54 protein-coding genes and 1 tRNA gene (2 of these 55 cut by a window edge) are annotated in these 57,671 nt (G+C 38.3%); 28 read left to right on the top strand and 27 right to left on the bottom strand.

From position 1 onward, the window contains the following. The 7 genes from CDG56_RS04845 to CDG56_RS04815 form a co-directional block, all read left to right on the top strand. Positions 1–358, top strand: partial view of a helix-turn-helix domain-containing protein gene (locus CDG56_RS04845; RefSeq protein WP_087547107.1) — the 3' end only. Its footprint begins 443 nt before the window's first position; 358 of the gene's 801 nt are visible here — the last part of the coding sequence; its start codon lies beyond the left edge, outside the window; the stop codon is at positions 356–358. 22 nt (positions 359–380) lie between these two features. Further along, positions 381–1,496 carry a flavodoxin-dependent (E)-4-hydroxy-3-methylbut-2-enyl-diphosphate synthase gene (ispG, locus tag CDG56_RS04840; RefSeq protein WP_004664888.1) on the top strand — a complete coding sequence of 372 codons (1,116 nt, stop codon included), beginning with the start codon at positions 381–383 and terminating at the stop codon, positions 1,494–1,496. Continuing rightward, positions 1,493–2,785, top strand: a complete 1,293-nt coding sequence (gene hisS / locus CDG56_RS04835; RefSeq protein WP_004664886.1) for a histidine--tRNA ligase — start codon at positions 1,493–1,495, stop codon at positions 2,783–2,785. The genes ispG and hisS overlap by 4 nt, the downstream gene beginning before the upstream one ends. Before the next feature lie 31 nt (positions 2,786–2,816). Continuing rightward, entirely contained in the window at positions 2,817–3,515 is a 699-nt protein-coding gene (locus tag CDG56_RS04830) for a YfgM family protein (RefSeq protein WP_087547106.1), read from the top strand. Beyond that, entirely contained in the window at positions 3,515–4,657 is a 1,143-nt protein-coding gene (gene bamB / locus CDG56_RS04825; protein WP_087547105.1) for an outer membrane protein assembly factor BamB, read from the top strand. Before CDG56_RS04830 ends, bamB begins: the two co-directional genes overlap by 1 nt. Before the next feature lie 176 nt (positions 4,658–4,833). Further along, positions 4,834–6,243 carry a ribosome biogenesis GTPase Der gene (gene der, locus CDG56_RS04820; protein WP_005162290.1) on the top strand — a complete coding sequence of 470 codons (1,410 nt, stop codon included), beginning with the start codon at positions 4,834–4,836 and terminating at the stop codon, positions 6,241–6,243. A 195-nt stretch (positions 6,244–6,438) separates the two neighbouring features. Continuing rightward, a complete protein-coding gene (locus CDG56_RS04815; RefSeq protein WP_087547104.1) occupies positions 6,439–7,092 on the top strand; it encodes a 4'-phosphopantetheinyl transferase family protein in 654 nt (217 codons plus the stop codon). Positions 7,093–7,186: 94 nt separating this feature from the next. Here the strand turns inward: CDG56_RS04815 and secF are convergent, their stop codons facing one another. The 7 genes from secF to queA all read right to left on the bottom strand — a co-directional run bounded on the left by secF (position 7,187) and on the right by queA (position 14,561). Then, positions 7,187–8,155, bottom strand: a complete 969-nt coding sequence (gene secF, locus CDG56_RS04810; protein WP_087547103.1) for a protein translocase subunit SecF — start codon at positions 8,153–8,155, stop codon at positions 7,187–7,189. 10 nt (positions 8,156–8,165) lie between these two features. Further along, positions 8,166–10,067: a protein translocase subunit SecD gene (gene secD / locus CDG56_RS04805; RefSeq protein ID WP_087547102.1), complete on the bottom strand. Its 1,902-nt coding sequence runs from the start codon at positions 10,065–10,067 to the stop codon at positions 8,166–8,168. Positions 10,068–10,118: 51 nt separating this feature from the next. Further along, positions 10,119–10,448, bottom strand: coding sequence for a preprotein translocase subunit YajC (yajC, locus tag CDG56_RS04800; protein WP_087547101.1), 330 nt, complete (start codon positions 10,446–10,448; stop codon positions 10,119–10,121). A gap of 109 nt (positions 10,449–10,557) precedes the next feature. Next, positions 10,558–11,688 (bottom strand): tRNA guanosine(34) transglycosylase Tgt, encoded by a 1,131-nt coding sequence (gene tgt / locus CDG56_RS04795; protein WP_005162280.1) that lies wholly within the window; start codon positions 11,686–11,688, stop codon positions 10,558–10,560. A 192-nt stretch (positions 11,689–11,880) separates the two neighbouring features. Further along, entirely contained in the window at positions 11,881–12,450 is a 570-nt protein-coding gene (locus tag CDG56_RS04790; RefSeq protein ID WP_087535648.1) for a LemA family protein, read from the bottom strand. Positions 12,451–12,481: 31 nt separating this feature from the next. Beyond that, entirely contained in the window at positions 12,482–13,510 is a 1,029-nt protein-coding gene (locus CDG56_RS04785) for a hypothetical protein (RefSeq protein WP_087547100.1), read from the bottom strand. Between the two features lie 13 nt (positions 13,511–13,523). Further along, on the bottom strand, positions 13,524–14,561 hold the full coding sequence (gene queA / locus CDG56_RS04780) for a tRNA preQ1(34) S-adenosylmethionine ribosyltransferase-isomerase QueA (protein WP_050041401.1): 1,038 nt from the start codon (positions 14,559–14,561) through the stop codon (positions 13,524–13,526). Positions 14,562–14,742: 181 nt separating this feature from the next. On the opposite strand from queA, the gene CDG56_RS04775 reads away from it, so the two are divergent. The 8 genes from CDG56_RS04775 to CDG56_RS04740 all read left to right on the top strand — a co-directional run bounded on the left by CDG56_RS04775 (position 14,743) and on the right by CDG56_RS04740 (position 24,232). Next, positions 14,743–14,829: transfer RNA gene (locus CDG56_RS04775), tRNA-Leu, on the top strand. A 511-nt stretch (positions 14,830–15,340) separates the two neighbouring features. Continuing rightward, the gene (locus CDG56_RS04770; RefSeq protein ID WP_087547099.1) at positions 15,341–16,612 is read left to right on the top strand and encodes a sensor histidine kinase; all 1,272 of its coding nucleotides are present in this window, start codon (positions 15,341–15,343) and stop codon (positions 16,610–16,612) included. 73 nt (positions 16,613–16,685) lie between these two features. Then, positions 16,686–19,433, top strand: coding sequence for a bifunctional [glutamate--ammonia ligase]-adenylyl-L-tyrosine phosphorylase/[glutamate--ammonia-ligase] adenylyltransferase (gene glnE / locus CDG56_RS04765; protein WP_087547098.1), 2,748 nt, complete (start codon positions 16,686–16,688; stop codon positions 19,431–19,433). 26 nt (positions 19,434–19,459) lie between these two features. Beyond that, the gene (locus tag CDG56_RS04760) at positions 19,460–20,386 is read left to right on the top strand and encodes a branched-chain amino acid transaminase (protein ID WP_004664837.1); all 927 of its coding nucleotides are present in this window, start codon (positions 19,460–19,462) and stop codon (positions 20,384–20,386) included. Positions 20,387–20,530: 144 nt separating this feature from the next. Beyond that, positions 20,531–21,691 (top strand): nucleotide sugar dehydrogenase, encoded by a 1,161-nt coding sequence (locus tag CDG56_RS04755; protein WP_087547097.1) that lies wholly within the window; start codon positions 20,531–20,533, stop codon positions 21,689–21,691. A 173-nt stretch (positions 21,692–21,864) separates the two neighbouring features. Next, a complete protein-coding gene (locus CDG56_RS04750; protein WP_087547096.1) occupies positions 21,865–22,620 on the top strand; it encodes a glycosyltransferase in 756 nt (251 codons plus the stop codon). 40 nt (positions 22,621–22,660) lie between these two features. Continuing rightward, on the top strand, positions 22,661–23,413 hold the full coding sequence (locus tag CDG56_RS04745; RefSeq protein ID WP_171295101.1) for a glycosyltransferase family 25 protein: 753 nt from the start codon (positions 22,661–22,663) through the stop codon (positions 23,411–23,413). A gap of 15 nt (positions 23,414–23,428) precedes the next feature. Next, a complete protein-coding gene (locus CDG56_RS04740; protein WP_087547094.1) occupies positions 23,429–24,232 on the top strand; it encodes a glycosyltransferase family 25 protein in 804 nt (267 codons plus the stop codon). Here the strand turns inward: CDG56_RS04740 and CDG56_RS04735 are convergent. Next, positions 24,229–24,918: a glycosyltransferase gene (locus tag CDG56_RS04735; protein ID WP_087547093.1), complete on the bottom strand. Its 690-nt coding sequence runs from the start codon at positions 24,916–24,918 to the stop codon at positions 24,229–24,231. The genes CDG56_RS04740 and CDG56_RS04735 overlap by 4 nt on opposite strands. Positions 24,919–25,055: 137 nt before the next feature. Between CDG56_RS04735 and CDG56_RS04730 the strand changes: the two genes are divergently transcribed. From CDG56_RS04730 to CDG56_RS04715, 4 genes are read left to right on the top strand one after another with little or no spacing between them, the layout of a single operon-like run. Next, complete coding sequence (locus CDG56_RS04730) at positions 25,056–25,829, top strand: glycosyltransferase family 25 protein (protein ID WP_087547092.1); 774 nt, start codon at positions 25,056–25,058, stop codon at positions 25,827–25,829. Between the two features lie 14 nt (positions 25,830–25,843). After that, positions 25,844–26,695, top strand: coding sequence for a family 6 glucosyltransferase (locus CDG56_RS04725; RefSeq protein WP_087547091.1), 852 nt, complete (start codon positions 25,844–25,846; stop codon positions 26,693–26,695). Further along, the gene (locus CDG56_RS04720; RefSeq protein ID WP_087547090.1) at positions 26,625–27,656 is read left to right on the top strand and encodes a capsular polysaccharide synthesis protein; all 1,032 of its coding nucleotides are present in this window, start codon (positions 26,625–26,627) and stop codon (positions 27,654–27,656) included. The genes CDG56_RS04725 and CDG56_RS04720 overlap by 71 nt, the downstream gene beginning before the upstream one ends. 19 nt (positions 27,657–27,675) lie before the next feature. After that, on the top strand, positions 27,676–28,242 hold the full coding sequence (locus CDG56_RS04715) for an acyltransferase (protein WP_087547089.1): 567 nt from the start codon (positions 27,676–27,678) through the stop codon (positions 28,240–28,242). Here the strand turns inward: CDG56_RS04715 and CDG56_RS04710 are convergent. From CDG56_RS04710 to CDG56_RS04670, 9 genes are all read right to left on the bottom strand, one after another. Next, positions 28,239–29,102 (bottom strand): glycosyltransferase family 2 protein, encoded by an 864-nt coding sequence (locus tag CDG56_RS04710; RefSeq protein ID WP_087547088.1) that lies wholly within the window; start codon positions 29,100–29,102, stop codon positions 28,239–28,241. The genes CDG56_RS04715 and CDG56_RS04710 overlap by 4 nt on opposite strands. Further along, positions 29,099–30,217 (bottom strand): DegT/DnrJ/EryC1/StrS family aminotransferase, encoded by a 1,119-nt coding sequence (locus CDG56_RS04705; RefSeq protein ID WP_087547087.1) that lies wholly within the window; start codon positions 30,215–30,217, stop codon positions 29,099–29,101. The genes CDG56_RS04710 and CDG56_RS04705 overlap by 4 nt, the downstream gene beginning before the upstream one ends. Next, entirely contained in the window at positions 30,214–31,074 is an 861-nt protein-coding gene (locus CDG56_RS04700) for a WxcM-like domain-containing protein (protein WP_087547086.1), read from the bottom strand. The genes CDG56_RS04705 and CDG56_RS04700 overlap by 4 nt, the downstream gene beginning before the upstream one ends. Further along, on the bottom strand, positions 31,071–31,946 hold the full coding sequence (rfbA, locus tag CDG56_RS04695; protein WP_087547085.1) for a glucose-1-phosphate thymidylyltransferase RfbA: 876 nt from the start codon (positions 31,944–31,946) through the stop codon (positions 31,071–31,073). Before rfbA ends, CDG56_RS04700 begins: the two co-directional genes overlap by 4 nt. Continuing rightward, complete coding sequence (gene rfbB, locus CDG56_RS04690) at positions 31,946–33,004, bottom strand: dTDP-glucose 4,6-dehydratase (RefSeq protein ID WP_087547084.1); 1,059 nt, start codon at positions 33,002–33,004, stop codon at positions 31,946–31,948. Before rfbB ends, rfbA begins: the two co-directional genes overlap by 1 nt. A gap of 99 nt (positions 33,005–33,103) precedes the next feature. Then, complete coding sequence (locus tag CDG56_RS04685) at positions 33,104–33,970, bottom strand: lysophospholipid acyltransferase family protein (RefSeq protein ID WP_087547083.1); 867 nt, start codon at positions 33,968–33,970, stop codon at positions 33,104–33,106. A 5-nt stretch (positions 33,971–33,975) separates the two neighbouring features. Further along, positions 33,976–34,197: a hypothetical protein gene (locus tag CDG56_RS04680; RefSeq protein ID WP_004664817.1), complete on the bottom strand. Its 222-nt coding sequence runs from the start codon at positions 34,195–34,197 to the stop codon at positions 33,976–33,978. A gap of 126 nt (positions 34,198–34,323) precedes the next feature. Next, a complete protein-coding gene (gene aspS, locus CDG56_RS04675) occupies positions 34,324–36,105 on the bottom strand; it encodes an aspartate--tRNA ligase (RefSeq protein WP_087547082.1) in 1,782 nt (593 codons plus the stop codon). A 140-nt stretch (positions 36,106–36,245) separates the two neighbouring features. Next, positions 36,246–37,019, bottom strand: a complete 774-nt coding sequence (locus CDG56_RS04670; protein WP_087547081.1) for a DUF4184 family protein — start codon at positions 37,017–37,019, stop codon at positions 36,246–36,248. A 136-nt stretch (positions 37,020–37,155) separates the two neighbouring features. On the opposite strand from CDG56_RS04670, the gene znuD reads away from it, so the two are divergent. Together znuD and CDG56_RS04660 are read left to right on the top strand one after the other, a co-directional pair. After that, entirely contained in the window at positions 37,156–39,207 is a 2,052-nt protein-coding gene (gene znuD, locus CDG56_RS04665; protein WP_087547080.1) for a zinc piracy TonB-dependent receptor ZnuD, read from the top strand. A 79-nt stretch (positions 39,208–39,286) separates the two neighbouring features. Further along, positions 39,287–40,750 (top strand): phospholipase D family protein, encoded by a 1,464-nt coding sequence (locus CDG56_RS04660; RefSeq protein ID WP_087547079.1) that lies wholly within the window; start codon positions 39,287–39,289, stop codon positions 40,748–40,750. A gap of 26 nt (positions 40,751–40,776) precedes the next feature. Here the strand turns inward: CDG56_RS04660 and CDG56_RS04655 are convergent, their stop codons facing one another. Next, positions 40,777–41,226: a hypothetical protein gene (locus CDG56_RS04655; RefSeq protein WP_171295100.1), complete on the bottom strand. Its 450-nt coding sequence runs from the start codon at positions 41,224–41,226 to the stop codon at positions 40,777–40,779. A gap of 168 nt (positions 41,227–41,394) precedes the next feature. Between CDG56_RS04655 and CDG56_RS04650 the strand changes: the two genes are divergently transcribed. Together CDG56_RS04650 and CDG56_RS04645 are read left to right on the top strand one after the other, a co-directional pair. Beyond that, positions 41,395–41,886 (top strand): RcnB family protein, encoded by a 492-nt coding sequence (locus tag CDG56_RS04650; protein WP_087547078.1) that lies wholly within the window; start codon positions 41,395–41,397, stop codon positions 41,884–41,886. Positions 41,887–42,036: 150 nt separating this feature from the next. Continuing rightward, positions 42,037–42,399, top strand: coding sequence for an RcnB family protein (locus tag CDG56_RS04645; protein WP_087544596.1), 363 nt, complete (start codon positions 42,037–42,039; stop codon positions 42,397–42,399). 41 nt (positions 42,400–42,440) lie between these two features. Here the strand turns inward: CDG56_RS04645 and CDG56_RS04640 are convergent, their stop codons facing one another. From CDG56_RS04640 to CDG56_RS04625, 4 genes are all read right to left on the bottom strand, one after another. After that, complete coding sequence (locus tag CDG56_RS04640; protein ID WP_005162200.1) at positions 42,441–42,938, bottom strand: phosphate-starvation-inducible protein PsiE; 498 nt, start codon at positions 42,936–42,938, stop codon at positions 42,441–42,443. A 122-nt stretch (positions 42,939–43,060) separates the two neighbouring features. After that, positions 43,061–44,842 (bottom strand): acyl-CoA dehydrogenase C-terminal domain-containing protein, encoded by a 1,782-nt coding sequence (locus tag CDG56_RS04635; RefSeq protein WP_087547077.1) that lies wholly within the window; start codon positions 44,840–44,842, stop codon positions 43,061–43,063. A gap of 161 nt (positions 44,843–45,003) precedes the next feature. Next, positions 45,004–46,806 carry an acyl-CoA dehydrogenase C-terminal domain-containing protein gene (locus CDG56_RS04630; protein WP_087544593.1) on the bottom strand — a complete coding sequence of 601 codons (1,803 nt, stop codon included), beginning with the start codon at positions 46,804–46,806 and terminating at the stop codon, positions 45,004–45,006. 330 nt (positions 46,807–47,136) lie between these two features. Continuing rightward, positions 47,137–47,490: a heavy-metal resistance gene (locus tag CDG56_RS04625; protein ID WP_087544592.1), complete on the bottom strand. Its 354-nt coding sequence runs from the start codon at positions 47,488–47,490 to the stop codon at positions 47,137–47,139. A gap of 131 nt (positions 47,491–47,621) precedes the next feature. Between CDG56_RS04625 and baeS the strand changes: the two genes are divergently transcribed. From baeS to CDG56_RS17240, 4 genes are all read left to right on the top strand, one after another. Beyond that, positions 47,622–49,283, top strand: coding sequence for a sensor histidine kinase efflux regulator BaeS (gene baeS / locus CDG56_RS04620; protein ID WP_087547076.1), 1,662 nt, complete (start codon positions 47,622–47,624; stop codon positions 49,281–49,283). Between the two features lie 46 nt (positions 49,284–49,329). After that, a complete protein-coding gene (locus tag CDG56_RS04615) occupies positions 49,330–50,016 on the top strand; it encodes a response regulator (protein WP_004664800.1) in 687 nt (228 codons plus the stop codon). Positions 50,017–50,175: 159 nt separating this feature from the next. Beyond that, entirely contained in the window at positions 50,176–51,570 is a 1,395-nt protein-coding gene (locus tag CDG56_RS04610) for a hypothetical protein (protein WP_087547075.1), read from the top strand. A 38-nt stretch (positions 51,571–51,608) separates the two neighbouring features. Continuing rightward, positions 51,609–52,682, top strand: a complete 1,074-nt coding sequence (locus CDG56_RS17240; protein ID WP_227519043.1) for a hypothetical protein — start codon at positions 51,609–51,611, stop codon at positions 52,680–52,682. 3 nt (positions 52,683–52,685) lie between these two features. Here the strand turns inward: CDG56_RS17240 and CDG56_RS04600 are convergent, their stop codons facing one another. The 3 genes from CDG56_RS04600 to CDG56_RS04585 all read right to left on the bottom strand — a co-directional run bounded on the left by CDG56_RS04600 (position 52,686) and on the right by CDG56_RS04585 (position 56,011). Continuing rightward, complete coding sequence (locus CDG56_RS04600; protein ID WP_227519042.1) at positions 52,686–52,883, bottom strand: hypothetical protein; 198 nt, start codon at positions 52,881–52,883, stop codon at positions 52,686–52,688. Between the two features lie 379 nt (positions 52,884–53,262). Beyond that, positions 53,263–54,705, bottom strand: a complete 1,443-nt coding sequence (locus CDG56_RS04590; protein WP_087547074.1) for a protein adenylyltransferase SelO — start codon at positions 54,703–54,705, stop codon at positions 53,263–53,265. A 136-nt stretch (positions 54,706–54,841) separates the two neighbouring features. Continuing rightward, positions 54,842–56,011: an acyl-CoA desaturase gene (locus CDG56_RS04585; RefSeq protein WP_005162177.1), complete on the bottom strand. Its 1,170-nt coding sequence runs from the start codon at positions 56,009–56,011 to the stop codon at positions 54,842–54,844. 211 nt (positions 56,012–56,222) lie between these two features. On the opposite strand from CDG56_RS04585, the gene CDG56_RS04580 reads away from it, so the two are divergent. Then, a complete protein-coding gene (locus CDG56_RS04580; protein WP_087535682.1) occupies positions 56,223–56,750 on the top strand; it encodes an META domain-containing protein in 528 nt (175 codons plus the stop codon). Positions 56,751–56,779: 29 nt separating this feature from the next. Here CDG56_RS04580 and CDG56_RS04575 read toward each other — a convergent pair whose 3' ends face one another. Continuing rightward, the gene (locus CDG56_RS04575) at positions 56,780–57,499 is read right to left on the bottom strand and encodes a glycerophosphodiester phosphodiesterase (RefSeq protein WP_087547073.1); all 720 of its coding nucleotides are present in this window, start codon (positions 57,497–57,499) and stop codon (positions 56,780–56,782) included. 20 nt (positions 57,500–57,519) lie between these two features. After that, positions 57,520–57,671: the 3' portion of a cob(I)yrinic acid a,c-diamide adenosyltransferase gene (locus CDG56_RS04570; protein ID WP_087547072.1), read on the bottom strand. Its footprint extends 436 nt past the window's final position; only the last 152 of its 588 coding nucleotides appear in the window; its start codon lies beyond the right edge, outside the window — the gene reads right to left on this strand; the stop codon is at positions 57,520–57,522.

The raw sequence follows: 57,671 nt of genomic DNA, 5'->3' as shown, positions 1-57,671 counted from the left end.
GGCAGTGATGGCTGTACAAAATTGGACATCAAGCCACAAAGATGATGCAGAAGTTGAAGCGCCGAAAGCAAAAAGTTCTGATGTCGAAATTATACCGATGGGAACCACAACGAACGTAACTTCTGGCGACCAATTAGTTTTGAACTTTAGTCGACCAACATCTGTGCATATCGTTGATGCAACAGGTAAAGTATTAGCAACAGGTCGTCAAGCATCTACATTAACTTTGAGTGGTGAATCACCATTCCAAATTCGTTTAGATGATGCAACAGCTGTATCCTTGACCTTGAATCAGGAGCAAATATCTTTGTCTCCATATACGGTTAATGGAAAAGCAGAATTCCGTTTGTCTCGTTAATGCCAAAGAGTAGAGCTATACGATGATTGTGAATCCAATTAAACGCCGTCCAACACGTAAAATTCGTGTTGGTTCAGTGTATGTCGGTGGTGATGCCCCGATTAGTGTTCAAAGTATGACCAATACTGAAACCTGTGATGTGGATGCAACTGTAGCGCAAATCCAGCGCTGTGCAGATGCAGGTGCAGATATTATGCGTGTTTCCGTACCGTCAATGGAAGCAGCAGAAGCTTTTGGGGCAATTCGAAAACGAGTCTCTGTACCATTGGTTGCTGATATTCACTTTGATCATCGTATTGCTTTAGCAGTTGCGGACTATGGCGCAGATTGTTTGCGCATTAATCCTGGTAATATTGGTTCGGATCAGAAAGTACGTGAAGTCGTTGCTGCAGCAAAACATCATGGTATTTCGATTCGTATCGGTGTGAATGCAGGTTCTCTGGAAAAAGACTTACAAGTGAAATATGGTGAGCCGACAGGGCAGGCCTTACTTGAGTCAGCGATGCGCCATATCGATATTCTCGACCGTTTAGATTTCCATGAGTTCAAGGTCAGCGTTAAGGCATCGAATGTATTTTTAACGATGGATGCTTATCGTTTGCTGTCTCAACAGATAGATAATCCACTGCATCTTGGTGTGACTGAAGCAGGGATTTACCGTACGGGTACAGTCAAATCAGCAATTGCCTTGGGCGGACTGTTGATGGAAGGCATTGGCGATACTATGCGTATTTCGCTCGCGGCTGAACCTGAGGATGAAATTAAAATCGGTTTTGATATTTTAAAATCGTTGGGCTTACGCTCAAATGGTATTAACTTTATTGCTTGCCCAAGCTGCTCACGTCAGGAATTTAATGTGATTCAAGTGATGCAGGCTTTGGAAGAGCGCCTAGAAGATATCCGTACACCGATGGATTTATCCGTGATTGGATGTAAAGTGAATGGTCCTGGTGAAGCTAAAGAGGCGGATATCGGTATCGTTGGCGCATCACCGCGTTCACTGGTCTATCGTAATGGTGAAAAAAGTCATTTAATTGACACAAATCAGTTGGTTGATGAAATTGAAACAATGGTTCGTCAACGTGTTCAAGAGCTTGAAGAAGCTAAATCTAAAGAAATTATTCGTAGTTCATCATGAGTTCAATTGTCGCGATCAAAGGTTTTAATGACACCCTTCCAACACAAACTGCTGCTTGGAGAAGTCTGGAACAACAATTAGCATCTTTAATGGATGCCTATGGCTATCAACAAATCCGTTTACCGATCGTTGAACAAACGGGTTTGTTTAAGCGTGCGATTGGTGATGCAACCGATATCGTTGAAAAGGAAATGTATACCTTTTTTGATAAAGGTACTCCACCTGAATCGCTGACTTTGCGTCCAGAAGGTACGGCTGGGTGTGTGCGTGCGATGTTGGAACATAACTTATTGCGTGGTGCAACACCGCGTGTTTGGTATGTGGGTCCAATGTTCCGCTATGAAAAACCACAAAAAGGTCGCTATCGCCAGTTCCATCAATTTGGTGTTGAAACTTTTGGTGTGGCAACGCCAGATATTGATGCAGAAATCATTTTAATGACGGCTCGCCTATGGAAACGTATGGGTGTAGCAGCAAATGTTCGTCTAGAACTCAATACTTTAGGTGAGACGGATGAGCGTGCGGAATATCGTGCTGCTTTGGTTGAGTTTTTAAATCAGCACAAAGATGCATTAGATGAGGATTCACAACGCCGTTTAAGTACCAATCCATTACGTATTTTAGACTCTAAAATTGAATCAACACAAAAGATTTTAGAAAATGCACCAAAGTTGCATGATTTCTTAAAAGAAGATTCGATCAATCATTTCCAACAATTACAACAGTACCTCACTGATGCAGGCGTTGAGTTTGTAATTAACCAGAAGTTAGTACGTGGCTTGGACTACTACAACAAAACTGTATTTGAATGGACGACAACGATGTTGGGTTCACAAGGAACGGTTTGTGCAGGCGGTCGTTACGATGGCTTGGTAGGACAACTGAAAGGTAAAGCAGATCAATCTGTACCTGCAGTTGGTTTTGCAATGGGTATGGAACGTTTACTGTTGTTGCTTGAGCAGGTTGAACAAGCCCAAGAAGTACGTGATTGTGAAGTTTTCTTATTGGCTGAGCCTGCATTTCAAGCTAAAGCTTTAGTATTAGCAGAGCAAATCCGTGACCAGTTAGAAGCAGCAAACAGCTCAATTCGTCTGAAAACAGGTTCACAAGGCAGTATGAAAAGCCAAATGAAAAAGGCTGATCAATCGGGTGCAATCTATGCAGTGATTTTGGGTGAGCGCGAGTGGGAATCACAACAGCTTTTGGTCAAAGAGCTAGCAACGGGTGAGCAGGCGCAGGTCGCTTTAACTGAGCTGACATCTTTTTTTATCGAAAAATTTAAACAATAAATTGCACAATATTTAGGGAAAGGACAATCACATGAGTTTAAGTGATGAAGAACAACTCGACCAATTAAAGTCTTTTGGCAAAAAATATGGTTCTGCCATGATTAGCGGGATTCTGATTGCCTTGATTGCCTTTTTCGGATGGGAATATTGGCAAAAGAAAAATTTAGCTGAGGCACAGAGTCAAACGGCGAAAGTACAAAAATTGATGGACGAAGCTAAGGCTGCATCAGGTCAACCAAATGCTTTCGCTACAGTATCTGAAGCAGCAGATAAAATTGTGAAAGATGATGCTGACTCGGTTCAGGCGATTCAAACCCAATTTATCTTGGCGAAGCTTGCTTATGATAAACAAGACTATGCTGCAGCTGAAAAAGCATTAAAGAAAGTTGAAAACTCAAAAGTTAAAGATGCGGGTTTGGTGCAAATTGTAAAAATACGTTTAGCGGATTCACAATTAGCACAAAAGAAATATGATGAGGCGCTGAAAACCTTATCAAACGTGACTGAACCAGCGTTTAAAGCAACTGCAGAAGAGTTACGTGGTGATATTTTTGTTGCAAAGAAAGATACTGCATCGGCGCAAAAAGCATATCAAAGTGCTTGGGATAGCCTCATTGAACGTAAACAAGAGCGTCAGCTTTTACAAATTAAACTCGAAAGCGTTGGTATTTTAGTAGATGATCCTGAAATTGAGCGCCCGATCTTAGATACCAAAGTGGATGAGTCTTAATGCAGAACAAACTAAAATTACCTTTGGCAATTGCAATTGCTTCAGCTTTATTAATTGGATGTTCAACCAATAAAGTAAAAGAAGTGAAACCGAATCCGTTGCCAAAAATTACGCAACAGCAAGGCTTAAATCTGGTCTTTTCTCAAAGTGTTTCGTCGACAAATGCAGCAGAAGCTTTACGCTTGCAGTTAGATACAGATAACGGTGTAATTTTTGCGATTGATCCAGATGGTCAGGTTTCTGCTTATAAAGCTAAGCAGCGTCTTTGGAAAAGTAAGGTTACTAAGCAAGAACTTACTGCTGGTGTAGAAGCGGGTGAGGGTATTGTCATTATTGGTAATCGTAAAGGTGAGTTATTTGCCTTAGATCAGGCTACTGGTAGCCAAAAATGGTCTGCCAAATTATCTGGTGCGATTTTGTCTCCTTCACTCATTCAATCGGGACGAGTTATTACGATTGCAAATGACGGGACTGTATTTGCGCATGATACTGTTACTGGACAGCAAGTGTGGGCATATAAATTACCAAACGTTCAGTTTAGTTTACGTGGTCAACCTGCACCCGTTCGTTTAGATGAACGTACAGTCGTTGTTGCATCCGCGAATGCTTATGTTTATGCATTGGATGTAATCAGTGGCGTGCCGCGTTTCCAACGTCGAGTTGCAGTAAGTGATGGTCGTTCGGATATTCAACGTTTGATTGATGTTGTCGGTGACCCAGTTGTTGCAGGTCAATATCTGGTAACAACCAGTTTCCAAGGGCAAGTTACAACTACTGATCTTACGACACAGCGTGTGGTGTGGAGTGAAGATGCAAGTAGTACGAATAGTGCTGAAGTTTCAGGTGATAAAGTTTTTGTCTCGACTGCAGATGGAAAATTGAAAGCTTATAATTTAGCGACAGGCGAACTTCTTTGGCAGAATGAGGAATTACTTAACCGTCAATTAAGTAATCCTGTGATGCTTGGACAGAACCTTGTGGTTGGCGATTTAGATGGAGTTATTCATTTGATTGATCCAAACACAGGGAAGTTGATTGGTCGTGCGAAAACTAGTGGTGAAGTCCGTTCATTGCGTGTGATTGATAATCAGCTTTACGTTGCAACTCGAAAAGGTGCATTAAGCATTTGGCAGAATCGTTAATTTTGCCTTAGCTTGTGGTAAAATATTTAATTAGCAATTGCTAATAAAAGAATGATCGGGGTATTTGTTTGAACAAAACCCCGAATTTTTATTGTGATTATTTGATCACCAAAATCTTCCATACTGTTTCTGATACGATGTCATCAATGATGGCTCGTCTGAATTAAGGTTAATTTATGAAACCCGTTATTGCGCTTATTGGTCGTCCAAACGTCGGAAAATCAACGCTATTTAACCAAATCACTAAAAGTCGTGATGCTTTGGTTGCTGACTTCGCTGGTTTAACTCGTGACCGCAAATATGGCGATGCGGTGTATCAAAATAAATCATTCATCGTCGTTGATACTGGCGGTATTGGTGAGAATGAAGGCGGTATTGACTCATACATGGCGGAGCAGTCAAAAACTGCCATCCATGAAGCAGATATCATTGTTTTTGTTGTGGATGCACGTGCAGGTTTGTTGGCATCAGATGAACAGATTGCCCGTGAATTGCGTACACTAGGTAAGAAAGTTTATTTAGTTGCCAATAAGGTTGATGGTGTTCATGCAGAAGCCGCGCTAGTTGAATTCTATAAACTTGGTATGGGAGAACCTATTCAAGTTGCGGCCAGCCATGGTCGTGGTGTGCAGCAAATGCTTGAGGAAGTATTAGCTGAAGTACCAGAAGATGAAAATCCTGAAGAACATAACAAAAATACAGGTTTGCGTTTGGCGATTATTGGTCGTCCAAACGTAGGTAAGTCAACTTTAGTCAACCGCTTGCTTGGCGAAGAGCGTGTAGTTGCATTTGACCAGCCCGGTACTACACGTGACTCAATTTATATTCCTTATGAGCGTGATGGTCGTCAATATACGTTGATTGATACTGCGGGCGTGCGTCGTAAAGGTAAAGTTGATGAAATGATTGAGAAGTTCTCAATCGTGAAAACATTACAAGCGATCAAAGATGCTCACGTGATTGTCGTTGTGCTTGATGCGCGTGAAGGGGTCGTTGAGCAAGATCTACATTTAATTGGTTATGCATTAGAAGCTGGTCGTGCCATGGTGATCGCCATTAATAAATGGGACAACATGACTGAATATGATCGTAAGCAATGTAAGCTTGATGTTGATCGCCGTTTTGACTTTATTCCTTGGGCGAAAGTACATTTAATCTCGGCATTACATGGAACTGGTGTGGGTGATTTATACCCAACCATTCATCGTGCTTATGATTCATCACATTTGAAAGTGTCACCAGCAAAATTAACGCAGATTTTGAATGACGCGACTGACGCGCATCAACCACCAATGATTAGTGGTAAGCGTATTAAAATGCGTTATGCGCATATGGGCGGACAAAATCCACCTACAATCGTGATTCATGGTAACAAAGTAGATAAAACACCTGCTGATTACCGTCGTTATTTGGAAAACGTGTTCCGTAAAGTGTACAAGCTGGAAGGTACACCAGTACGTATTGATTTTAAAACCTCAGAAAACCCATTTGAAGGTCGTAAATCTCAAGTTGATGAGCGTGTTGCAGCACGTAAACGTCGTTATATACAGAAATTTAAAAAGGCTGAGAAAAAATTTAAGCGTTAAGCTGATTTTGCCGTTAAAACCCAAACATTGTTTTGGGTTTTTTTATGCTTTTAATGTGACTCATGAGATAAGTTGCTCATGCACTTGCGAATGAAGTCTTAAGTTAGGCGATTAAACGAAATAAGCTTGATTATAATCTTCTAAGTTTTTATACAATCAGGTTTATATTGAACGATGTTTTGTTGAGTGAAGCTGATGGTGATACGTAAAATTGAAATACATATTCAAGCTTTGGCTTCACTTCTTGAGCGAGATAAAGCGGATTTCTCAGATTTTAGATCGTTTAATGATTATCAAAAACAACAGATTAAAGCCTATCGGGATCACCTTCTGGCAAATAAATTAAAGTGTTTAACGACTGATCTACAATTTTCAAAACATGAATACGGTAAGCCATTTTTAAGCTCTCATACCTTGGAATTTAATCATTCACATAGTCAAAAATACTATGCTTTGGCGATGAGCGAGCGTGTGAAAGAGATTGGTGTTGATGTGGAAGAGTTGGATCGGAAAGTTCGTTTTGATGCTTTGGCTCAACATGCCTTTCATCCTGAAGAATACCAAGCATGGTTGCAACAAGATCAAGACCCAGAGTATTGGCTCAGAGTATGGACGACTAAGGAAGCAATTCTAAAAGCATCAGGTTTTGGAATTAGACTGGATTTAAATAGTCTAAATACACAAGTTCATCCATCACATGATGGTGGAATGTGTACTCATCCTTTGATTGGAACATTTGCTTATCAAAATTTTGTTTTAAATCAGAAGATCGTGCTGACTATCGCATGGGGTGCAGAGCAGTCTTGTCGCGGTTTTCAATTTCCGCAGATTCAAATTATTCAACATTGATAAATGAAGAACGTACAACCCCGTGCTCTAATCTTAATCAAAAAAGCCAGCATTATGCTGGCTTTTTTGATTTGAATTTTACGATGATTCAGATTTAAGGAATTTCTTCTTCATCAAATTCAGGTTTAACTTGGACAATAAAATCTTGACGATTTAAACCACGCCATAAAGCAAATGCGGTACCAATATAAATAGATGAGTACGTACCAATAAAGATACCCACACACATTGCAATTGAGAACCAATGTAAACCATCACCTCCCCAGAACATCATGGCAAGAACCACGAGTAATAGCGTCATTGAGGTATGGATCGTACGGCGCAAGGTCTCTGTTAATGCGATATCTACAATTTCACGTGGTGTTGCTCCACGAATTTTACGGAAGTTCTCACGGATACGATCCGATACAACGATGTTATCGTTGAGTGAGAAACCCATTACCGCAAGTATTGCTGCAAGCACGGTTAAATCAAATTGCCATTGGAACAATGCAAACGTTCCGATGATAATTACGATATCGTGAAATAATGAGATTACGGCACCCATTGCAAGTTTAAACTCGAAACGAATGGTGACGTAGATCAGCATTAAGATCAAAGCAAGTGCAAGTGCACCTGCAGAGCGGATATAAAGCTCATTACCTACTTGACCGCCAACAGAGTCAACTTTATGAACTTCTGCTTGGTTATTTGGCAATTGAACTGCTTTAGTGATGGTATCGTTTAGATCTTCAACTTTAAGATCTTCTTGCACTGGCATACGTACAATCAGGTCTTTATTACTTCCTAATGTTTGTACAACAGCGTCTTTAAAGCCTGCTTTATCGAGTGCTTGAGCGACTTGAGCGGGTTGAACAGCGTCTTTGTAGTTGAGTTCAGCAGAGATACCTCCAGTGAAGTCCAAACCGAGATTCAGCCCTTTTGTGACGATAAAGAAAACGCTCGCAAGGGTAATCAAGATCGAGAAGATTGCAGCAGGTTTAGCAATCTTCATGAAAGGAATGATTTTTAGATCATCTGGGCGACCGTATTGTTTTGAGTCTTGTTGAGTCAGATCAGTCATGTGAATCTCCTTAAATACTCAACTTAGTCAAATTACGGCGTTTGCCATAAATGAGCTGGACGACAGCACGGGTCACAGTAATCGCAGTAAACATTGAACATACGATACCGATCATCAAGGTGACCGCAAATCCTTTGATTGGACCTGTACCAATTGCGAACAAGATAAATGCCACGATGAAAGTGGTTAAGTTCGAGTCAAAAATGGTGTTGTAGGCCCGATCATAACCCGCGATAATCGCTTGTTTAGGGGAGGCGCCCCAAAGCATTTCTTCTCGGATACGTTCGCAGATCAGTACGTTGGCATCAACCGCCATACCAATACCAATGACGATCCCCGCGATACCTGGTAAGGTGAGGGAAGCACCAATCCATGACATAAAAGTTAAAATCATGGCAAGGTTGAATACCAAGGCAAAGTTTGCAATTAAGCCAAACAGACGGAAGAAAACAACCATCCAAATTGCAACCAATAAGAAACCGATTTGAGTCGATAACACACCCTTATCAATATTCTCTTGACCAAGACTTGGACCAACAACACGCTCTTCTACAAAGTACATTGGTGCAGCTAAAGCACCTGCTCGAAGCATCAAGGCAAGTTCTGCTGCCTCTTGAGGTGAATCTAAGCCAGTGATACGGAATTGTGAGCCCAATACCGCTTGAATGGTTGCCGCATTGATGACCACAGATTCTGTATATGGTGTGCGTACTTCAGTTTGAGCACCCGTCTTAGGATCAGCAACATAAGAGATCTTTTGTTTATTTTCAATAAACAATACTGCCATACGTTTACCCACGGCATTACGTGTTGCATCTGCCATGAGCTTACCACCAGCGGTATCTAGGGTGATATTTACTTCAGCGCCGCCAGAATCTTGACTAAAACCAGAGCTTGCATTTTGAACACGCTCACCAGTCAAAATACGATTACGTTGTAAAAGAAGTTGACGACCGCTGTCCAGAGATTGATAAGCAAAAACCTCCGTACCCGGTGGAAGTGGTTGACCATTATATTTGCCAGTGTATTGATCAATATATTGATCATTACTGTCAGCAACTAAACGGAATTCTAAGTTCGCGGTACGACCTAATACACGTTTTGCTTCAGCAGTATCTTGAACACCCGGTAGCTCAACCACGATACGGTTACTACCTTGTGTTTGTACCAATGCTTCTGCTACACCAAGTTCGTTAATACGATTACGTAATGTAGTTAAGTTTTGGTTGACTGCATAAGACTGAATTTCTTGACGACGAGTATCTGTATAATTCAGTTTTAGAGTCGCGCCAGATGTCGTTGCAATGGCTTGTTGAGTAAACTCATTACTGTTACGACGTAAAAAATCTGCTGCGGCATCACGATCTGTATTGTCAGCAAATTGGATGGTAATGGTGTTATTACTTAAAGCAAGGTTATTAAATTTAATTTTGTTGTCACGAAATTGACGACGCAAATCAGTCGCAGATGTTTCCATACGCTGACCAATCGCTTTATCCATGTCGACTTCAAGCAAGAAATGTACACCGCCACGTAAGTCCAAACCGAGTTTCATCGGTTTAGCCCCAATCTTTCGCAACCATTCTGGTGTTGTTGGTGCAAGGTTGAGTGCAACCACATAGTCATCACCTAAGTCACGGCGCAACACTTCTTTGGCTTTTAACTGTGCTTCTGAAGAGTCTAAACGTAATAATGCCGCATTATTGGTGAAGCTATTGTCGTGACTGCTAATGTTGGCAGTTTTTAAAATCTGCTCCGCTTTTTGCACAATAGTTTGATCTATTTTTGTGCCTGCTTTAGCGCCTGAAATTTGGACAGCAGGTTCATCTGGATACAAACTAGGAAGTGCATATAACGTACTGATCACAAGTACCACAAGGATCAGTAAATATTTCCATGCAGGGTAACGCATTCGCTTTCTTCTTAAATGAAAAAGTCGTGCTGAGGCACGACTATCTTATGATTAAAGGTTATTTAGTGTGCCTTCAGGTAATACTGAAATGACACTCGCACGTTGAATTTTTACATCGACACCACGGCTGAGTTCAACGACTGCAAAGTCACCATCAAGTTTGGTGATTTTTCCCATCAAACCGCCTGCAAATACGATTTCACTGCCCACACCTAAGCTTTCGATTAAAGAACGATGCTCTTTAGCACGTTTTGCTTGAGGTCTCCAGATCAGGAAATAGAAGATTGCAATAAATACCGCAATCATCAATAAGTTTGCCATCAGGCTAGGGCCTTGTGCAGCCGCTGGAGCAGCGTGAGCAGTAGAAATTAAAAAGCTCATTTCGATTTCCTAAAATTAAAAAGTCAAAAATTAATAATAAAATTCCAATTCGTTTTGCAATGTACCTTGTCTTGCGGTCAGGCGCAAATCTTGATGCAATTCATTCACATTAGTCTTCAGGACATGCGGGAACTTCTAGACCACGACGTGCATAAAAGTCCTGAACATATTCGTCAAATGTGCCGTTATCCAATGCATCACGCATTCCTTGAGTCAGTCTTTGGTAATAACGCAAGTTATGAATGGTACCGAGCATAGATGCCAACATTTCTCCGCATTTCTCTAAATGATATAAATAGGCACGGGTGAAGTTTTTACAAGTGTAACAATCACAATGTGGATCTAAAGGTCCTTTATCATGACGATATTTACTATTACGGATTCTGACCAAACCATCAGTGACAAAATAATGACCATTACGTGCATTACGGGTTGGCATGACACAGTCGAACATATCGACACCACGGCGAACTGCTTCAACGATGTCTTCTGGTTTACCAACACCCATCAAATAACGTGGTTTGTCCTGTGGCATTTTGTTTGGTAAATAATCAAGCACCTTGATCATTTCTTCTTTGGGTTCACCAACTGATAAGCCACCAATTGCATAACCATCAAAGCCAACTTCTAATAAACCTTTAAGTGATTCATCACGAAGGTCTTCATACATACCACCTTGAATAATACCGAATAAGGCATTTTTATTCTTAAGCTCATCATGATGGTGGGTTTTACAGCGTTTAGCCCAACGCAAAGACAGTTGCAGAGATTTTTGCGCTTCTTCATGTGTTGCAGGGTAAGGAGTACATTCATCAAAGATCATCACGATATCTGAATTGAGTACATGTTGGATCTCCATTGAAATTTCTGGAGACAAAAACACCTTTGAACCGTCAATAGGAGAGCGGAAAGTTACACCTTCTTCTTTGATTTTGCGCATTGCGCCTAAGCTAAATACTTGGAAACCACCTGAGTCGGTCAAAATTGGTTTATCCCATTGGATAAACTCGTGTAAACCGCCATGCTCTTTAATCACTTCCAAGCCTGGACGTAAATATAAATGGAAGGTGTTACCTAAAATAATCTGTGCCTGAATTTCTTCAATGTCACGAGGTAACATGCCTTTCACTGTACCGTAAGTACCCACGGGCATAAATACAGGTGTTTCAACCACACCATGCTCTAACGTAAGTCGACCACGACGGGCACGTCCCGACTGACCTAATTTTTCAAATTTCATCACACATCCTGAGCAAGATCGAAGCACTGCTTTGAGCGCAGCGCAAGGCGAAAAAACAGTTCGCTGATCAAAAGCGGCTATTTTCCTTGATTATGGCGTGTAGTTCTACTACTAAATGTAGCGTAAGTTAAAAAATAAAAAAGCCAATCAAGATAAAGCTTAGATTGACTTGTATTCAAGTAAAAATAAATTTTAAAAATTCGGTTTATAGTCAAAATTTTCAGTTGCAAGATTATCCTTAAACGGGCGAATGGCTTTCTTGGATAAGGTGAGGGTATTGATCAGGTTGTTGGGGAACACCTCGATCTGGTTATTAAACAACTCTACGTTACGGTTGAATATCGTGATTGCCGCACCCACATTCTCGTTTTGTTCCTGAATATCATCCATCATCTTGCTATAAAGTGCATCAGCTTTCAGCTCGGGATAGTTTTCCACCACTACATTGAGGCTACGAATCAGTTCCTTACTCATTTTCTCAATCTGTTGTAATTGAGAAATATCGGTATCATTGACATTCAGATTCAGAATTTGTTGGCGTAATTCAGTCACTTTTTCCAAAGTTGATTTTTCAAACTGAGTATATCGATCTAATGTTGCTTCCAATGCTTCTAAAGTCTTTACTTTTTGGCGCTCAAAGTTGGCAACTTCTGACCATGCCCGTTTGGTGGCATTAAAATACCGTACGATGTTGTTGCGAATAGAAACGCCCCATACGATCAGCACCACAAAAATTCCCAAAAAAATCAGTAAACCGGTCATCGTCATTCCCCTTATTGTTATGGCTAAATGATTAGCTAATTAAATTCAGCATGAGCTGTTGAAACTTTTGATATTGCGGCATGGTCATGGTACGTAAATGTCCACGTAATGCTGGAATATCATGGATTTCACTACGTTTACTGGCGGTTTGGAAAAGGTTTTGTTCGCCGAGGTAACACAAAATTTGCTCTTCATGATGATAAATTAAATCACCAGTAAAATGTTGAAAAAAATCATGTAGCTTTAAGGTCAAACTTGGACTAATTTCTTTTGCTAATTGATGTTGATCGACCCCAAAAATATTTAGCTCTTGGTTAATTAAAATATCGCTGCTTTGCCATGAACTTGTATATGGTTCAAAAAAACGAGAACGTTTATTGCTGACCGCTATTCCTGAAGCAGGCATTTGAAAAATAAAAGCGCCCCATAGATCTTTGTGAATTTCTTTGGCAATTTTCTGATTGCTATTTTCTTCCTGAAAAATGGGGAGTTCACTGACATAGTGATATTGAAACAATAAAACTTGATGTTCAGTCGTACCATCATGCCATGTAGTTGAAGCATATTGGGTGATTTCGTTAGATTCAGTGCCACGATTAAATAATGGGAAAAATTGCTTCAATCTACTGATCACCAATAATGGCTGTGCTTGAATGGGTAAATAAGCGGGTAGCTGTTGAAATTGCAGACCATAACGTAAGACGGTCATGCGTTGTTCGAGATATGTAATGACCTGTGTGAGTGGCTCTTTCGGCTCATACAGTAAATACGCTAAAAAGCCAGTCAAAAAGGCAGCGAGGAGGCTAAAGATATACTGAATATGTGGGTGAAAAAAATAGCCAAATACTAATGTGCAGATGCTTACAATGCCTAAAATAAATGGCAATACATTAAAAAAGCATAAGCTATGATCATCACGCCACGGATGTAAAGCATCCAGCAAATCTTGATCACTGTGTGATTTTTGCCCTATATCCCAAAGCCGAGCAATATTGCGGAAAACCTGCGCATTTTTTTTTCGTCTTATATGTAAGGCTTGTTCTACAGTATCGATCGGCATCGTTATATTTAAATCAGGTGTTTAATTGATCCACTAGCATAGCATCACCATAGCTAAAGAAACGATAGCGTTGTTCAACAGCATGTTGGTAAGCCGCTAAAATGTGGTCTCGATTTGATAATGCAGAAACCAGCATCAGCAAAGTTGATTCTGGTAAATGGAAATTCGTAATCAAACGATCTACGATACAGAATTGATAACCTGGATAAATAAAGATTTGCGTATCACCTGTCCAAGCTGCAATTTTACCTTGATTAGCTTGCGCAGCACTCTCTAAGGCACGAGTCGCAGTCGTTCCAACAGCAATGACTTTATTACCACGAGCTTTAGTTTCTAAAATGAGATCAATTGTGGCTTGCGGCACATCACACCATTCACTGTGCATAATATGATTGGTGATATCGGTGGTACGTACAGGCATAAAGGTGCCTGCACCTACGTGTAAGGTCACAAAAGTTTTTTGCACGCCTTTAGCGGCTAATTTTTCTAATAAGCCTTGGTCGAAATGTAGGCTTGCTGTCGGCGCTGCAACACTGGCAATTTTTTCAGGATCGTGGAACACGGTTTGATAGCGTTCGGTATCAATCTCTTCTGCTTCACGATTGAAATAAGGTGGAATCGGGAGCTGACCGTATTGATCCAGCACCGACAAAATCGGTTGTGAAAACTTCACCACAAACAGATTTTCATGGCGGCCTTGTACGGTGACAGGTACGGCATCTTCACCGATATACAGTTCTGCGCCTGCTTTAGGCGAATTGCTTGATTTGATATGGCAATGCGCAGTGTGGGTGTCTAACATGCGCTCAACTAGGACTTCGATTGCACCACCTGTAGCACGTTTGCCTTTTAAGCGTGCTTTCATGACTTTAGTATCATTCAGTACCAGCAAATCACCTTCTTCAAGTAAATCAAGAATATCGGTGAAAACATGATCGTGATACTGACCTTGAGCATCGATATGGAGTAGGCGAGATGCGCTACGGCTATCTAGTGGGTAGCGAGCAATAAGTTCATCAGGAAGATCAAACGAAAAGTCGGAGAGTTGCATACATCTAAAACATTGCAAAAAATTGGATGTAGTATAGTCTTTTTTATGTTTTCTCGCTGAGTTCACGTGTTTATAAGCAGAAAAATATCTGAGTGATTTAAAAGTGAGCAATAAGCGGTAGTTAGTGTTTGACAATAAAATCAAACAGGTTATGATACGCAACACAAAGCATCGCACTCTTCCCGAGGTGGTGAAATTGGTAGACGCGGCGGACTCAAAATCCGCTGTCAGAGATGACGTGTCGGTTCGAGTCCGACCCTCGGGACCAAGATTCAAAGACCCCAAGCTGGTATTAAAAGCTTGGGGTTTTTTAATACTTATAGTTTTTAATTAAAAATTATGTTTCAAGAATAAAGGTTAACAAAGAATTGAATCTTAGACTTCATATTGAAAGCATTTATAATTTTGAATTATTTAAATATTTTACATCATAATTGTTTCTAAAGCGTTTAATGTTGATTCTTGGCTCCTTTTAATATGAAATGTAGCCACACTTATTATTGGAATCTTAGTTGCTTTTATTTCAGGAATATTATTTCTGAGTGTGGATGCATTGATTGAGATATATGATGATTTGAAAGTTCAACAAATTTCCAAAAATTAGATTCCCTACGGAATTAATTTAAGTTTAAATTTCATGAAAGTTCACGTTTTGTTGCGAATTGGTTTAAGAATGAATTGCCTTTTATGTTAAATTTTGTTAATAGTGGGTGATGGTTTTGACATTTTTCTTAGTGATTTGTAAATAACCGTATAACGATAATACACGAGAGGCGGGCATGGCTATTCAACTATTAGAATTACAGCAAGCCGATAAGTTAAGTGCTTGTAAAATTTCGCTTTCTTTGGGTTTGAATTCTGAGCAAAATTTACTTGAACAATTTTTACAGTTCGACCGTAAATTGATGCAAGCCGATACTGCTTTGCTCGCATTCCATCAAGAACCCTACCTTTGGCATTGTTGCGCAGAAAAGTTACACGTAGTTGATATTTCAAAAATTAGTAAAAGTCTAAATACACTATTTGTAAATGGTGATTTGATCGATCAACAACACCCTCAATATCAGAGCTTATTGGCCTTTCTAGCGCCATTTAAACGTAAAATACAAACTGCAATTGCAATACACTTAAGGCATCCAGATCAAACTTCATTAGGATATCTGGTTTTATTTGATGATGTTGCACAAGATTTCAGCGAACTACAAAAACAATTACTTCAAGAGCACTGTATGAGTTTTATGCAGAAACTGGAGTTAAAGGTCAATCATGACCAACTGAAAGAATTATACGAGCAAGAAGCCGCATTAAACTTTAGTAAAACTAAATTCTTTTCGATTATATCTCATGATCTACGAGCACCCTTTCATGGTCTATTAGGTTTCTCTGAAATATTGGCAAAAGAGCGTGACACTTTAGATGAATCTAGCATTCAGAATATCGCGGACTATCTTTACGATACTTCTCAGTCGACCTATAACTTGTTGGAAAGTTTATTAAATTGGTCGATGGCTGAAGGCGGGCGCTTTGTTTACCACCCGATTAATTTTAAGCTACGACAGATTACCAATATTGTTACGGATGTCTTAAAAACACTGGCGATCAAGAAAAATATCCAGTTGATTAATGAGGTGGATGAAAATCTTAAAGTTTATGCTGATATGAATATGATCACTTCCGTGATTCAGAATTTAGTATCCAATGCGCTGAAATTTACTGATATTGATGGTTCTGGCAAAGTCTTCATTCAAGCTCAAACTCAAGGTAACTTTGTTGAAATTTATATTAAAGATACTGGCTTAGGGATGACCCTTGAGCAGATTAAAACGCTATTTCAGCCGAGAATCACGGTCAGTTTTAAAGGTACTGCGGGTGAAAAAGGGGCGGGTCTAGGGTTAACATTGTGCAAACGGTTCGTTGATCTAAATCATGGTGAAATTAGTGTTAGCTCGAATGAGGGTGAGGGCACAATCTTTAAAGTTGTATTGCCTGCTGCAAACGAACAAATAGATTTATCTGTAGAACAGCATAAATCTAAAGCGAAATTAGCCTAAAGAGATTTTAAAGATAAGCGTGTAACTGATATAACTAATCCTAGATGATACGAGATTAGCCGAGCCTTTTTATATGAATGCGGAACAGCTACAGAAAACTTTAGTTGCCAGTCAATATGCTGAACAAGTTTTAAATTTATATCAAACACAATTAGAACAAGATTATTGCAAAGATCAATTTCTCCAATCACTTTCTACTGAAAGTATTCATGAAAAAGTTCAACAAGCTGTTGCTGATGTAACAGATGAGCACGCTTGGATGAAAGCATTACGAGTCTTGCGTGCAAAGTTGATGTTTCGCTGGATTTGGCAAGATGCTAATCAACTTACTAATGTGGTGACGCTGACACGTGAACTTTCTGATTTTGCCGATGCCTGTATCTGTGCCGCTAAGGCATTTGCACGGACTCCCCTGATTTTCAAACATGGCGAACCGATAGGTTATTCAGGTCAGGTTCAGGACTTGATTGTGATTGGCATGGGGAAGCTGGGCGCGCAGGAACTGAATCTTTCCAGTGACATTGACCTGATTTTTGCCTTCGATGAACAAGGCGAAACCAATGGACGTAAATGTATTGATGTACAGCAGTTCTGCATTCTATGGGGGCAGAAGCTGATTTATCTGCTTGATCATATTACTGCAGATGGTTTTGTATTCCGTGTCGATATGCGCTTACGTCCGTGGGGCGATGGTTCAGCCTTGGCGATTAGCCACAGCGGGTTAGAAAAATATTTAAGTCAGCATGGGCGTGAATGGGAACGCTATGCTTGGATTAAAGCACGTGTGATTACAGGTGAGAAAGCTGGCGCAGAACTCATGGAAATGTCGCGTCCATTCGTTTTTCGCCGTTATGTCGATTATTCTGCTTTCGCTGCGATGCGTGAAATGAAAGCGATGATTGAACGTGAAGTCATGCGTCGTAATATTGAAGATGATATTAAATTGGGCGCAGGTGGTATCCGTGAAATTGAATTTATTGTTCAAGTTTTTCAGTTAATTTACGGAGGCTCGAAACGTGAATTACAAGATCGTCAATGTTTGGTAAGTCTACATCATTTGGGAAATGCTGAATTACTTGATCAACGGGCTGTAATTGATCTTGAAGATGCTTATTTATTTTTAAGACGGATTGAGCACGCAATTCAAGCACTCAATGACCAGCAAACCCAATCTCTGCCGACTGAACCTGAATTAAGACAACGCATGTTAGATACGTTAGGATTTAACGATTGGTCTGCTTTCTTAGCGGTTTTGAATCAAAAACGCGACAAAGTTAAAGTTCAGTTTAAAAAACTTATTCAGGAAAAAGAATTTGCTGAGCCCGTAGATGACTTTGTTCAGCTTGAGCAAAAACTGAATACGGTACTGGATGATGGTGCAAAGAATCTAATTCAAAACTTTTGGCATGGACAAGCACTAAAAAAAATTCCCGCGAGTGCTTTAGAGCGCTTAAAGAAATTCTGGCCACACTTGATCGAAGCGATTTTACAGTCAGATCAGCCACAAGTCGCTTTGTTGCGATTAATGCCTTTGGTTGAATCTGTACTTCGCCGTACGGTGTATTTGGTCATGCTCATGGAAAGCCGTGGTGCTTTACAACGATTAGTTAAGATGGCGACGGTTAGTCCATGGATTTGTGAAGAGTTAGCACAATATCCAGTCCTGTTAGATGAATTCCTTTCTATGGATTTTGGTTTACCGCAGCGTAAAGACTTAGAAGATTCACTACGTCAACAATTATTACGTATCGAAATTGATCAAGTTGAAGATCAAATGCGCGTTTTACGTCTATTTAAGAAGAGCAATGTATTAACTGTTGCTGCAAGCGATGTTTTAGCTGAAAGTCCATTAATGAAAGTGTCAGATGCATTGACGGATATTGCTGAAGTTAGCGTCCAAGCGACGCTTAATTTAGCTTATGAAGCGGTTGCTGAGCGACATGGTTATCCTTTAGGCAATAATGGTCAGCGTTGTAGTTTGGATAACAAAGGTTTTGCTGTGATTGGATATGGCAAGCTGGGTGGGATTGAGTTGGGTTATGGTTCTGACCTTGATCTGGTGTTTATTCATGCACTTGAGGAACAAAGTGAAACCGATGGCAAGAAAAGCATTAGTGGTGCCGAGTTCGCCATTCGGGTGGCACAAAAGTTTATGTCTTTAATGACGACGCAAACCTTAGATGGGCGTGTTTATGAAATTGATACCCGTTTACGTCCATCGGGTGAGGCGGGGATGTTAGTCACCAGCTTAAAAGCGTATGAGCAATATCAACAAAAAAGCGCGTGGCTTTGGGAACATCAAGCTTTAGTACGCGCCCGTTCGATTGCGGGTGATGTGAATTTGTGTCAGCTATTTGAGCAGATTCGTTGTCAGATTTTGACTCAAAAACGAGATGAAAATGTCGTGCGTGAAGAAGTATTGAAAATGCGTCAAAAAATGAAAGACCATTTGGGATCGTCTTCTGAACAAAAAAAACATGGCATTTTTCATTTAAAACAGGATGCAGGTGGTATCGTTGACATCGAATTTATGGCACAGTATGCAGTGCTTGCATGGGGCGGGACGAATCCAGATCTTGCCCATTATTCTGATAACGTAAGAATTCTTGAAGATGCTGCTCGAGCAGGCTGCTTATCCAGTGAAGATGCCACAGCACTCATCCATGCTTATCTCCGTGAACGAGCTGAGAGCCACCGTTTAGCGCTTGCAAATCAATCTATGCAAGTCAATGCTGCGGATTGGCACGATACCCGAGAGATCGTTTGCAAGTTATGGCAAAGGTTAATTGATCCAACTGCAATAGCATTGGAAAGTGAATGATTGTGTAAAAATTTGGAGTATGTGCCATGAATTTGGCTGATCGTGATGGTTTTATTTGGCAAGATGGAAAATTAGTTGATTGGCGTGATGCAAAAATTCACGTCTTAACACATACATTACATTACAGTATGGGTGTTTTTGAAGGCGTCCGTGCTTATGAAACCCCAAATGGTACAGCAATCTTCCGTTTGCAAGATCACACTAAACGCTTATTAAATTCAGCAAAAATTTATCAAATGAATGTACCATTTGATCAAGCGACTTTAGAGCAGGCGCAGATTGATGTTGTGCGTGAAAATAAATTGGTTTCAGCTTATTTGCGCCCTCTCATTTGGATTGGCTCTGAGAAACTAGGAATTGCTGCAACAGACAATACCATCCATGCTGCTGTAGCAGCTTGGTCATGGGGTGCATACCTTGGTGAAGAAGCGATGGCACGTGGTATTCGTGTTAAAACATCATCATTTACGCACCACCATCCAAACGTGACGATGTGTAAAGCAAAAGCATGTGGTAACTATACCGTATCGATTTTGGCACACCAAGAAGTTGCACGTTCAGGTTATGACGAAGCAATGTTGCTTGATCCTCAAGGCTTTGTTTGTCAAGGTGCAGGCGAAAACGTATTCTTAATCAAAGATGGTGTTTTGCATACACCTGACTTGGCAGGCGGTGCGTTAGAAGGGATTACCCGTCAAACCGTAATTACCATTGCCAAAGACCTTGGTTATGAAGTGGTTGAGCGTCGTATCACACGTGATGAGTTTTACATCGCTGATGAAGCATTCTTTACCGGTACTGCTGCGGAAGTAACGCCAATTCGTGAATATGATGACCGTGAAATCGGTTGTGGTTCACGTGGCCCGATTACCACTGTTATTCAAAAAACTTTCTTTGATGCAGTACAAGGTCGTAACGATAAATATGCACATTGGTTGACTTATGTAAAATAAGATCAAACCAGATCAATTAAGCGAAGCTCAGGCTTCGCTTTTTTTATTGCTGAGTTGTCAATAGATTGCAACTAAATCATCATCAATCTTTCATTTAATTTGATTACGGTAAACTTTAAGTGCAATTAAAACAATAGAGAAGCAATGAAAATTACTGTTGTAGGTGCAGGTTATGTTGGCTTATCCAATGCTTTATTATTTTCAAAACAACATGATGTGATGGTCTACGATATTGATAAAACACGCGTAAAGAACATTAATCAGCGCGTATCTCCGATGAGTGATACCTGTATTCAAAACTATTTATCTGAGTCTAATATTGAAGCGACTTGTGACCAAGAGCTGGCTTATCAACAGGCTAAACTGATTATTATCGCAACCCCCACCAACTATAATCCTGAAACAAACAATTTCGATACATCGAGTATTGAAAACGTTATTCATAGTATTCAAAAAATAAATCCTAAAGCGTTGATGTTGATCAAATCTACAGTTCCAGTTGGCTATACCAAGGAACTTTCTAAAAAACTTGCTTTAAAGAATCTTATTTTTTCTCCTGAATTTCTAAGAGAGGGGCAAGCTTTACAAGATAATTTATACCCGTCACGGATTATTGTGGGGGAAAAGTCAAAGCGAGCTGAGAAAATTGCCAAGCTTTATTTGAAAGCAACCATAAAAAAAGATGCGGTATTGTTATGTGTTGACTCAACGGAAGCAGAAGCAATTAAGCTGTTTTCAAATACTTATTTGGCGATGCGAGTTGCTTTTTTTAATGAGTTGGATACCTATTGTCTAAAAAACAAATTGAGTGCTTTAGATATAATTAAAGGGGTGGGATTAGATCAACGCATCGGTGATCACTACAATAATCCTTCTTTTGGTTATGGAGGTTATTGCTTGCCTAAAGATACCAAGCAGCTTTTAGCTAATTATGATGATACTCCTCAAGAACTGATTTCAGCGATCATTCGCTCTAACCAGACTCGTAAGCAAGCGATTATTGAAGATATACTGAGTCGAAATGTCACTTGTGTTGGTATTTATCGACTAACCATGAAAGCCGACTCAGATAATTTTAGAGAGTCAGCTGTACATGATGTGCTGAGTGGTTTGGCGGATGCAGGAATCCAAGTCGTGATCTATGAACCCACATTGGGTGTGAAAGCGTACCTTGGTCATCCTTTAATGTCGAGTCTACAAAAATTTAAAGCAATCTCTGATTTGATTATTGTCAATCGTATGGTGCCGATGTTTAGTGACGTGATGGAAAAAATATATACACGAGATTTATTTGGGATAAATTAGCGCTTAAATGATTAAACAAAACTATAAACAATCCTCCTAGTTTGGTGAATTAATAATAATTTTTTTGATAACGCCTATGCTAAGATAGCCCAATATTCAGTGCATATTGTTTTAAAACGCTTGGTACGAAAATCGCAACGCGAAAATAATATCTAAGGCATTAAGGTTATCAGATGGCAGACATTCAACAAGATTCAGCAACTCATGAAGACAATATTATTTTGTGCATGAAATGGGGAACGAAGTACGGTCCAGAATATGTCAATCGTCTGTATAACATGGTCAAACGTCATCTGACTTTACCCTTTAAAATGGTTTGTTTGACGGATCGTACAGAAGGTATTGATCCGAATGTACAATGCTTTCCAATCCCTCCATTAGATCTACCAGCAGGTAGTCCTGAACGCGGTTGGAACAAACTTTCTACTTTCGAGCCAGATTTATATGGTCTAAAAGGCAATGCTTTATTCTTAGATCTTGATGTTGTGATTGTGGATAATATTGACTGCTTTTTTCAGGAGAAAGGTGAGTTTTTAATTATCCACGATTGGAAAAGACCTTGGCGTATAACGGGCAATAGTTCTGTATATCGTTTTAAATTAGGCGGATTTCCTGAAATCTTGCCTTATTTCCGTGAAAACTTTGATGAGATTCGTCAAAAATTTCGTAATGAACAAGCTTATTTATCATGGTTCGTTGATGCACATGGAACTTTGAGTTATTGGAACGAAGATTGGTGTAAAAGTTATAAATATCATTGTTTACAAAAGATTCCATTAGCATATGTGAAGCCGCCAGTAAAACCGAAAGGTGCAAAAATTATTATTTTCCATGGCGAAATTAATCCGCCCGATGCCGTAAATGGTGGTGGTGGTAAATGGTATCGTTATGTATTGCCTTCGGATTGGATTAAGGACGCTTGGCAGTAATTAGATAATCTGTACATTTATTAATATATTAGGTCAAATCGTGAAAATTTCTTTTTATTTAATTAATTTGGATTCAAGTTTAGAACGTTTAAATAAAGCAGATACAGAATTGAGTAAACAAAAAATTAACTATACTCGTATTTCCGCTATTGATGGACGTAAACTTGAACTTTCCTCATATTCAAATTATGATAGTAAAAGATCTCATATTTTTACTGGAAGAGATTTAATAGGTGCTGAAATAGGTTGCTATTTAAGTCATAAAAAAGCAGTTGAAACTTTTTTATTGTCTGGTTCAGATTATGGTGTCATTTTAGAAGATGATTTAAGATTAAATGAGGATTTTAATCAAAAAGTTATAGAAATTATAAAATGGCTGGAAAATAATAAATATACAGATTGGAATGTTATTAACCTAGGTGCAAAAAAGAAAAAACTAACATCTAAAATTGCTGAATTCGGTAACTATGAGCTATTAAATGCTTATTATTTTCCAATATTAGCTATAGGATTAATTTGGTCAAGAAAAGGTGCACAGGATTTTTTAGAAAAGATTAATGATCAGCCTATTTTTATGCCCATTGATGTAGAGTTACAAGCATGGCTAAGTAAAAATGGTAAAGGCTTATCAGTTTACCCTGCATTAGTACTCCAAAATGGTTCGGAGAGTGATATTGATGCTGGAACCTTAATAAATCAGCAAAAGAGTTTACGTGCAGATCGTTTTTTTCCTCGCCAGAAACGGATGTGGATGAATAAATGGAATGCATGTAAAAAACTTTTAGAGAAATGAATTAGGCTATTAAAAATGAAAGTTTTAATGATCAATTTAGATGGTTCCAAAGATCGTTTACAGCAGCAAAATGAACAATTTGATAAATTAAAAGTTGTATTTGAGCGTTTACCTGCAGTTTCAATTGCTGATTTTAGCAAAGGTGATTATCAAAAATTAGCCTTCAATGGTCAAAGACCAATGAAACAATCTGAGTTAGCTTGTTTTTTGAGTCACAAAAAAGCATGGGAGTACATTGTTACATTAAATGAACCTTGTGTTGTTTTAGAGGACGATGCTGTTTTAGTACGAGAATTTAAACAAATTATTAAGGCGGTAACTAATTTAGAAAATATCGATTTTATAAATTTAGAGGTGCATGGACGTAGAAAGTTAATTGCAAAATCGGCTACATTTGATTTAACTGATGATCATTTTCGATTATTTAGTTTATATCAAGATAGAAGTGGAACAGGGGGATATATTCTGTACCCAAGTGGTGCAAAAAAACTTCTAGATTTCATGGAAAAGAGAGCAATTGGTTTAGCTGATGAGTTTATTTATAGTTGTAGATCATTAGAAGCTTATCAAATTGAGCCAGCAGTTTTACTTCAGAGCGATAAATGTGAAATGTATGGGGTCAAGCCGATGGACGATATGCATTCAATTATCGGTCAAGTTAAAAATACAGTTTCTTTTGAATTATCTATAATAGAAAAAATTCAATTTAAATATAGAAGAATAATAGCTCAAATTATTTTGGGCTATTATTACCTTTTATTTATGTGTAAAGGTGCTGTTAAAAGAGAAATTAAGGTTGAACCTAAGAGATTTGATTAACCAAAAATTTTTGCTTTAGTTTTTTGCCACCATGTTATTTTAGGTGGATTAGCTAAGCTATTTTCCCAGCCAATATGGTGACACACACCACTTTTTAAGAAAAGATTATATTGGTTTCTTTTTCGGAACCAACGTGAAATATGTCGTTCTTTTTTAAAGTTCTGAAATCCTTGTGTTGCTTTCCACATAGTAATCGGTGAAATATGGGGGTTAAAAGTGAAACCGTGCCATTGATCATGGAGTTTGGTAAGTTTTGCAGTAGTTATATCACTATTTTGAATAAATTGGATCTTATTAAATTCTTCTTCTGTAAAAGAAAAGTCAGATAACTTTCTTAATACAATAGAGGTTGCTGAAGTGTCATCTTTTAAAATATTTATATATTCTTCAATCTGAATAGGTTGATCAAACAGCCAATCATCTTCACAATGAAAAATGTAGTTCGTCTTAACTTGAGCATACATTAAATCCACGGCTTTGTGATGTCCAACTTGTTCTGAAAGGTTAATCAGTATTCCTGTAGGACATAGTTCTCGAAAAACTTGATTGGTTTCCTCATCACGAAAATCATTGATTGCAATAATATGTTCAAAACTAATCTGGTTGAATAGGCTTTCTAGAGTTTGACGTAATAGTTCTGGGCGTCGGCCAATAGTAAGGCAAAGTGTAATATCTTGTGCTTTCAATGATCATTCTCCAGAACAGTTCATAGCCAATATGATTGTAGATATTTGTGATTGTAGGACGAATTCATTGTATACTCAAATAATATTGAATACACTGCATCTACAATAATGCTGGAGATTTGTTAGGTTATTTTACGATGAAAAATTATGTCATAAGTTTAAAAACAGCCTCAGATCGAAGACAGCATATTGAAAATCAATTTAGTCATCATCAAGTTGAATATCAATTTTTTAACGCATTAACGCCAGATTTAGCGGCAACCATGGCTGATAAATTAAAATTAAATGTAAATGAAAAGTTTTTAGCGAAAACTGAATTAGCATGTTTTATGAGCCACGTTGCGCTTTGGCAAAAAATGCTCGATGAAAATATTAGTTATATGGCAATTTTTGAAGATGATATCTATTTAGGTGATGATGCAAATTTTTATTTGAATAGTCATGACTGGATTGATCCAAATTGGAATGTAATAAAGATTGAAGCATTTAATGAGCGTGTTTTGATTGGGAAACCATATGTCCAGTTGGAAAAAGGAAATCGGTCTGTATCTAAATTAAAAAGCTGTAATTTAGGTACGGCTGGTTATATACTTTCTATAAAAGGTGCAAAAGAATATTTAGAATACATTCAATCTATTGAATTAATACCTTTAGATCAATTGATGTTTAATCAGTATGTTTTAAATAAAAAAAATAATATTTATCAAATGAATCCAGCGCTATGTATTCAGGAAATGATTTTATACCCTGAAAAGAGTAAAACCTCTTTGGTTAGTGATCTATATAATGAACGTCAACAAAGAATGAAAAATAATAAAAAGAAAGGCTGGTCTAAAATAAAATTAGAAATTTATCGGATATATATGCAATTATTTAGTATTATTGCTTATAAAACTATTAAGTTTAAATAATGAGAAATATAATTATGAGTGATATTAATCAAAAAACTGTAGCCGTCTTATACATCGCAACTGGACGATACACTGTTTTTTGGAAATATTTCTATGAATCTGCTGAGAAATATTTATTAAATAACTGTTTAAAGCATTATTTTGTTTTTACAGATAATTCAGAGGATATTTCTGGGAAAAGTAGGGGTAATGTTACTTGTATACAGCAAAATAAATTAGGCTGGCCTTTTGATACATTAATGCGCTTTGATATTTTTTTATCGATTAAGGATCAGCTAGAAGCATTTGATTATGTATTTTTCTTTAATGGGAATTCTGAAATAGTATCTGAAATCACTTCAGATGATCTACTACCATTAAGAGAAGATCAAAAGTTAGTATTTGCTCATCAGCCACATATGTTCCATTTATCTAAACGTAAATTTACATATGATAGAAATCCTGAATCTTCAGCCTATATTCCAAATGGTCAAGGTCAATATTATTTTATGGGTGGGATTAATGGGGGAGACACATCAGCATACTTGGAAATGTGTGAAAAATTAAATCAGAATATAAAATCTGATTTAGAGAAAGACGTTATTGCGCTATGGCATGATGAAAGCCATTTAAATAAATATGCATTAAATCGTGATGATGTAAAAATTTTACCACCTCTTTTTAGTCGTGGTGAGTATGAATACTGGAAAAAAACATCAAAAGTAGTATTCCTAGACAAATCACATTATCGATTTGGTGGACATGCATATTTACGTGGTGAGAGTGAGCATAAAATTAGTCAGGTAGAATGGGAAAATGCAAATACAAAACAATCAAAATTCTACAAAGTTAGATTCAAACAATTTATCAAATCTCTTCTCTTATGAAACTGATTTTGTTCGTTTAATTTATAAGTTGCATACAAAGCCTTGGCGAATTTTGTACTTTGGATTCATCCCAAAAAAATTAAGAAAGAAATATAATCTGATAGCAGACCGATCTAAACAAGCATCAGTGGCTGATGCTTGGGAGAAAATGATTAATCTATATCAAGATAATAAAATTGAACATTTTCAACTGAAACCAAAGAAGACATTTTTAGATCAAAAAATAATTTGGCAGTATTGGGCGCAAGGTGTTAATCATGGTCAGTTACCTGAAATTGTTAATTTATGCTTTAAATCAGTAGATAAATACTGTGCTGATTATAAAATTATCCGATTGGATGATAGTAATATAAATGATTATTTGGATTTGCCTGACTTTGTATATTTAAAGAAAAATAACCCTGAATTTAAACATGCTTTTTTTGCGGATTTAATTCGATTAGCATTACTTGATGTTTATGGGGGTACTTGGTTAGATGCAACTATTATGTTAACGTCTCCAATTAAAGAAAATATTGCTGATTCTGATTTTTTTATGTTTCAAAGATCATCAGAAGCTAAAAACAAACGTTATTGGTCTGAGTATAATTCTGATTACTTTGATTGGGATAGTAATCACCGTATTAATGTTCTAAATAGTTTTATTGTTGGTAAAAAAGGAAATATTGTTATACACACATGTTTAGATCTATTGTTGAATTTTTGGAAAACGCAAAATAATATTCCTCATTACTTTTTCTTCCAAATTTTATTTGATGTTTTAATCAATAAATATTTTTCAGATCAACAATCTATGATTGTAGATGATACTTTACCCCATTTATTACAATCTAAAGCTAATAATTTTTATGATCAGACTGAATTTAATAAAATTCTTAGCCTAATTAATATTCATAAAATGACATATATTGCTAATTCGCCACAGAACTCTTTTTATAATTATTTAAAAGATAATATTTAGTTTGAACTAAGGTGATCTTATGAAGTTTATGTATCGCTATACTAGATTAAGAGTATGGTTTTATAGGAAATTCTTTTCTAATATTCGTAAATTGAAATTTAAGGGTAAAATATTACAAGCTACACAATTTATCGGAACTGGAGAGATTTTTGCTCAGAATGTAGAGTTAGGTGTTTTTCCATCTCCATATTTTACTAATGGAGTGGGGTATTTAGAAGCTAGAAATACTACTGCTAAAATTGAAATTTTAGATAACACCTTTATAAATAATAACTTTGTAATGATTGCTGATCGGACAAGAATTACCATTGGACGTAGATGCTTAATAGGTACTAATTTTTTCGTCACTGACTCAGATTTTCACGGCTTGGCCATTAATAATAGAACGAATGGAAATTATGAATGCTTACCAGTAGAAATTGGAGACGATGTTTTTATTGGATCTGATGTGAAAATACTGAAGGGTGTAAAGATTGGTCAAGGTGCAGTCATTGCAAATGGTGCAATTGTTGTGAAAGATGTGCCACCATTGACAATTTTTGCAGGTATACCTGCAAAATTTGTCAAGAATATTCCTGTAGATTAACTTTGTTTTGAAAAATATCTATTTTGAAGATAAATCAAATAATATTTACAACGAAGCATTAATGATTTGATAGGACTTTCTTTTCTTAGTGGCCTAATTTTTATTATTTTTTGTATGGTATAAACAGCGGACGGATATAATTTATGATCTCGATATTGCATTGCGATTTTTAACATTTCTTCATACATCATATCTTGATTTTTACTCATATTTTCGTCATGTGATCTATAATTTACAAGCGGATAAGGGATGTAGATAATTTCTTTGTCCAAGTTCGATAGACGTAATAATAGATCCCAATCTTCAATTTTTGTTTGAGGATTAAATCCACCTACCTTTTGAAGAGTTGCAGTATCTATCATTTGCGACGAAGCAGGTAAATCATGCTGATTTAAAAATATCTCACTAAAGCAAGTTTTTTTAAAACTTCTGACACGTTGGTCTATAATCTTGTTATGTTTATCTATGATATTTACACCGCCAAAGCAAGCAATAGCTTCAGGATATTCATGCAAAGCCTGAGTTTGTAATTCAATTTTTTCAGGTTGAATCATATCATCAGAAGCTAATGTGCAAAAATATTCTCCATTTGCCCATTTTAATGCTTCATTTAGAGTATTACATAACCCTTTATTCTCTCTATATCTAAATTCAAATCGACTAAATCTATTTGTACAAATTGAAATTAATTCTTGAATTTTTAATACAGAGTTATCTTTAGAACCATCATCTATAATAATTAGTTCAATATTTGAATAAGATTGATTAATAATACTTTGGATACTATCTTGAACATATTGCTCATGGTTATAACAAGGAATAGCAATTGTTACTAAAGGTGGGGTAGTCATTGATGTCATGATAATTTAAATCCATTACAGACATCTACGATGAATTGAGCATCCTTTAAGCTAAGGGTGGGTCCCATAGGCAAACTCAATACTTCAGAATGAATTTTTTCTGAAATTGGAAAGCTTGAGTTGTTCCATTCCTCATAAGCTTGTTGTTTATGTGGGGGAATAGGGTAATGAATCAAAGTTTGTATACCCTGTCCAGTTAGGTGCTTTTGTAAAGCTTCACGATGTTCGGTTCGAATCACAAATAAATGCCAAACATGTTGCTTATCATCTAAAGCATTAATTTGCATTTTAGGAAGTTGAATTAAAGAATTATTAATACTTTCTAAATAAAGTGCTGCAATCTTACGACGGTGTAAAGTCTCTTGATCTAGAAATTTAAGTTTAATATCCAAGATAGCGGCTTGAATTTCATCTAAACGACTATTTACACCTTGTACAAGATTTTTATATTTTTCATGTGAACCATAATTGCGTAATGCTCTAAGCATATTGGCAAGCTCTAGATCATTCGTTGTTATTGCGCCAGCATCACCTAATGCACCAAGGTTTTTACCAGGATAAAAACTAAATCCGGATGCATGTCCCCAATTCCCAGCTTTTCTACCTTTAACTTCTGCACCATGGCTTTGAGCGGAATCCTCTAAAACTAATAAGTCATATTGATCTGCAATTTGCATAATTTCAGGCATTGCTGCAAGCTGACCATATAGGTGAACTGGTAAAATAACTTTTGTCTTATTTGTAATAGCCGCTTCAATTTTTGTAGGATCAAGATTGAAGGTATCTGGATCAGGTTCAATAAGGACCGGTTTAAGCTGATTAGCGCTAATGGCTAGAATACTCGCAATATAAGTATTAGAAGGCACAATAACTTCATCACCTGCTTTTAATTTACCTAACTCTTTCCAAGCTCTTAATGTCAAAATAAGAGCATCTAAACCATTGGCTACGCCGATTGCATATTTGGTTCCGCAAAATTTTGCAAAATTCAGTTCGAATTGTTCGAGTTCTTTCCCACCAATATACCAACCAGAGTCGATTACTCGAGTACAAGCCTCAATCAATTGTTCACGATATTGTTGATTAATGTTTTTTAGATCAAGAAAAGGGATCATTGCTCAATATAACCTTTAATTTTTGCTGGATTACCGACCATAATTGCATTTTCTGGAACATCTTTTGTTACGACTGCACCTGCACCAATCATTGCATTCTTTCCTATTCGAATACCTGGCAAGATAGTTGCGTTTGCGCCAATACTCGCGCCTTGTTCTACAACTGTTTTCGCGAAGCTTTCAGGATACTGTTTTGATCGTGGTTTTTTATCGTTGGTAAAAGTGACGCATGGACCAATAAACACATTATCTTCTAGGGTAATGCCATCCCAGATGTAGACACCTGATTTTATGGTGACATTGTCACCGATTTGGACATCATTCTCGATTAAGGTGTGGGCACAAATATTACATCCAGCACCAATCACTGCATTTTTTAGAATCACACTATATTGCCAAACGCGTGTATTCTGACCGATGTTGGTGCTGTGTACATCGGATAAAGGATGGATAAATGGACGATTTACAACGCTGAGAAATTCATCATAACTACGGATATAATCGCTTTCATCATAATGTTCACTTGCTAATACTAACAATACACAATCTTCTGAAAAGTCATGCATTTCGTGCCAAACAAGAGGTGGAATCCTTAACCCTTTATTGGCTTGGTCCATCCATACTTCTTGTTTTTCACTACCATTATCCATGATCATTCTGCATTTTCCCTTTATACAGAATGCAACCTGATGTAGCTCTTTATGGGCATGAAAACCGCGGGGAATATCCGGTTTTGCATCGAAAATATAGTAGATACGATTTATTTTAAAAGGAATATTTTTGCTGACCTCGGCAACAACAAGGCCGCCACGCTCGTCACCTAAATTTGGTAAGTCAATCCAATCAATCAGTTTCATATTTCACTCACTAATGATACCAAATATTGACCATAATCATTTTTATTCATACTTTGGCCGATTTCTAGAACTTGCTCTTTGTTTAGCCAGCCGTTGTTAAACGCAATTTCTTCTAGGCATGCCACTTTATAGCCTTGACGTTTTTCAATGGTTTCCACAAATTGTGCAGCTTCAAGTAAGCTTTCATGTGTACCTGTATCGAGCCAAGCAAAGCCTCGACCAAGTAATTCAACATTTAAGTCTCCACGCTCTAGGTACATCTGATTCACGGTCGTGATTTCCAATTCACCGCGTTCTGATGGTCTAACTTGTTTTGCGATTTCCACAACATCATTGTCATAGAAATAAAGACCAGTTACAGCAAAATGTGATTTTGGCTGTTTCGGTTTTTCTTCAAGAGAAACGGCACGTTTTTGCTCATCGAACTCAACCACACCAAAACGTTCAGGGTCTTTAACTTGATATCCAAAGACGGTCGCACCCTTTTGACGAGCAACTGCTTGACGTAACATTGGTGTAAAGCCCTGACCATAAAAAATATTATCGCCAAGAACGAGGCACACATTACTTTGACCAATAAATTGTTCACCAATAATGAAGGCTTGGGCGAGGCCATCTGGGCTAGGTTGAACAGCATAACTCAGTTCAATCCCTAGTTGAGAACCGTCACCAAGTAAGCGTTTAAATCCGTCAATATCATCAGGTGTACTAATAATGAGAACTTCACGAATACCTGCCAACATTAATACTGAAAGTGGATAGTACACCATCGGTTTATCGTAAATTGGGAGTAACTGTTTAGAAACGCCTTTGGTAATTGGGTAGAGGCGAGTACCTGAACCGCCAGCAAGAATAATACCTTTCGTCGACATTATAGATTTACCCCTAATCTTTCACGTTGATAGCTGCCATCCTGAACGTGACGACACCATTCTAAATTATTTAAATACCACTCAATTGTTTTACGAATACCTGTTTCAAATGTCTCTAGAGGTTTCCAGCCAAGTTCATTTTCTATTTTTGAGGCATCAATTGCATAACGTAAATCGTGTCCTGGACGGTCTTTTACAAAAGTAATTAAGTTTTCATAAGGTTGAGCATTATTTTGTGGTCTTAATTGATCCAGAATTCTGCAAATGGTTTTCACTACTTCAATATTCTGTTTTTCATTATGCCCACCGATATTGTAAGTTTCTCCAACCGTACCTTGAGTGATAACTTGATATAAGGCTCTTGCATGATCTTCAACGAATAACCAATCACGGATTTGATTACCAGCTCCATAGATAGGGAGTGCTTTACTATCTAAGGCATTCAGAATCACTAAAGGAATTAATTTCTCAGGAAAGTGATATGGACCATAATTATTAGAGCAATTTGTTACAATAGTTGGTAGACCATAGGTCCTTTGCCAAGCCCGAACCAAATGGTCGGAACTCGCTTTACTGGCTGAATAAGGTGAGCTTGGTGCATATGGTGTTGTTTCAGTAAATAAATCCGTAGTCCCGTCCAAATCACCATAAACCTCATCTGTTGAAATATGGTGAAAGCGAAAATTTACTTTTTTAATTTCGTCTAATCGCTGCCAATATTTACGTGCTGCTTCTAATAAGGTGTATGTGCCAACAATATTGGTTTGAATAAATGTACTTGGCCCATCTATAGAACGGTCAACATGTGACTCGGCAGCTAAGTGCATGATTGCATCAGGTTGAAACTGTTCAAAAATCTGTTCTAGTTTTGAAGCATCACAAATATCAACTTGTTGAAATTGATAGCGTGGATTCTGATCAATTTCTTTTAGTGATTCTAGATTACCTGCATATGTAAGTTTGTCTATATTAAGAACTTCATCATTTGTATTTTTAATAATGTGACGTATGACACTTGAACCAATAAACCCAGCCCCACCTGTAACTATAATCCGCATAAAATATTTTCCTTCAATAATTTAAATGGTTAAATTCATAAATTATTTAAAAAGTTAATTTCTAAAATTTATCTTATTTATCGATAAAATAAAAAATAGTCACTCATAAAACATCATATGATCAGCCCCTCTAAACCGCTTATATCCCCACATATATTCAGAAGGAAAGCGGTTGATCATCTGTTCAATTGCTTTATTGAGTGCTGTAGTTGCCACTTCAATATCTTTGTCATAAAGCTGAGGATCATTCAGATCATCGCAATACACATCAAATCCTTCACCATCCTCACGGCGGAAACAGCTTAATCCCACCAGACGACATTGGGTTTTTTGTGCCATTTTACTTGCAAGTGTACTAGTTAAACAGGGAATTCCAAAAAAAGGAACGACAACCCCGCCTGAAGGTTGAGGGACATGATCAGGTAGAATGACGCTAAACCCACCTTGTTTCAAATTCTTAAATAACGCTTTTACACCATTAGCATCAGTTGGAACAAGTGTCGCATTTAACCGTTGACGAGCATGCAAAGCAAAAGCATTAAATCCTGAGTCTTTCATGGGTTTATACATAATGGTGGGAATACCATATTGATGTACCCATGCATTCATCATTTCCCATGTACCCAAATGCGGAGTAATAATCAAAGCACCACGCGGATCACTTAAAGCATTTGTTAATACTTCTAAATTATGTACAGTACGAATTTGCTGAATGCTCCATTCAGGAGGCATTGCCCAGCATTTCCCTGATTCAACATAACTCAAACATTGCTTGGTCACACTTTCTCGAGCAAGCTGTTCTTTTTGCTCTGAAGAAAGTGTTGGGTAGGCTAAACCAATATTAATTCTGGTTTTCCAAAGCATACTTTTATCAGGATTTTGATTGATAAAGTAGGCAGCCACTTTTGCAATACTACGCAAAAATGTTAGAGGGAGAATACGAAGTAAGGTACTGTAAAACGACATCGCAATTAATCTTGCTTATCTGTATTGCCTTTGAGCACCATATAAATTAGTGCTACAAAAATCAATAACGCACCTACAAGACTACTGACGCAAAAATATAAAATACGTTGATTGGTGGTCATATTGAAAAGTTCATTTGCCAAGATGTAACGCATAAAAAACCATTGAGCAAGTGAAAACACAATAATTACAATTGTGTGTCGACGTACATCAGGACGCATTGCCATAAGACTGACCTCTCAATAAAAAAGCAGCTTATTATGCCATTACGCTGCATGATCGCAAAGTAAAACCATGTAATATAAAAAAACCCTGCATTAAGCAGGGTCTTATTCAGCAATCAATTGAAAAAATTACTTTTCTTCAGCTTTTGCTTTTTCGCGTAAACGAATACCAAGATCACGTAATTGATTCGCTTCTACTGGTGCTGGTGCTTGAGTTAATGGACATTCAGCAGTCTTCGTTTTCGGGAATGCAATCACATCACGAATAGAAGAAGCACCTGTCATGAGCATGATCAAGCGGTCAAGACCAAATGCCAAACCACCGTGTGGAGGCGCACCATAACGTAATGCATTCAATAAGAAGCTGAATTTTTCTTCTGCCTCTTCTTCACCAATACCTAAAGCTTCAAAAATCGCTTTCTGCATCTCTAAGGTATAAATACGTAGTGATCCACCGCCGATCTCAGTACCATTGAGTACCATATCGTATGCAACAGACAACGCAGCACCTGGATTGCTCTTCACTTCTTCAACACTTGATTTTGGTAGTGTGAATGGGTGATGCACAGAAGTCCATTTGCCATCATCAGTTTCTTCGAACATCGGGAAGTCAACTACCCAAAGAGGAGCCCACTCACAAGTTGAAAGGTTTAAGTCATGACCGATTTTCACACGAAGTGCGCCCATCGCATCGTTTACAACTTTTGCTTTATCCGCACCAAAGAACACGATGTCGCCATTTTCAGCGCCAACACGTTTTAATAGATCAAGCACGATTGGCTCAATAAATTTAACGATTGGAGATTGAAGACCTTCAATACCTTTTTCAAGTTCGTTGACTTTGATGTAAGCCAAGCCTTTCGCACCATAGATACCAACGAATTTAGTGTATTCGTCGATTGCACTACGTGGAAGTGAACCTGCGCCCGGTACACGTAAAGCAACGATACGACCTTTAGGATCTTTTGCAGGACCAGCGAATACTTTGAATTCAACGTCTTGCATCAAATCTGCAACGTCAATTAATTTCAATGGAATACGCATATCTGGTTTGTCAGATGCATAGTCACGCATTGCGTCTGCATAAGTCATACGTTCGAATTTATCGAATTTTACATTCAATAATTCATTGAACATTTTAACTGTTAAGCCTTCCATTAAATCCATGATGTCATCGTCACTCATGAACGATGTTTCAACGTCGATTTGGGTAAATTCAGGTTGACGATCTGCACGTAGATCTTCGTCACGGAAACATTTCGCGATTTGGTAATAACGATCAATACCACCTACCATCAACAACTGTTTGAACAATTGTGGTGATTGTGGAAGCGCGTAAAAGCTACCATTTGAAACACGACTTGGGACTAAATAGTCACGTGCGCCCTCAGGAGTTGCACGAGTCAAGATCGGTGTTTCAACGTCTAGAAAACCGTGATCTTCGAAATAGTTACGAATTAAGTTAGTAACTTTAGAACGGAAGCGTAAACGATCTAACATTTCTGGACGACGGATGTCCAAGAAACGATATTTCAAACGAATTTCTTCAGAAATATTGGTATTTTCGTCATTTAATGGGAATGGCGGAGTTTCAGAAGCAGCAAGAACTTCGATTTCTTTTGCCAAAACTTCAATTTGACCACTCACCATGTTGGCATTTTCAGTACCTTCATAGCGACGGCGTACACGACCTGTAATTTTTAATACAAATTCTGAGCGTGCTTTATCCGCAGTTGAGAAAGCTTCTGGTGTATCAGGATCAATGACGACTTGAACTAAACCATCACGGTCACGCATATCAAGGAAAATTACACCACCATGGTCACGGCGACGATGAACCCATCCGCATAAAGTCACTGTTTGATCGATTTGGGCTTCAGTTAAAGAGCCACAGTAATGAGTGCGCATCATATTGAATTATTTATCCAAACTATATTGGCTAGAAGGTGAATGCGTAAACAGCGCATCACCAATGAAGGGGAGATTATGCCTTGTTGAACATATTGTCTCAAGTCTTAATCATTTCAACAGAATTTTAAAGCGACGCTTTTTTAAAAAAATGATCTTGTTTGACCTTTTCGATCAAATAATAGTAGCAACAGACATGCTGCTGTAAAAATACAAAGTGCTGTTTGAGTAAATTCGTTAATTGATTTACCAATAAAAAAATATCGTTCGGTGTACCAGAGTTCTGATGAAATATGACGACTATAGTCCCAAATCGACAACAATCCAGCAACTGTTGAAATCATTAAGCTTGTCGTGATAAATGCTTTGATTTTAATCGGTACAGGTTGAGCTAGTTTATGTTTGATGTAATAGCGTTTGCACATCCATAAGATAAAAGGTAAGGCGAGAATAGATGAAGCAATCTGCAAAATAAAATGTAATGGATAATGCAAACCAAAGAGAGAAATATCTTGTGCGAGTAAATCTTTAAAAGCGAAGGTCCGAAAGTCCAGATGGGTTAATCCATCCCAGATTAAATGTGTCGCTGTACCCAAAATAATCGCAAAGCAATTCATAAGAATAAAGCCCACTGCATCATCAAAATTGCTGATCTTTATGGGATCTTTTATACCCAGAAAGCGATAACTGACAGGTCGATAAATGAGATACCACAAGAGACAAAAGAATAATCCAATCGGAAGATTGGGGAATAATATGCCAGACCACTGATGTGTTAATGCAATTGTTTCTTGAGTAAATAAACGATGCAGGTCTGGGGTCATACAGCCGATTGCAAGCGCTGCGACAGGCAAATGACCTTTACTCAATTTTGATAGAGGTGGTGCAAGAACAGCGTGAGAAAGAGTAAATGGCATATTCTTGGAGCGTTATAGACATTGAATAATGGATCAGCAGTGTAGCAAATGTTTTTTTGTGGTTATGTTTTTTATTGCAAAATAAATGAAATGTTATAATATAACAAAATATATTTAAGCTGATCTGAGACACGGCATGTCATTTTCTAAAAATATTTTGACTTTATCTATTTTAGCAATAGCCAGTAGTACCACCTTTGCAGAAGAGGAAACAAAGGTTCAACAACTTGCTACGATTGAAATTAAAGCGCACCCTTTAGAGCGAAATGCAGCCGATTTTGCTGTCGCAGATCATGTGGTTGAGCAAAAAGAGTTAACTGAAAAAAGTGTAACATTAGGTGATGCCTTAGCTGGTGAGATGGGGATACATACCAATCAGTTTGGCGCAGGTTCAAGTCGTCCAGTGATTCGAGGACAAGATGGTGCTCGAGTCAAAGTGTTGCAAAATGCCTCTGAAAATATTGATGTTTCAACGTTATCACCCGACCATGCGGTCACGGTTGATCCATTATTAGCAAAGAAAATAGAAGTTATTCAAGGACCATCTACTTTATTGTACGGTGCTGGTACTGTAGGTGGTTTGGTCAACGTGACCGACAGCAAAATTCCGACACAGATGTCAGAAAATGGTTATGAGGGCAATGTTGGGCTACGCTATAACACTGGTAGTGATGAAAAATTAGCAAGCGCGGGTGTTACTGTTGGTTTAGGTGATCAAGTTGCATTACGTCTTGAAGGTCTCAAACGCGAAGCCAATGATTATATTGCACCTGATTATTTCCATGAAGGCGAAAAAGAACGCCGTGTCGATAATACCTTTGCCAAAGGGCAAACGGTAAATGTCGGTTTGTCATGGATTTATGATCGTGGTTTTACGGGGATTTCCTATAGCAACCGTCAGGATCAATATGGCTTGCCAGGACATAGCCATGAATATGAAAGCTGCCATTTACATGGTTTGAGTTTACATTGTGGTGATCACGACCCAACTGATGGGCATGATCATGACCATGAAGAACATGCGCATGATGCAGGACCTTGGATTGACTTAAAATCAGAGCGTTATGATGTTCGTACTGAGTTGGATAACCCATTTGCAGGCTTTAAAAAATTACGCGCACAAGCGAGTTATACAGATTATCAACATGATGAGATCGAAGAAGAGACCATCGCGACTCGTTTTAAAAATAAAGGTTATGATGGCCGCTTAGAGTTTGTACATAACCCGCTGGGTGCATGGGAAGGGGTCATTGGTACACAATATGGACAACAAAAATTAAAACTTACAGGTGAAGAGGCCTTTTTAGCGCCAAATACCACTAAAAAATGGAGTGTGTTCGCATTAGAACATGCACAACTTAATGATTTTCATGTTGAATTAGCTGCTCGTGCAGAACAGCAAAAAATTAATATTGATGATGCAACGAAAAAAGATTTCGACGGTTCGGCTTTTTCTGTTTCTGGTGCCGCCAATTGGGAGTTTGCACCAAACTACAAACTCTCGTTTGTTACTTCGCATCAAGAACGTTTACCTTTAGCACAAGAGTTATATGCTAATGGTGTGCATTTCGCCACCAATACCTATGAACTAGGGAATGATCAGCTTAAAAAAGAGCAGTCAAATAATGTCGAACTTGGTTTTCATTACGATGATAACAAGTTCGATTACCATGTACATGTCTACCATAACTGGTTTGATGACTACATCTATGCCCAAACTTTAGGTCATTATAAAGATTTCCGTTTGGTTCAGTATGCGCAAGATAAAGCCAAGTTCTACGGTGCTGACGTGGAAGTGAGCTATCAAATTTCACCGATCTATAAACTCGGTGTATTTGGTGACTATGTTCGTGGCAAGATCGATAATGAAAATGCACCACGTGTACCCGCAGGTCGTTTAGGGACTAAAGTAAATGCTGATTTTGGTGATGGTTTCACTGGATCTGCTGAGTATTACCATGTGTTTCAGCAGGACAAGATTGCGGCGTATGAAACCGATACACAAAGTTATAACATGTTAAATTTGGGTGTGGCGTATTCAGGTAATTATGGCAATGTCGGTGATTATCGTGTATTCCTAAATGCTAATAATTTGTTGGATGATCAGGTTTATCAACATGCATCATTCTTATCAACCATTCCACAAGTTGGACGTAATTTTAGCGTTGGTGTGAACTTTAGTTTCTAATTTGTCACTCAAATCTTATTGAAAAATCAAAGTATAAGCTCTAGCCTTAGTCCATTAGGCTAGGGCTTTTTCTGTTTATATGCGCATCTTCCAAAGAATTCATCAAAAATTAAACTGGTCAGGTCGACGTTACATGGCAGTCATATTGAGTATTTTTGCGATTGGGTATATTGCTTCGGCAATTTATCACACTGTAAAACCACTCCCAAAAGGACTGGATTTTACGGGACAACTTCGTCATGCCAATGTGAAATTTTTAGCGGATCAAACTTATATTGATATACAAGGTCAGCAACAAGTTGATCAGCATATTTTCAAAGAAGTATTCCAACTGATTGATCAAGCACAAACCACGATCGTGCTAGATATGTTTCTATTTAATCAGGAAGTTGGTGAATCAAAGGTAAAGCAATTTCCATTGATGCAACAACTCACTGATGCGTTAATTCTGAAACGTAAACTTTACCCCGCAATTCAAATCGTTGTGATTACAGATCCAATTAACTCGGTTTATGGTGGAATAACGCCTCAACACTATCGTCAGCTTCGTCAAGCAGGCGTAGATGTGATAGAAACAGATTTAAAACCTTTGCGTGCTTCAAATCCATTGTGGTCGGGTTTTTGGTATATCTGTTGTCAAAATTTAGGCAATAATCCTGAAGGTGGTTGGCTAAGTAATCCTTTTGGGAAGGATAAAGTAACCTTACGTAGTTATTTAGAATTGTTAAATTTTAAAGCCAATCATCGCAAAACCTTAGTGGTCGATACGGCTCAAGGTTGGAAGAGTTTAGTGACCTCAGCGAATCCTCATGATGGAAGTTCACATCACAGCAATGTGGCGTTGGTGGTGGAGGGGCCAACGGCCATTGATGTGCTTAAAACTGAACAGGCGGTTGCACAAATGTCGCATGGCTCCAGTCCTTTTGTGATTATGGGTGGGCTGGTGGAAGATAAGCGCTTGCCACAGGTGCAGCTACTGACTGAAAAAGCGATTTATGATGCTGTGTTGAAGATGATTCAATCTGCAAAAAGTGAAGAGCATTTGGACATAGCTATGTTCTATCTGTCTGAGCGAAATATTATTGAGGCATTAAAACAGGCTAAACAGCGTGGTGTAAATATCCGTATCATGCTTGATCCAAATAAAGATGCATTTGGTCGTCAAAAGAATGGTATTCCAAATCGCCAAGTGGCTTCAGAACTCAATGCGGTAGGCATTCCAATTCGTTGGTGTGATACCCATGGTGAACAATGCCATAGTAAAATGCTACTCAAATATAACGCTCAGCAAGCTGAGATTATTTTAGGTTCAGCGAACTTCACCGCACGTAACCTGAAGAATTATAACCTTGAGACAGACATGCGCGTTTTAGGTTCAGCACAAGCACAGGTCTTTAAAGATGCAGGACAGTATTTTGATGCTGCTTGGAGTAATACGAATGGTCGTCAGATCACGGTTGATTATGCAAAATATGCTGATGAGTCAAAAGTGAAATACTGGCTCTATCGTTTTATGGAGTGGTCGGGCTTATCGACTTTCTAAAAGAAAGAGGCTTTAAGCCTCTTTTTTTATTGCGGATTGGGTGGAATCAATTGATCTAAGTCCTTATCAGCCAATTGATCTAATTCACTTAAATCCATTTTGATTTTCCACTGGCTTTCATCCTCCACAGGCGTTGGAAGTCGTGCTTCCAGCCAGTCACACACTACATCAGGACTAAACTCAGCATGATTACATTGAATCACCCAAGCTAAAAAGTCTTTCGCTTCACCATTCATATAAGGAGGAGGAGAGACAGGGAAGAATTGAGTGGGTAAGCGCTCATTGGTCGATAAGTAGTTCAGAACATGCCCAAGTTCCTGAACGGTCTGCCATGCCAGAGGATGCTCAACATCAATATTAAATTTAAACCACCATGCATGTTGACCATCTGTACCATGCGCCACGATTCTGGATTCCTGCACACTTGGAACCTTACAGAAAAATTGATAGAGACGATCAAAATTCATTTCAGACACTGACATTGCCTCAAAATTGAAAAATGGATTCTAGCATATTCTTAATCTGAGCAAGAAAATCCCTCCTTATTTCATCCTTGATTTGCCCTGAATGGTATCGAATGGTAACAGTCATTGCTGGTTTTTTACTCTAAAATAGAAATTAGGATTTGATGATGGGAGAGGGCAATGTTGCGATCTAAATACGATGTTTATGCTTTTATCAGTGTGTTGAGCTGTCTTCCCGTAATGGTCTACGCCGATAATGCCTGGAGCGGCTATAGTGGGGTGGAGCGCCGTTCCTCGCATCAGGCTTCGCCATCTTATCAGCAGCCTGCACAGGACCCATTTGCCTTTTCAAATCAGCGTTACACACCGAAGGCACCACCCAAAGGCTATTATTATCAGCCCTATCAAAATAATAACCACCCTTACCCCAACCATCGACCAAGCGTTCGGATTGAATATTATCCAGAAACACAATATGAGCACAGCTATCGACGTGAATCATTTGTTGTTGGAAATGAATTACCCGGCGAGTTTCGTAGTGAACGCTATGTGATTCGAGATTGGGATTCATATTCATTGCGTGAACCACCAAGAGGTAGGCACTGGGTGATGGTCGATGGTCGTTATCTTTTGGTGACTGATGATAATTTTACGATTGAAATTATTCGCTGATTTTAAATGTTTTTTTGAATTTTATTCAAAATTGAAATCTCCATAATTTCTTAGTTTTCATTACAAAGCTTTGCAATGTCGCTAGATTTGTTCATGGTTTCTCCTTGAGTTTCTCTTAATCTGGATTCAGGTCAAACAGAGGATCAAACAATGAAAAAGACAGCAATATTACTTGTATCAACCTTAATGCTTGGTGTTTCTGCATCTGCGATGGCAGATTCCAATCGTTGGAACAATCATCACGATCATAAAGATCATTACGATCATCGCTATGACCGCCATGATCATCGTGAAGCCCGCTGGTCAAATGGTGATCGTGGTAACCACTATGGTCAACGCATAAATCTTAAACGTGGTGAACGTTTACCTTCAGAGTTCCGTAGCAACCGATATATGATTTCCAACTATCGTATGCACCGTTTATATGAACCACCACGTGGTTATCACTGGATGCAGGTACAGGGCAAATATGTATTGGTTGATTCGAAATATCGTGTGTTCCGAGTTGCATAAAATACCTAAGAAAAAGCAGGCGAAATGCCTGCTTTTTTTATTTATGCAAGTTCGTCATCTTGTGGTCGTGGTGTCTTATTTGCAGGAAGTTGTTGTTCATGATCTTTACCACGAATCACCGATGGATAGTTCCACGAAGCAAAACGCACCACTAAAATGGCTAGGGCGAGGATTAAAATAGAACCCGTAATAATCACCTGATCCATTGAGGCTTTATGATTATGTTGAATATCTGCAATCAAGAGGCGAGTAAGTGCAGTGATTGCCACATAAATCAAAAAGCGCACGGGCATGTGATTGGTCTTGAAATAAATCCCAACCATCGCGCCCAGTTCAAGATAGATAAATAACAGCAGAATATCGTCAATGCTTGCGTATTGCTTAACGGTCAAAATTTCAATCACCGTGTGCACGGCTGACCATGCGATCATACAGCCGATAATAAACAGCGCCAGATAATGAAATGCTTCAACTGCATAGTGACCTAAACGGTCGAATAGACGTTGCAGGTCTTCAAGTTTCTCTTTTGAACTAGACATGGAAATTTAATGTACTCAACATGATCATGAAAATGGATGCAATTTTTATGCTGATTTTATTATAGCCATAAAAAAACTGCCTAAACTAAATGATTTAGGCAGTTTTTAAAACCGAACTAGAATTAAGCTTGGTTTGTGAAGTAATCTTCGCTGAAGTTCATGATTAAGTCAGAACCTGCTTTGATCTTCGCAAGGCGAGAATCAAGTTCTGGCAAAATACGGTCAACAAAGTACTGTGCCAAAGCAAGTTTGTTTTGGTAGAAATCACCAGACTTATCTTTTGCAGCAGCAGCAATCTTAGCAAACATATAAGCAAAGCTAAGTAGACCAACTGCGCTTAAGTAATCTACTGCAGCAGCATTCGGGAAGTCTACATTTTCAGCAGCTTGCTCAATGATGAATTGAGTGATTGCTTCAATTTCAGTTGCAGCATCTAAAGTTGCATCTTTAATGAAGTTTAAGTCAGTGTCTAATGAATTGGCAAAATCACGGATCTCAGCAATATATTCAGCAATAAACGCACCGCCACACTTAATGGTTTTACGACCAATTAAGTCTTGAGATTGAACGCCGTTGGTGCCTTCGTAAATTTGAGAAATACGAAGATCACGGATACATTGTTCCATACCCCATTCACGGATAAAACCATGACCGCCAAATACCATTTGTGCATCTAAAGTGGCTTGGAATGCAGTATCTGTGAGGTAAGCTTTTGCAATTGGTGTTAACAGCGCAACACGGTCATTGGCTTTCTTCACTGCTTCTGCATCAGTAGAGAATTTAGTGATATCAAGCTGTTGACCTACATATACTGCAAATGCACGAGATGCTTCATTATTTGCACGTACATTCAATAACATACGACGAACATCACCGTGAACTAAGATGCTATCCGCAGGTTTACTTGGAGATTTAACACCAGAAGCACTACGACCTTGTAAACGATCAGTCGCATATTGAGCTGCATTTTGGTAAGCAAATTCAGAAGCACCAAGACCTTGGATACCCATTGATAAACGTTCATAGTTCATCATCACGAACATTGCTGCAAGACCTTCGTTTTCTTTACCAACGAGATAACCTTTTGCAGCATCAAAATTCATCACGCAAGTTGCAGATGCCTTGATCCCCATTTTATGTTCGATTGAGCCAGGAGCAACAGGGTTACGCTCACCTAAAGAACCATCTGCATTTACAATGTATTTCGGTACGATGAATAAAGAAATACCACGTGAACCCGCAGGTGCATCAGGTGTTTTTGCAAGAACTAAGTGAATGATGTTTTCAGCGAGGTCGTGATCACCACCTGTGATGAAGATCTTAGTACCTGTAATGTTATACGTACCATCTTCGTTGCGTTCAGCTTTGGTTTTAATAATTCCTAAATCTGTACCTGCATGCGGTTCAGTTAAGCACATCGTACCAGACCATTCGCCAGAGTAGATTTTAGGTAAATAAGTTTCTTTTTGCTCTTGAGATGCATAGCTGTTTAATGCCATACCTGCACCCACAGAAAGAAGCGGGTAGAGCAAGAATGATGGATTGGTTGCGAATAACATCTCATCAGCAAGAACAGTCAGCATTTTTGGCATTGCCTGACCGCCCCATTCCTCATCAGCGCCTAAGCCGATCCAACCACCTTCAGCGTATTGACGGAATGCTTCTTTAAAGCCGGCTGGTGTGAATACTTCACCGTTAACCCAACGTGCACCTTCTTCATCACCAGTACGGTTAAGTGGGTGAGTTACGTTTTGAGCAAATTTAGCCATTTCTTCTAAAATTGCTTCAGCAGTTGCAGCATCTACATGAGCAAGATTCTCATTAGACTGCCAAAATTGTTCTGCTTTAAATACATCATTTAAGATGAATTTCATGTCTGCTAAAGGTGCATTGTAAATTGGCATAATCGTTCCTTTTTACGCACAGGTTATGTGCAAAGTGATTAAATAAAACGAACAAACAAATTGAATAGTTTAAATTTAGCATTGATTAAACAAAAAAAGGACGGTCAAAACTGACCAGTCCTTTTTTTGTGATGAACGTTGCATCTCACTCTAATCTATGATTAGAACGCAAAGTGTTCCGCATCAAGTTCAAACAATGGCGCAACACCAGTTGAAAGTACATCTACATGCGAGCGAACACGTGGCAAGATCTTCTTGAAGTAGAAGCGAGCAGTCGCTACTTTCGCATTGTAGAAGTCAACATCAGTTGAGCCTTCAGCCAGTTTCTCCTGAGCAACAAGTGCCATACGTGCCCATAGGTAAGCAAGTGTGACATAACCAGAGAAGTACATGTAGTCAACCGCAGCTGCGCCAACTTCATCAGGGTTTTGCATTGCACGCATACCGATTTGCATCGTAATATCGCCCCATTCTTTGTTTGCAGCAGCCAATGGCGCAATGAATTCTTGCATTGCAGCATTGTCTTTGTTTGCTTCAACAAATTTATGGATGATCTTGGTGAAGTCTTTCAACATTGCACCTTGAGTTTGCAATACTTTACGACCTAAAAGATCAAGTGCTTGAATTTCAGTTGTTCCTTCGTATAAGCAAGCAATACGTGTATCACGTACGATTTGCTCCATACCGTGCTCAGAAATAAATCCGTGACCACCAAATACTTGCACACCGTGGTTTGCAGATTCATAACCAGTTTCAGTTAAGAATGCTTTAGCAATTGGAGTTAACAAAGATAAGATGTTGTCAGCAAACTTACGCTCTTCTTCAGTTTCGCCTTTTTCAACGATATCTGCATACTGAGCCAATAAGTAAACAAGTGCACGACCACCTTCAGCAAATGCTTTTTGAGTTAAAAGCATATTACGAACAGCAGGGTGAACAATAATTGGATCTGCTTCTTTTTCAGGTGCTTTAGGACCTGAAAGTGCACGCATTGCTAAACGATCTTTCGCATATGCTAAAGCACCTTGGAAAGAACCTTCAGATGCAGCAAGACCTTGAACGGCTGTACCAATACGTGCAGTGTTCATGAATGTGAACATGCAGTTCAGGCCGCGGTTTTCTGGTCCGATCAAGTAACCTTTTGCTTTATCAAAGTTGATCACACAAGTTGCGTTACCATGGATACCCATTTTGTGTTCGATTGAACCGCAGCGAACAGTATTGCGCTCGCCGATAGAGCCATCTGCATTTACATTAAATTTCGGTACGATGAACAGCGAAATACCTTTAGTGCCTTTAGGTGCGCCAGGTAAACGAGCAAGTACGATATGGATGATGTTTTCAGCCATGTCATGTTCACCAGCAGAGATAAAGATTTTCTCGCCAGAAATTGCATAGCTACCATCATCATTTGGTTCAGCTTTGGTTCGGGTAATACCTAAGTCTGAACCTGCATGAGATTCAGTTAAGCACATTGTACCTGTCCAAACACCTGATACAAGCTTTGGCATATACGTCGCTTTTTGTTCATCAGAACCATGGTGTTCAATTGTACGAACAGCACCATGAGAAAGACCTGGGTACATACCCCAAGACCAGTTTGCTGTACCAACCATCTCAGAAATTGTGATTCCTAGAGAGTTTGGTAATGCTTGACCGCCAAATTCTTCATCAGCAGAAAGAGATGGGAAACCAAGTTCGATATATTTTTGATACGCTTCTTTAAAGCCTGTAGGTGTTGTAACAACACCATCATTCCAAGTACAACCTTCACGATCGCCTGATTGGTTGATAGGAGAAAGTTCATTCTCACAGAAATCAGCTGCTGCTTCTAAATATTGATCAACCAATTCGCGGCTTACGGTGCCTTGAAATGCAGGAAGTTTTGCGTAATGTGCTTCAGCATTTAATAATTCGTGCAATACGAACTGCATATCACGTAAGGGTGCTTTGTATTGTGGCATAGCATTTTCCTCAATACTGGTTAAACCAGAGTTATAATCTTAGTCAATGATAAATGTGCCTAATGGCAGCATTTTGTACCGCTAATCGTGCAGCAAGTCATCGTTCGGTACAAGCTTTAACAGGGCATTTCTTAGTGACTGTAAAGTCAAAGATAATGCTTAAATTATTTTAAAGCGTATTGATTGTAGGCAGTTTGCGTTGAATTCGCTCGTAATAATATGCAAAAAATCGTAAGCAGCTGTGTAATTAAAAATAATTGGCTCTGCAAATAAATTAAAAGGCGCTTGAGACGCCTTGATAACGAAATAATATTATGTTCTTAGATAGGTTTAACGTTTGAATTGCGATTTCTCAGGCGTAAAGCGAACGTCACAAGTACCTTCAATTACACGATTATTCCACTGAACATTCACACGCTCACCGATGCGTTTACCCTGACAGGCTTTCTCGATCTGTACTCTCTGTAGTCGATGTTCTTCACGCATTTGTTCTCGTCGTTCTTCACGTTGTTCGCGTTTAGCTTGCCATTCTGCACGTTGTTCAGGAGTTAGCGGTTGACGTTGCATTTCGTGGCGATGGCGGTCATGATTCATTGCTTGTTCTGAAGGTGTTACTTGGCAGGCAGCCAAACCTAAAACAGAACCGAGAAGAGTTGTCATTAATACGATTTTTGTCTTGTTCATTATTTTATCCTGCTTAGTCAGTTAAGATTCGATTGTTAAAGATTAGATAATAAAGATGAAGAAAGAATGGAGAGTTTTTTTGAACCATGTTGGTTACAATCCATAAATAGAACACTATTGAGATTTCGCTTTTGAATGTTCGTCGCATGCCTTTAGCCATACGTTTATTTTTAACGCTATTACTGACTACCTTAGTGATTGCAACAATCAGTTTAGGGGTATTGCATTGGACCATGCAAAAGAACTTCGCACGTTATGTTGCTGATGTGGAAATGCAAAAACTAGATCGTTTGATTGCGAATCTAGGTAATGTTTATACGGTTTATCATGACTGGGGGAATGCCATTCAGGCGCAGATTTTACAAATTGAAGGGAACGCAGCACCTGATGATTATGATCGCTTGTCTCAGTGGTGGTTGCGCCGTCAGTATGATATTGCCTTACAACAACGTTATTTTAATGACCATACCTTATTAACGCTTTCCCCCACTTTAGCTCAAAACAACACCGAAATAAAAAATCGTCAGATTTTTAATGATGAAGAATTAAAGATTCTTAAACAAAATTTACCCTCAGAATATCAACCCTTTGAAGGCTTACGTTTTCCGTTGAGTCCGAGCCAATTTCGGTTAAAGAAAGTTGATAAGCAAGAGACCAAATCTAGTTCATCATCTGAACATGTTAAAAAGCGTTTTGTATCAATTCCAGATCGTTTAGGTTTAAGTTCAAGACTGTCTTTATATGATGAAAAACACCAATTTATTGTGGGCGAACCTGCAACTGACCAAATAGCCTACCGTCCAATTCTGGTCGATCAAAAAGTTGTGGGTTATCTCGGCTTAAAACCCGTATTGGATCAGGATGATGCATCCAGTATCAATTTCTTTAGTAATCAAAAGCGTTATTTACTCTTAGTTTATGCCTTAACCGTGCTTTCTAGTCTGGTGGCGGCATTATTGATGGCAACTTATTTTAAAAAGCCAATTCAACGTTTGCTCAATGCGACGTTGGAATTAACGCGTGGAAATTACCAACATCAGGTTGTGATTAAGCGAAATGATGAATTGGGAGATTTATCGAATCAACTGAATCATTTGGCTGATATTTTGCATCAGCATGAAGAGTCTCGCCGTCAATGGGTCGCAGATACTTCTCACGAATTAAAAACGCCTTTGGCTGTGTTACAAGCACAGATTGAAGCAATGCAGGATGGAATTCGTAAAGCAACACCCGAGCATCTTGATGCAATGATGCGTCAAGTGAGTAGTTTAAAGAAGCTAACACAAGATTTGGCTGATTTAGCACAGGCAGATGCGCAGCAGTTGAAATGCTATTTTGCTGGAGTCAATCCATGGGATGCCGTACTGCAAGAAGTTGAGAATTTTAAACCTACATTTGAACAAAAGCAGTTTGATGTTTCACTCTCAGGCGAAGGAATAAGCCTATCTTTAGATCGAGATCGTTTTAAACAGATCATTGTTAACTTGCTTGGAAATTGTGTACGTTACACAGAACAAGGTGGAAAAATACAGATTCATACTCAACAAAATGAGCATGAATGGATATTGTATGTGGATGATAGCCCATTTGGGGTAAGTGATGAGCAGTTGGCGCGTTTAGGTGAGCGTTTCTATCGTGTGGATGATTCACGCACACGTAGCACTGGCGGAACGGGTTTAGGTTTGGCTTTGTCTTGTAAACTTGCGCAGGCTTTAGGTGGTTCACTTACTTTTAATCATTCACCTTTAGGTGGATTGCGTTGTGTACTGACTTTCCCAAAATTAATTAAATAACTTTTTTGATCCTCTTTGCTTGAGGACGATGGATAGGATGAAAACCATGAAGCATATTATGTTGGTTGAAGATGAAGTTGAACTAGCGCAGTTGGTTCGTGATTATTTAGAGGCGGCTGGTTTTGAAGTCAGTATGTTTCATGATGGTCAGGATGCTTATACCCAGTTTCAACAACGTAAACCTAGTCTCATGATTTTAGACTTGATGGTTCCTCGTATGGATGGTTTAACCATTTGCCGTAAAGTACGTGAACAATCTGATTTACCGATTATTATGGTAACTGCGCGTACTGAAGAAATTGATCGTGTTTTAGGCTTAAATATGGGTGCAGATGACTATATTTGTAAACCATTTAGTCCGAAAGAGTTGGTTGCACGTGTACAAGCCGTTTTACGTCGTTTAGAGCGTAAGGCAGAACCTGATCAAAATGATTTATTTCGTATCGATAAAGCACAGCAACGGATTTGGTATCAACAAAAAGCCCTAACTTTAACGCCAACTGAATTCCGCTTATTAGAATTATTCTTGGAGCATCTCGGTCAAGTCTATTCACGTGCGCAATTATTAGATCATATTAATCCAGATAGCTTTGATGTGGCAGATCGTGTAATTGACAGTCATATTAAAAATCTTCGTCGTAAAATTACTGAAGCTGCTGAAACGGGTAATCGTCATGAATGGATTCAAGCGGTTTATGGCGTAGGTTATCGTTTTGAATATCCTGATGAGTAAAATATAAAAGCCCTTTTGTAAATAAAGGGCTTTTTATTAAATAATAAATTGTCATTATAATTATAAGTAGCTATTATTTGTTCAAAGTCAATATATGACTTTTATTAAGTCCTAAATTTAAAAATTTAGATAATAATTTTATTATAAAAGGGGTGTCAAATGTTTAAAAAAACATTGTTAGTTTTAGCTTGTTCAGCCATTTTAACTGCTTGTGGTGGAGGCGGTGATTCATCATCAAATAATGGTCCTAATAATCCTGAAAATCCAGCTATTCCAGCATCAGATCTGGATAAGGCAAAGCAATTGGTAGATACAACAAATACTATTATTAGTTATTTTGATAGTTTTGATGGATTGCAATCACAATATCAGCCAACGTTTGATGCAATTAGTGATGCTGGTAAGGATACTGGTAATGCGAGTGGTTTAATTTTGACTTTAGCCTCTTTGGCACAACAAGATGCGCAGAATTCAACTCGTGAATATAATGCGGCTCAATTAGAAGCATTATTGAAAGAAGATTCAACGTATGGGGAATATTACTATCCTGATTATCAGTTGAGTAATAATACCCTTAAAGTCAGTGTGACACCGAATTCAGTGACTGTAACAGGTGGTGTTACAGCTAAGTATTGGACAGATTATGTTTGGGACTATAAAGCTCAGACAGGTCATGATGTTTTTGGTGATGAAGCCAACGTGACTGTAACCAATTTGAAATTAGAAGCACCATTCTCAGCATCTCAATCAACTTACGATTTTAAATTGGTTGCTGGTGGGAAAATTGCCACTAAGAATGTTGTGAGTAAAAAAGAAGCAATTTTAGCAGTAAATAGTGATAGTACGGCTCAAGTCGTTTATAACAATCCAGCAAAACTGGGTGATCGTTCTAGTGATCAAGTTCCTAAGACTGCGCAATTTAAGTTTGCGAATGTTGTATTGACTGCTGTAGGTACAGGCGCAGAGTTGAGTTTAACTGAGTTTTCAAGTAAGGCGACGCAAGTTCAATTTAAAGATGGTTTAAGCACATCCACAGAAATTATTCCTACTGAGCTAAACTTAAAAGGTAAGGCTATTGCTGGAACGGAAAACCTGAACTTAGAGGCAAGCATTAAATTAAATAATGATTTATCCAAAGTAATTGATATTACAGGTGGTAATGAATCTGCTGCAGCATTTATTAATGCAGATCTTAATGTGAAACTCAGTGGTAATGTCAAAGGTGGTGGCACAAGTATTAAGCCATTTAGTGTTGATTTAACTGCTAAACGTAATGAGTATCAGAAAGGTACAGCAACGATTAAGATTACTGTAGATAAAGATGTGCTTACGGCTGACTTTAAAACTGATAATTTGATTACAACAGATGTACCTGTCGTTTGGGCAAAATTGTCTCATCCTAATGGTGCATATGTTGAAATTGCTGATCTTGATAATTTTTCATCAGCGCAGATTAAAGTGGGTAATACCGCATATGGCACAGTGAGTAAAGTGTCAGATAACGTATATTCTGCAAAATTCACAGATAATACTGTTAAAGCGATTGCACCATAATCATGAAAAGGAGAGGGGGAGTAATATCCCCTTTTTTTATGCTCAAAAAAAGTCTAGCTGTATTCGGGATATTGATTCCTTTCTATTCCCATGCTCAAGAAAAAATCTATTATCAAGTGCAGGCGAATGTATATAGTGAACCTGTGTCGATTCACGCATTTACAGATGATTGGGATGATACACATTTTAAATCGGGAAAAAATGCATTTGCCCATGGCCTAATGCAGTTGGGTGTTAAACAGGGACAATGGGATTTTAGCTGGATTTGGCGTTACGATTATGTACTGCGATTTAGTCCAGACACTGCGAAATTATATTATCAAGTTAAAAATGATCAACTGATTGACGCCAATACCCAATATAATTTGCAACTTGAGGCACAGCATATTGATACGGTTGGGTCACGTTTTGCCTACAACTGGCAACTTTCACCTAACTGGAACCTGATCACAGGTGCAACCGTACTGATTGGCCGACATTATGTTGATGGACAAGTAAATGCTTTGTCTCAAACCACAAATCAACAACAATTGATGGAGCGTGTGAAGTGGCTCAATGGTCAAATTGACTATAGTTATGACCAGCCTGCATTAAAAGAAGACAAAATGGGCTGGAATGAGCGTGCAAATCAGGGTTATGGTTTTGCATTTGATACTTCATTACAAGGGACAATTGCGAATCACTGGAAAGTAAATATCAATATTCAGGATGCTTTAGCCTATTTATATTGGCAGGATGCACCCTACACCCAATATCAGATTGCTTATGATCAGGATCAGCGTCCCCGATTTGATATTCAGGGACAATTTAATAAGTATCACCAATATACGCAGAAGCTGCCTTTTAAAATTTATACTGATCTAAATTATCAGTCAGATCAGAATTGGCGTTTAGGTATGAGTTCAATCAGCAATCAATATAGTAGTCTTTGGCAATTAAACGCTTATTGGGATAGAGGTGTACAATGGGGAATCCATTTTGAACCTCAGACCCATGCTTTAGGCTTATCAGTACAGCATCAGAATTTTGGCTTGAAATATATTGCAGATGATCTAAATACCAATCAGGCCAAGAGGATGGGCGCTCAATTGTTTGCGCAATATCAATGGTAGAGGCTAAGCAAAATAATAATCCACATCTAGACTTAAGCCTAGCGTAAACAATTGTCTAATATTGGCTGTGCTAACGGGGCGGTGATGTGGATTTTCAATATGTCCTGTTGCACTGACACCGAGTGAATATTGAGGATTAAAAAAGAGCTGCTGTAAGGTATTTTGATAAGGTCGTAACTGTTCCAATAGGCTTTGTTGCACAAATATTTCATAACTATATGATTTTAAAAGTTTTGGTTATTTTTTGATCCAAAATTAAATTTATTTAAATCAGATGCTTACATATTTATGCAACAAAGCCGTTCCAATACATCAGCAATATGCTCATTCAGTTTTAATGAATCTCGATCGGCTTTGTTGCACAAATAGCTAACACTATGATTTTATTATATTTATTTTTATTAAAATTTTAAAAAACCCCTTAAAAATCAGTATCTTGCAAAATATTTATGCAACAAAGCCACAGTGAAATAAAAATATTCACTGTAGCTTTGTTATTGTGACACTATTTTTTGATTCTTAAATGAACAACTCACCTGAGCCGCGATAGCGGCACTAAGTACATCAAAATTATTCATCATTAAGACGAACAACTTACCATCACCTCAGGCACATCACTTGGTAAAGGTGCAGTATCTTGTTCAGTTTCCAAATCAGGCTGTTTTTGATAAGGCTGATTGAGTAGCTTAAATAAACGATCAACTTCACTGAAATCACCACGTTCAGCTTGTTCAATCGCTTTTTGTGCCATGTGATTGCGTAAAATATAATGAGGATTAGCGCTTTGCATAACTCGATCTAACTCGTCTGTATCTTGAGTTTTGCGAATTTCCTGATATTGATGGAGAAAAGCATCAAACTGACGTAGATCTAAGCAATCATCACGGAGTGTTTTATATTCCTTGTTCTGTAGGCGAATAAAACTTTGCGTATAGTCGAGTTGTTCCGTTTGTAAAATTCGCAAGAATGCAAAACTACAATCTAAACTGTCTTTATGAAAATGGGGGAGTCCCATCTTCTCGCAGAGTCCTTGACCATAATGATGTAAAAAGATTGGTTCAAACTGCTCTAAACAAGTTGCTAAATCTTGTTTGAATTGTTCTTTATGCTCAGGTGTGGCTAACGATATGAGATTGTTCAACCATGTCCATAGATTCCAGTGTCCAATACTTGGCTGATTCTGGTAGGTATAGCGACCCTGATAGTCAGAGTGGTTGTTAATCCAGTTTGGTCGAAAGCGTTCCATAAATCCATAAGGACCAAAATCTAAGGTTGAGCCTGTAATATTTAAATTATCGGTATTCATTACACCATGCGCAAAACCGACTAATTGCCATTTGGCGATCATGATTGCTGTACGTTCAATGACAGCTTTAGCGAAACCCAGAACAGGGTTCTCAGCTTCTAAACATTCTGGATAATGCCATTCGATACACTTTTGCGTAAATTCAGTTAAAAGTTCAGGTGCATATTGATTGATCCACTCAAAATGCCCGAAACGGATATGACAATCCGAAGTGCGTAATAGCATTGCGCCAAGTTCTAAAGTCTCACGCTGTACGCCTTGTGCTGATGTAGTGAAACCGACTGCATGACTAGATGCTACGCCAAGCGCATTCAGTGCATGACCTGCTAGATATTCACGAATCACTGAGCGCAGTACCGCACGACCATCACCCATACGAGAGTAGGGCGTTGAACCTGCACCTTTCAGATGTAGATCAATGGTTTGTCCATGTTGATTTAGAATTTGTCCAATCAATAAACCACGCCCATCCCCTAATTGACCTGCCCATTGACCAAATTGATGACCTGCATACACCATTGCTAATGGCGTGAATTTAGCAAAGGTTTTTTGCCCGCTACAAATCTCAACCCAGTTGGCTTTATCCTCTTCATTCCATTGCAACTCATTTGCCAAAGCCTCATTGAAATGACCTGCTTTTGCACCACGTAAAGGACTTGGTTGCTGTTGATGATAAAGCTTTGAATTGAGAGATGAATACCGAGGATTGAAATGCATAGGTCAATATCATGGCAAGAAGCTGAATGATGACTATAACAAAGATAGATCTAAAATAGTGAATTGTGATTATGAACTGAGTCTTTAAATAGGCATAAAAAATGGCCTCTAAAGAGACCATTTTATTGAGTATTTTTTATTCTGAAACTGGTGCTTTTTTGATATTACGCACTAAAGTTTCTAGACATTCACGATGGTGTGCAAGGCGATGTTCAAGCAGTTGGAAATCAACTTTAAGTTTATGATCCATTTGATGGATTTTTTCAGCCATTGCCGCTTTTTTTGCTTGTAGTTCTTGCTCTTTTAATTTCGCCCAATCGTTTAGAGTCAATGTAAAAGCTTCATATTCTTGAGCAATACGTTGTTTCATCTGAGCAATATCAGTGTTCACATCGTGACCATAAATTGCGAGGTCTTGTTCAGCATATTTAAACTTCATCGCAAGCTCTGCTTTTTGGATATTAAAGCTTGGAATACGACGTAAGTTTTTCGCTAAGCCTAACTTTGAACTTGTCCAAATTAGCCATTTGGTAGGGTCATATTGCCACCATTTAACACCATTACGGTAATCGTATTGGAAAATATGGTGATAGTTATGATAGCCCTCACCCCAAGTGAGAATCGCTAGGATAAAATTATCACGTGCGGTATTTTCGTCAGTATAAGGGCGTTTACCCCACATATGACATAAAGAGTTAATGAAGAAGGTGACATGATGGCTAAGGAATAAACGAACTAAACCACCCAAAAGTAACACACCCCAGATATCACCAACTAACCAACCGACAGGCAACAAAATACCTGCATGCACAGCAATAACTAAAGGAACATAATATTTATCTTGGAACATGACTAATTTGTCATTTAACAAATCAGGCGCGTTTTTATAATTTGGTTCGGCAGCAGGGTAGTTACGTAACATCCAACCCATATGTGCATACCAGAATCCATTATTAATAGAGTATGGATCTTGGTCTACATCGTCAACATGACGGTGATGTGTACGATGACCTGAAGCCCAAAATAAGATACTATTTTGAACTGCAAAAGTACCCATAATCATAAGAATGATTTTTAAAGGTAGGGTTGCTTCATAAGCACGGTGTGCCCATAAGCGATGATAGCCAGCAGTGATACCTAAACTGCTTACACCTAGTAAGACAAACATGCTAATCCATGCGCCCATACTAAAGTCATGATAATAGGTATAAATTGGAATCGAAATGAGCGCAACAACTGGTAAGAATACCAGTGCGAAAATTGCAATCCAATTAATGGGTGCTTTCTTGAGTGGGGCGGAAGTCATATCCGTCAGCGCTCCTAAAAACCTTGTTTACACAAGATATAAAAACCAAACGAGATAGCAAAACCAATCATGACGATATATTGCTATTTTATGTTCGATATTAGCATGCTCAGATTAGATAACACTAGCATTATTCTACAGTTGTACTGAAAGAACAGTAACAGAATTCGTTTGTTGAATTAATCAATAAATTAAAAGGCGAAATAAATCAATGTCAGAACAAATAAGCGTGAAAAATACAATTTATTCTTTGAATAAGTTTTTTCACAAAACTTTAATATTATCTTGTGCTTTGCTACTTACTGCATGCCAAAGTCAACCGACACAGATCACTAAAAATAGCTTACATCCAAAACGTGTAAGTGAATTGCCTCCTATGCAAGTTCGTAAAAGCAACGATGGCATTCAAGAGGTGAATTGGCAAATAACCATGATTCAAAATAAACGTGCTTTATTCTTCAATCAATACCCAAGTTTTATGCTGAATTCAGTGACTAAAACCATTTCAGGTCATACGGGCTGCAATAACATTTATGGAAGTTATCAATATGATCTTAGCCAAAGGAAAATAAGTTTTGATGTGAGAGCGCAGCACTTAAGTTGTGATAAAGCATTAGCACAAGAAGCAGATCTGATGGATGCGATGCAGCGGATTGAACGTTTCCAAATTGAAGGGACGAATTTGTATTTATTAGATGCGAAAGGGCAGCGTTTAATTCAGGCGCAATCTAAAAAATAAAATTAGTTGTCGGAATAAACTCCATACTTTTATAAAGTTAGATGTTGCAACATGGTGCTCGGGAAATCAGTGATTAACCCTTGAATGCCCAATTGTTGTAGATGTTTGGCACGTTCAACGTCATTAACTGTCCAGACACTCACAGCAAGTTCGGCTTGCTGTGTAAACTGAATGATTTGATCAGTTGCCAGTTGATCTTTCCAACCAATTTGGTGGCACTCATATTGTTGAGCAAGCTCGATTGCGTATTCCCCAATTGGAATTTCAACCAACAGACCACGTTTAAAATGACTTTGATGTTGTTGTAATGCCGCTAAAATTTTTACATCAAAACTCGTAATTGTGGCAGTTTGTTCAAAGCCGACTAAATCTTGGTGTAATTGTAGAATTAAACGCTCAGCCGTTACTTCATCTGCAACTGCTTTAATTTCAACTTCAATATGTTCAAAATCAGTTAAACAATCCATTACATGGGGCAGGCTGGGTGTGTATTCTTCAGATCCCCACGCCTGCCATTGATGGCGATGATCAAATTGCTGAGCTTCAGATAAATTACAGCTTTCAACATGATGTGATTTACCTGTGGTACGAGCAAAATCATCATCATGAATTACAACCAATTGGTCATCTTTGAGTTGACGCACATCAAACTCAACTGCACGTACACCTAAATCATGCAAGTAACGGAAGCCTCCTAAGGTATTTTCAGGAGCTTCACCACGTGCACCACGATGACCAATGATTCGCATTTTGATTTACCGTAAAATAATTATGCTTGATCAATACTATCATTAATGTTTTTTTGCCAAAGCACTTCACTACCGCCTTCTGCACGTTGCAAAGCACGTGAGGCAACAAATAACCAGTCGGATAAACGGTTCAAGAGTTGTAATGCAGTAGCTTGAATATTTTGATCACGAT

The sequence above is a fragment of the Acinetobacter sp. WCHA39 genome (genome assembly GCF_002165385.1).
GTDB lineage: Bacteria > Pseudomonadota > Gammaproteobacteria > Pseudomonadales > Moraxellaceae > Acinetobacter.
The sequence above is the reverse complement of the archived record's forward strand: the minus strand, read 5'-3'. Positions and strand labels throughout refer to the sequence as shown.

Coding starts and splice junctions, on each gene's coding strand:
- ispG (WP_004664888.1), top strand. CDS start 381: ATGATTGTGAATCCAATTAAACGCCGTCCAACACGTAAAATTCGTGTT.
- hisS (WP_004664886.1), top strand. CDS start 1,493: ATGAGTTCAATTGTCGCGATCAAAGGTTTTAATGACACCCTTCCAACA.
- CDG56_RS04830 (WP_087547106.1), top strand. CDS start 2,817: ATGAGTTTAAGTGATGAAGAACAACTCGACCAATTAAAGTCTTTTGGC.
- bamB (WP_087547105.1), top strand. CDS start 3,515: ATGCAGAACAAACTAAAATTACCTTTGGCAATTGCAATTGCTTCAGCT.
- der (WP_005162290.1), top strand. CDS start 4,834: ATGAAACCCGTTATTGCGCTTATTGGTCGTCCAAACGTCGGAAAATCA.
- CDG56_RS04815 (WP_087547104.1), top strand. CDS start 6,439: ATGGTGATACGTAAAATTGAAATACATATTCAAGCTTTGGCTTCACTT.
- secF (WP_087547103.1), bottom strand. CDS start 8,155: ATGACTGATCTGACTCAACAAGACTCAAAACAATACGGTCGCCCAGAT.
- secD (WP_087547102.1), bottom strand. CDS start 10,067: ATGCGTTACCCTGCATGGAAATATTTACTGATCCTTGTGGTACTTGTG.
- yajC (WP_087547101.1), bottom strand. CDS start 10,448: ATGAGCTTTTTAATTTCTACTGCTCACGCTGCTCCAGCGGCTGCACAA.
- tgt (WP_005162280.1), bottom strand. CDS start 11,688: ATGAAATTTGAAAAATTAGGTCAGTCGGGACGTGCCCGTCGTGGTCGA.
- CDG56_RS04790 (WP_087535648.1), bottom strand. CDS start 12,450: ATGACCGGTTTACTGATTTTTTTGGGAATTTTTGTGGTGCTGATCGTA.
- CDG56_RS04785 (WP_087547100.1), bottom strand. CDS start 13,510: ATGCCGATCGATACTGTAGAACAAGCCTTACATATAAGACGAAAAAAA.
- queA (WP_050041401.1), bottom strand. CDS start 14,561: ATGCAACTCTCCGACTTTTCGTTTGATCTTCCTGATGAACTTATTGCT.
- CDG56_RS04770 (WP_087547099.1), top strand. CDS start 15,341: ATGGCTATTCAACTATTAGAATTACAGCAAGCCGATAAGTTAAGTGCT.
- glnE (WP_087547098.1), top strand. CDS start 16,686: ATGAATGCGGAACAGCTACAGAAAACTTTAGTTGCCAGTCAATATGCT.
- CDG56_RS04760 (WP_004664837.1), top strand. CDS start 19,460: ATGAATTTGGCTGATCGTGATGGTTTTATTTGGCAAGATGGAAAATTA.
- CDG56_RS04755 (WP_087547097.1), top strand. CDS start 20,531: ATGAAAATTACTGTTGTAGGTGCAGGTTATGTTGGCTTATCCAATGCT.
- CDG56_RS04750 (WP_087547096.1), top strand. CDS start 21,865: ATGGCAGACATTCAACAAGATTCAGCAACTCATGAAGACAATATTATT.
- CDG56_RS04740 (WP_087547094.1), top strand. CDS start 23,429: ATGAAAGTTTTAATGATCAATTTAGATGGTTCCAAAGATCGTTTACAG.
- CDG56_RS04730 (WP_087547092.1), top strand. CDS start 25,056: ATGAAAAATTATGTCATAAGTTTAAAAACAGCCTCAGATCGAAGACAG.
- CDG56_RS04725 (WP_087547091.1), top strand. CDS start 25,844: ATGAGTGATATTAATCAAAAAACTGTAGCCGTCTTATACATCGCAACT.
- CDG56_RS04720 (WP_087547090.1), top strand. CDS start 26,625: ATGCAAATACAAAACAATCAAAATTCTACAAAGTTAGATTCAAACAAT.
- CDG56_RS04715 (WP_087547089.1), top strand. CDS start 27,676: ATGAAGTTTATGTATCGCTATACTAGATTAAGAGTATGGTTTTATAGG.
- CDG56_RS04710 (WP_087547088.1), bottom strand. CDS start 29,102: ATGACATCAATGACTACCCCACCTTTAGTAACAATTGCTATTCCTTGT.
- CDG56_RS04705 (WP_087547087.1), bottom strand. CDS start 30,217: ATGATCCCTTTTCTTGATCTAAAAAACATTAATCAACAATATCGTGAA.
- CDG56_RS04700 (WP_087547086.1), bottom strand. CDS start 31,074: ATGAAACTGATTGATTGGATTGACTTACCAAATTTAGGTGACGAGCGT.
- rfbA (WP_087547085.1), bottom strand. CDS start 31,946: ATGTCGACGAAAGGTATTATTCTTGCTGGCGGTTCAGGTACTCGCCTC.
- rfbB (WP_087547084.1), bottom strand. CDS start 33,004: ATGCGGATTATAGTTACAGGTGGGGCTGGGTTTATTGGTTCAAGTGTC.
- CDG56_RS04685 (WP_087547083.1), bottom strand. CDS start 33,970: ATGTCGTTTTACAGTACCTTACTTCGTATTCTCCCTCTAACATTTTTG.
- CDG56_RS04680 (WP_004664817.1), bottom strand. CDS start 34,197: ATGGCAATGCGTCCTGATGTACGTCGACACACAATTGTAATTATTGTG.
- aspS (WP_087547082.1), bottom strand. CDS start 36,105: ATGATGCGCACTCATTACTGTGGCTCTTTAACTGAAGCCCAAATCGAT.
- CDG56_RS04670 (WP_087547081.1), bottom strand. CDS start 37,019: ATGCCATTTACTCTTTCTCACGCTGTTCTTGCACCACCTCTATCAAAA.
- znuD (WP_087547080.1), top strand. CDS start 37,156: ATGTCATTTTCTAAAAATATTTTGACTTTATCTATTTTAGCAATAGCC.
- CDG56_RS04660 (WP_087547079.1), top strand. CDS start 39,287: ATGCGCATCTTCCAAAGAATTCATCAAAAATTAAACTGGTCAGGTCGA.
- CDG56_RS04650 (WP_087547078.1), top strand. CDS start 41,395: ATGTTGCGATCTAAATACGATGTTTATGCTTTTATCAGTGTGTTGAGC.
- CDG56_RS04645 (WP_087544596.1), top strand. CDS start 42,037: ATGAAAAAGACAGCAATATTACTTGTATCAACCTTAATGCTTGGTGTT.
- CDG56_RS04640 (WP_005162200.1), bottom strand. CDS start 42,938: ATGTCTAGTTCAAAAGAGAAACTTGAAGACCTGCAACGTCTATTCGAC.
- CDG56_RS04635 (WP_087547077.1), bottom strand. CDS start 44,842: ATGCCAATTTACAATGCACCTTTAGCAGACATGAAATTCATCTTAAAT.
- CDG56_RS04630 (WP_087544593.1), bottom strand. CDS start 46,806: ATGCCACAATACAAAGCACCCTTACGTGATATGCAGTTCGTATTGCAC.
- CDG56_RS04625 (WP_087544592.1), bottom strand. CDS start 47,490: ATGAACAAGACAAAAATCGTATTAATGACAACTCTTCTCGGTTCTGTT.
- CDG56_RS04615 (WP_004664800.1), top strand. CDS start 49,330: ATGAAGCATATTATGTTGGTTGAAGATGAAGTTGAACTAGCGCAGTTG.
- CDG56_RS04610 (WP_087547075.1), top strand. CDS start 50,176: ATGTTTAAAAAAACATTGTTAGTTTTAGCTTGTTCAGCCATTTTAACT.
- CDG56_RS17240 (WP_227519043.1), top strand. CDS start 51,609: ATGCTCAAAAAAAGTCTAGCTGTATTCGGGATATTGATTCCTTTCTAT.
- CDG56_RS04590 (WP_087547074.1), bottom strand. CDS start 54,705: ATGCATTTCAATCCTCGGTATTCATCTCTCAATTCAAAGCTTTATCAT.
- CDG56_RS04585 (WP_005162177.1), bottom strand. CDS start 56,011: ATGACTTCCGCCCCACTCAAGAAAGCACCCATTAATTGGATTGCAATT.
- CDG56_RS04580 (WP_087535682.1), top strand. CDS start 56,223: ATGTCAGAACAAATAAGCGTGAAAAATACAATTTATTCTTTGAATAAG.
- CDG56_RS04575 (WP_087547073.1), bottom strand. CDS start 57,499: ATGCGAATCATTGGTCATCGTGGTGCACGTGGTGAAGCTCCTGAAAAT.